Annotated in this window: 54 protein-coding genes (2 of these 54 cut by a window edge); 28 read left to right on the top strand and 26 right to left on the bottom strand. The window is 68.2% G+C overall.

All coding sequences use genetic code 11. The features are described 5' to 3' along the window. Both ACK3BB_RS12045 and ACK3BB_RS12050 read left to right on the top strand, forming a co-directional pair. Positions 1 to 474, top strand: the 3' portion of a protein-coding gene (locus tag ACK3BB_RS12045; protein WP_428924886.1) for a LysR family transcriptional regulator. The gene continues 444 nt to the left of window position 1, outside the view; the window shows 474 of its 918 coding nt (coding positions 445-918); its start codon lies off the left edge, out of view; its stop codon occupies positions 472 to 474. 62 nt (positions 475 to 536) lie between these two features. After that, entirely contained in the window at positions 537 to 1,271 is a 735-nt protein-coding gene (locus ACK3BB_RS12050) for an SDR family NAD(P)-dependent oxidoreductase (RefSeq protein WP_428924887.1), read from the top strand. Here ACK3BB_RS12050 and ACK3BB_RS12055 read toward each other — a convergent pair. The 7 genes from ACK3BB_RS12055 to ACK3BB_RS12085 all read right to left on the bottom strand — a co-directional run bounded on the left by ACK3BB_RS12055 (position 1,268) and on the right by ACK3BB_RS12085 (position 8,936). Then, positions 1,268 to 2,440, bottom strand: a complete 1,173-nt coding sequence (locus ACK3BB_RS12055; RefSeq protein WP_428924888.1) for a pyridoxal phosphate-dependent aminotransferase — start codon at positions 2,438 to 2,440, stop codon at positions 1,268 to 1,270. The genes ACK3BB_RS12050 and ACK3BB_RS12055 overlap by 4 nt on opposite strands. A 272-nt stretch (positions 2,441 to 2,712) precedes the next feature. After that, entirely contained in the window at positions 2,713 to 3,408 is a 696-nt protein-coding gene (locus tag ACK3BB_RS12060; RefSeq protein ID WP_428924889.1) for an ABC transporter ATP-binding protein, read from the bottom strand. Further along, entirely contained in the window at positions 3,408 to 4,106 is a 699-nt protein-coding gene (locus ACK3BB_RS12065) for an ABC transporter ATP-binding protein (RefSeq protein WP_428924890.1), read from the bottom strand. Before ACK3BB_RS12065 ends, ACK3BB_RS12060 begins: the two co-directional genes overlap by 1 nt. After that, a complete protein-coding gene (locus ACK3BB_RS12070; RefSeq protein ID WP_428924891.1) occupies positions 4,103 to 5,089 on the bottom strand; it encodes a branched-chain amino acid ABC transporter permease in 987 nt (328 codons plus the stop codon). The genes ACK3BB_RS12065 and ACK3BB_RS12070 overlap by 4 nt, the downstream gene beginning before the upstream one ends. After that, positions 5,086 to 6,012: a branched-chain amino acid ABC transporter permease gene (locus ACK3BB_RS12075; RefSeq protein ID WP_428924892.1), complete on the bottom strand. Its 927-nt coding sequence runs from the start codon at positions 6,010 to 6,012 to the stop codon at positions 5,086 to 5,088. Before ACK3BB_RS12075 ends, ACK3BB_RS12070 begins: the two co-directional genes overlap by 4 nt. Before the next feature lie 146 nt (positions 6,013 to 6,158). Continuing rightward, positions 6,159 to 7,433, bottom strand: a complete 1,275-nt coding sequence (locus ACK3BB_RS12080; protein WP_428924893.1) for an ABC transporter substrate-binding protein — start codon at positions 7,431 to 7,433, stop codon at positions 6,159 to 6,161. 186 nt (positions 7,434 to 7,619) lie between these two features. Then, positions 7,620 to 8,936 (bottom strand): hypothetical protein, encoded by a 1,317-nt coding sequence (locus ACK3BB_RS12085; RefSeq protein WP_428924894.1) that lies wholly within the window; start codon positions 8,934 to 8,936, stop codon positions 7,620 to 7,622. Between the two features lie 149 nt (positions 8,937 to 9,085). Here ACK3BB_RS12085 and ACK3BB_RS12090 point away from each other — a divergent pair, with 149 nt between their 5' ends. Beyond that, entirely contained in the window at positions 9,086 to 9,940 is an 855-nt protein-coding gene (locus ACK3BB_RS12090) for a hypothetical protein (RefSeq protein ID WP_428924895.1), read from the top strand. A gap of 51 nt (positions 9,941 to 9,991) precedes the next feature. Here ACK3BB_RS12090 and ACK3BB_RS12095 read toward each other — a convergent pair whose 3' ends face one another. The 12 genes from ACK3BB_RS12095 to ACK3BB_RS12150 all read right to left on the bottom strand — a co-directional run bounded on the left by ACK3BB_RS12095 (position 9,992) and on the right by ACK3BB_RS12150 (position 22,016). After that, positions 9,992 to 10,912 carry a DMT family transporter gene (locus tag ACK3BB_RS12095; protein ID WP_428924896.1) on the bottom strand — a complete coding sequence of 307 codons (921 nt, stop codon included), beginning with the start codon at positions 10,910 to 10,912 and terminating at the stop codon, positions 9,992 to 9,994. A gap of 453 nt (positions 10,913 to 11,365) precedes the next feature. Continuing rightward, positions 11,366 to 13,573 carry an NADP-dependent isocitrate dehydrogenase gene (locus ACK3BB_RS12100; RefSeq protein ID WP_428924897.1) on the bottom strand — a complete coding sequence of 736 codons (2,208 nt, stop codon included), beginning with the start codon at positions 13,571 to 13,573 and terminating at the stop codon, positions 11,366 to 11,368. A 220-nt stretch (positions 13,574 to 13,793) separates the two neighbouring features. Then, on the bottom strand, positions 13,794 to 14,786 hold the full coding sequence (locus tag ACK3BB_RS12105) for a CobW family GTP-binding protein (protein ID WP_428924898.1): 993 nt from the start codon (positions 14,784 to 14,786) through the stop codon (positions 13,794 to 13,796). Then, positions 14,773 to 15,066 (bottom strand): hypothetical protein, encoded by a 294-nt coding sequence (locus tag ACK3BB_RS12110; RefSeq protein ID WP_428924899.1) that lies wholly within the window; start codon positions 15,064 to 15,066, stop codon positions 14,773 to 14,775. The genes ACK3BB_RS12105 and ACK3BB_RS12110 overlap by 14 nt, the downstream gene beginning before the upstream one ends. Continuing rightward, positions 15,066 to 15,968, bottom strand: a complete 903-nt coding sequence (locus ACK3BB_RS12115) for a polysaccharide deacetylase family protein (protein WP_428924900.1) — start codon at positions 15,966 to 15,968, stop codon at positions 15,066 to 15,068. Before ACK3BB_RS12115 ends, ACK3BB_RS12110 begins: the two co-directional genes overlap by 1 nt. 16 nt (positions 15,969 to 15,984) lie before the next feature. Continuing rightward, on the bottom strand, positions 15,985 to 16,923 hold the full coding sequence (locus ACK3BB_RS12120) for an N-carbamoyl-D-amino-acid hydrolase (RefSeq protein WP_428924901.1): 939 nt from the start codon (positions 16,921 to 16,923) through the stop codon (positions 15,985 to 15,987). Positions 16,924 to 16,936: 13 nt separating this feature from the next. After that, positions 16,937 to 17,593 (bottom strand): aspartate/glutamate racemase family protein, encoded by a 657-nt coding sequence (locus ACK3BB_RS12125; protein ID WP_428924902.1) that lies wholly within the window; start codon positions 17,591 to 17,593, stop codon positions 16,937 to 16,939. 5 nt (positions 17,594 to 17,598) lie between these two features. Beyond that, positions 17,599 to 18,447 carry an ABC transporter permease gene (locus ACK3BB_RS12130; protein ID WP_428924903.1) on the bottom strand — a complete coding sequence of 283 codons (849 nt, stop codon included), beginning with the start codon at positions 18,445 to 18,447 and terminating at the stop codon, positions 17,599 to 17,601. Between the two features lies 1 nt (position 18,448). Further along, entirely contained in the window at positions 18,449 to 19,297 is an 849-nt protein-coding gene (locus ACK3BB_RS12135; RefSeq protein WP_428924904.1) for an ABC transporter permease, read from the bottom strand. A 97-nt stretch (positions 19,298 to 19,394) separates the two neighbouring features. After that, complete coding sequence (locus tag ACK3BB_RS12140; RefSeq protein ID WP_428924905.1) at positions 19,395 to 20,681, bottom strand: ABC transporter substrate-binding protein; 1,287 nt, start codon at positions 20,679 to 20,681, stop codon at positions 19,395 to 19,397. A gap of 44 nt (positions 20,682 to 20,725) precedes the next feature. Then, a complete protein-coding gene (locus tag ACK3BB_RS12145; RefSeq protein WP_428924906.1) occupies positions 20,726 to 21,709 on the bottom strand; it encodes an ABC transporter ATP-binding protein in 984 nt (327 codons plus the stop codon). Next, complete coding sequence (locus ACK3BB_RS12150; RefSeq protein WP_428924907.1) at positions 21,687 to 22,016, bottom strand: hypothetical protein; 330 nt, start codon at positions 22,014 to 22,016, stop codon at positions 21,687 to 21,689. The genes ACK3BB_RS12145 and ACK3BB_RS12150 overlap by 23 nt, the downstream gene beginning before the upstream one ends. Before the next feature lie 105 nt (positions 22,017 to 22,121). Between ACK3BB_RS12150 and ACK3BB_RS12155 the strand changes: the two genes are divergently transcribed. Then, positions 22,122 to 24,200: a hydantoinase/oxoprolinase family protein gene (locus tag ACK3BB_RS12155; RefSeq protein WP_428924908.1), complete on the top strand. Its 2,079-nt coding sequence runs from the start codon at positions 22,122 to 22,124 to the stop codon at positions 24,198 to 24,200. Next, the gene (locus ACK3BB_RS12160) at positions 24,197 to 25,960 is read left to right on the top strand and encodes a hydantoinase B/oxoprolinase family protein (protein WP_428924909.1); all 1,764 of its coding nucleotides are present in this window, start codon (positions 24,197 to 24,199) and stop codon (positions 25,958 to 25,960) included. The genes ACK3BB_RS12155 and ACK3BB_RS12160 overlap by 4 nt, the downstream gene beginning before the upstream one ends. Before the next feature lie 482 nt (positions 25,961 to 26,442). Here the strand turns inward: ACK3BB_RS12160 and ACK3BB_RS12165 are convergent, their stop codons facing one another. The 4 genes from ACK3BB_RS12165 to ACK3BB_RS12180 all read right to left on the bottom strand — a co-directional run bounded on the left by ACK3BB_RS12165 (position 26,443) and on the right by ACK3BB_RS12180 (position 30,711). Continuing rightward, positions 26,443 to 27,426, bottom strand: coding sequence for a quinone oxidoreductase family protein (locus tag ACK3BB_RS12165; RefSeq protein WP_428924910.1), 984 nt, complete (start codon positions 27,424 to 27,426; stop codon positions 26,443 to 26,445). 756 nt (positions 27,427 to 28,182) lie between these two features. Continuing rightward, entirely contained in the window at positions 28,183 to 29,007 is an 825-nt protein-coding gene (locus ACK3BB_RS12170; protein ID WP_428924911.1) for an IclR family transcriptional regulator, read from the bottom strand. Positions 29,008 to 29,254: 247 nt separating this feature from the next. Further along, positions 29,255 to 30,112, bottom strand: a complete 858-nt coding sequence (locus tag ACK3BB_RS12175; protein WP_428924912.1) for an SMP-30/gluconolactonase/LRE family protein — start codon at positions 30,110 to 30,112, stop codon at positions 29,255 to 29,257. Further along, entirely contained in the window at positions 30,109 to 30,711 is a 603-nt protein-coding gene (locus ACK3BB_RS12180; protein WP_428924913.1) for a 2-dehydro-3-deoxy-6-phosphogalactonate aldolase, read from the bottom strand. The genes ACK3BB_RS12175 and ACK3BB_RS12180 overlap by 4 nt, the downstream gene beginning before the upstream one ends. Positions 30,712 to 31,210: 499 nt before the next feature. Between ACK3BB_RS12180 and ACK3BB_RS12185 the strand changes: the two genes are divergently transcribed. The 4 genes from ACK3BB_RS12185 (at position 31,211) to ACK3BB_RS12200 (ending at position 33,933) form a co-directional block, all read left to right on the top strand. Continuing rightward, positions 31,211 to 31,633 carry a thiosulfate oxidation carrier protein SoxY gene (locus ACK3BB_RS12185; protein WP_428924914.1) on the top strand — a complete coding sequence of 141 codons (423 nt, stop codon included), beginning with the start codon at positions 31,211 to 31,213 and terminating at the stop codon, positions 31,631 to 31,633. 3 nt (positions 31,634 to 31,636) lie between these two features. Continuing rightward, on the top strand, positions 31,637 to 31,981 hold the full coding sequence (locus tag ACK3BB_RS12190) for a thiosulfate oxidation carrier complex protein SoxZ (protein WP_428924915.1): 345 nt from the start codon (positions 31,637 to 31,639) through the stop codon (positions 31,979 to 31,981). Then, positions 31,965 to 32,369 carry a c-type cytochrome gene (locus tag ACK3BB_RS12195; RefSeq protein WP_428924916.1) on the top strand — a complete coding sequence of 135 codons (405 nt, stop codon included), beginning with the start codon at positions 31,965 to 31,967 and terminating at the stop codon, positions 32,367 to 32,369. Before ACK3BB_RS12190 ends, ACK3BB_RS12195 begins: the two co-directional genes overlap by 17 nt. A gap of 292 nt (positions 32,370 to 32,661) precedes the next feature. After that, positions 32,662 to 33,933: an FCSD flavin-binding domain-containing protein gene (locus ACK3BB_RS12200; protein WP_428924917.1), complete on the top strand. Its 1,272-nt coding sequence runs from the start codon at positions 32,662 to 32,664 to the stop codon at positions 33,931 to 33,933. A 38-nt stretch (positions 33,934 to 33,971) separates the two neighbouring features. Here the strand turns inward: ACK3BB_RS12200 and hemN are convergent, their stop codons facing one another. Next, the gene (gene hemN, locus ACK3BB_RS12205; RefSeq protein WP_428924918.1) at positions 33,972 to 35,333 is read right to left on the bottom strand and encodes an oxygen-independent coproporphyrinogen III oxidase; all 1,362 of its coding nucleotides are present in this window, start codon (positions 35,331 to 35,333) and stop codon (positions 33,972 to 33,974) included. Between the two features lie 65 nt (positions 35,334 to 35,398). On the opposite strand from hemN, the gene fnrL reads away from it, so the two are divergent. The 17 genes from fnrL (at position 35,399) to ACK3BB_RS12290 (ending at position 52,448) form a co-directional block, all read left to right on the top strand. Next, on the top strand, positions 35,399 to 36,139 hold the full coding sequence (gene fnrL / locus ACK3BB_RS12210; RefSeq protein ID WP_428924919.1) for a transcriptional regulator FnrL: 741 nt from the start codon (positions 35,399 to 35,401) through the stop codon (positions 36,137 to 36,139). Positions 36,140 to 36,500: 361 nt separating this feature from the next. Beyond that, positions 36,501 to 38,102: a cytochrome-c oxidase, cbb3-type subunit I gene (gene ccoN, locus ACK3BB_RS12215; protein ID WP_428924920.1), complete on the top strand. Its 1,602-nt coding sequence runs from the start codon at positions 36,501 to 36,503 to the stop codon at positions 38,100 to 38,102. Between the two features lie 10 nt (positions 38,103 to 38,112). After that, the gene (ccoO, locus tag ACK3BB_RS12220; protein WP_428924921.1) at positions 38,113 to 38,880 is read left to right on the top strand and encodes a cytochrome-c oxidase, cbb3-type subunit II; all 768 of its coding nucleotides are present in this window, start codon (positions 38,113 to 38,115) and stop codon (positions 38,878 to 38,880) included. A gap of 12 nt (positions 38,881 to 38,892) precedes the next feature. Continuing rightward, the gene (locus tag ACK3BB_RS12225) at positions 38,893 to 39,105 is read left to right on the top strand and encodes a cbb3-type cytochrome c oxidase subunit 3 (protein ID WP_428924922.1); all 213 of its coding nucleotides are present in this window, start codon (positions 38,893 to 38,895) and stop codon (positions 39,103 to 39,105) included. Continuing rightward, positions 39,105 to 39,986: a cytochrome-c oxidase, cbb3-type subunit III gene (ccoP, locus tag ACK3BB_RS12230; protein WP_428924923.1), complete on the top strand. Its 882-nt coding sequence runs from the start codon at positions 39,105 to 39,107 to the stop codon at positions 39,984 to 39,986. The genes ACK3BB_RS12225 and ccoP overlap by 1 nt, the downstream gene beginning before the upstream one ends. A 511-nt stretch (positions 39,987 to 40,497) precedes the next feature. Next, positions 40,498 to 41,925 carry a cytochrome c oxidase accessory protein CcoG gene (gene ccoG / locus ACK3BB_RS12235; RefSeq protein ID WP_428924924.1) on the top strand — a complete coding sequence of 476 codons (1,428 nt, stop codon included), beginning with the start codon at positions 40,498 to 40,500 and terminating at the stop codon, positions 41,923 to 41,925. Next, positions 41,922 to 42,380, top strand: coding sequence for a FixH family protein (locus ACK3BB_RS12240; protein ID WP_428924925.1), 459 nt, complete (start codon positions 41,922 to 41,924; stop codon positions 42,378 to 42,380). The genes ccoG and ACK3BB_RS12240 overlap by 4 nt, the downstream gene beginning before the upstream one ends. Then, complete coding sequence (locus ACK3BB_RS12245; protein ID WP_428924926.1) at positions 42,377 to 44,539, top strand: heavy metal translocating P-type ATPase; 2,163 nt, start codon at positions 42,377 to 42,379, stop codon at positions 44,537 to 44,539. Before ACK3BB_RS12240 ends, ACK3BB_RS12245 begins: the two co-directional genes overlap by 4 nt. Further along, positions 44,540 to 44,680 (top strand): cbb3-type cytochrome oxidase assembly protein CcoS, encoded by a 141-nt coding sequence (gene ccoS, locus ACK3BB_RS12250; protein WP_088648308.1) that lies wholly within the window; start codon positions 44,540 to 44,542, stop codon positions 44,678 to 44,680. Between the two features lie 162 nt (positions 44,681 to 44,842). Continuing rightward, complete coding sequence (locus ACK3BB_RS12255) at positions 44,843 to 45,511, top strand: response regulator transcription factor (RefSeq protein ID WP_428924927.1); 669 nt, start codon at positions 44,843 to 44,845, stop codon at positions 45,509 to 45,511. Between the two features lie 63 nt (positions 45,512 to 45,574). Continuing rightward, positions 45,575 to 47,800, top strand: coding sequence for a PAS-domain containing protein (locus ACK3BB_RS12260; RefSeq protein ID WP_428924928.1), 2,226 nt, complete (start codon positions 45,575 to 45,577; stop codon positions 47,798 to 47,800). A 275-nt stretch (positions 47,801 to 48,075) separates the two neighbouring features. Continuing rightward, on the top strand, positions 48,076 to 48,171 hold the full coding sequence (pqqA, locus tag ACK3BB_RS12265) for a pyrroloquinoline quinone precursor peptide PqqA (protein ID WP_428924929.1): 96 nt from the start codon (positions 48,076 to 48,078) through the stop codon (positions 48,169 to 48,171). A gap of 8 nt (positions 48,172 to 48,179) precedes the next feature. Continuing rightward, positions 48,180 to 49,082 carry a pyrroloquinoline quinone biosynthesis protein PqqB gene (pqqB, locus tag ACK3BB_RS12270; protein WP_428924930.1) on the top strand — a complete coding sequence of 301 codons (903 nt, stop codon included), beginning with the start codon at positions 48,180 to 48,182 and terminating at the stop codon, positions 49,080 to 49,082. 8 nt (positions 49,083 to 49,090) lie between these two features. Beyond that, entirely contained in the window at positions 49,091 to 49,864 is a 774-nt protein-coding gene (gene pqqC / locus ACK3BB_RS12275; RefSeq protein WP_428928729.1) for a pyrroloquinoline-quinone synthase PqqC, read from the top strand. Continuing rightward, positions 49,861 to 50,133, top strand: coding sequence for a pyrroloquinoline quinone biosynthesis peptide chaperone PqqD (gene pqqD / locus ACK3BB_RS12280; RefSeq protein ID WP_428924931.1), 273 nt, complete (start codon positions 49,861 to 49,863; stop codon positions 50,131 to 50,133). The genes pqqC and pqqD overlap by 4 nt, the downstream gene beginning before the upstream one ends. Next, positions 50,126 to 51,226: a pyrroloquinoline quinone biosynthesis protein PqqE gene (gene pqqE, locus ACK3BB_RS12285; protein WP_428924932.1), complete on the top strand. Its 1,101-nt coding sequence runs from the start codon at positions 50,126 to 50,128 to the stop codon at positions 51,224 to 51,226. Before pqqD ends, pqqE begins: the two co-directional genes overlap by 8 nt. 49 nt (positions 51,227 to 51,275) lie before the next feature. Next, a complete protein-coding gene (locus ACK3BB_RS12290) occupies positions 51,276 to 52,448 on the top strand; it encodes an FIST signal transduction protein (RefSeq protein ID WP_428924933.1) in 1,173 nt (390 codons plus the stop codon). 341 nt (positions 52,449 to 52,789) lie between these two features. On the opposite strand, the gene ACK3BB_RS12295 is transcribed toward ACK3BB_RS12290, so the two are convergent. Next, positions 52,790 to 53,569 (bottom strand): SDR family oxidoreductase, encoded by a 780-nt coding sequence (locus ACK3BB_RS12295; protein WP_428924934.1) that lies wholly within the window; start codon positions 53,567 to 53,569, stop codon positions 52,790 to 52,792. A gap of 118 nt (positions 53,570 to 53,687) precedes the next feature. On the opposite strand from ACK3BB_RS12295, the gene ACK3BB_RS12300 reads away from it, so the two are divergent. Together ACK3BB_RS12300 and ACK3BB_RS12305 are read left to right on the top strand one after the other, a co-directional pair. After that, positions 53,688 to 54,533: a 3-keto-5-aminohexanoate cleavage protein gene (locus tag ACK3BB_RS12300; protein ID WP_428924935.1), complete on the top strand. Its 846-nt coding sequence runs from the start codon at positions 53,688 to 53,690 to the stop codon at positions 54,531 to 54,533. Then, a complete protein-coding gene (locus ACK3BB_RS12305; protein ID WP_428924936.1) occupies positions 54,533 to 55,051 on the top strand; it encodes a DUF805 domain-containing protein in 519 nt (172 codons plus the stop codon). The genes ACK3BB_RS12300 and ACK3BB_RS12305 overlap by 1 nt, the downstream gene beginning before the upstream one ends. A gap of 47 nt (positions 55,052 to 55,098) precedes the next feature. Here ACK3BB_RS12305 and ACK3BB_RS12310 read toward each other — a convergent pair whose 3' ends face one another. After that, positions 55,099 to 55,279: the final stretch of a metal ABC transporter permease gene (locus ACK3BB_RS12310; protein WP_428924937.1), read on the bottom strand. 626 nt of this gene lie beyond the right edge of the window; 181 of the gene's 807 nt are visible here — the last part of the coding sequence; the start codon falls outside the window, past its right edge — the gene reads right to left on this strand; the stop codon is at positions 55,099 to 55,101.

A 55,279-nucleotide genomic window follows, 5' to 3' on the forward strand; every position in this document is an offset into this window, starting at 1 on the left:
TTCGTCCTGGCCCGGCTGCCCCAGGATTACGACCCGCGCCAGTTCGACATCCTGCCGGCGCGCCATGAACATGTCTCGCTGGTCGTGCACGAAGACCATCCGCTGGCCGGCGCCCGCGACCTGGCCCTGTCGCAGCTCACGGCCTTCGACTGGGTGGTCCAGGAACGCGGCTCGCCGATCCGGGCGGCGGTCGAAGGCGCGTTCTTTGCCGCCGGCGTGCCGGTGCCCCCGGGGGTGACCAACAGCTCGTCGCTGCTGGTCATGCTGGCCCTGCTGGAAGACAGCCATGTCATCGCCCCGGTCTCCGACGAGGTTGCCGGCCTGCTGACCCGGCCGGGTATCGGCGCCCGGCTGCGCCGGCTCGATATCGCCCAGCCCATTGCCGTCACGCCCTATTTCATCATCCAGAGCCGCGCGCGCCAGTTCTCGCCGGCCGTCGAACGGGTCCAGGCCGAGGTGCTGGCCCGGCTCTGAGCCCGCGACACATTGAACCTCCCCGCGGCCCTGTGCTAGCGACACCGCAGGGAGGAGCGCTCATGACATTGGCAGTGGTAACCGGCGGCGGATCGGGGATCGGACGGGAAATCGCAAAGGCCCTGCGCCGCGAAGGCTACGAGGTCGCGGTGACCGTGCTGCCCGGCACCCTTGCGCCCGGCGATGACGGGCTGGGGGTGTTCCCCTGCGATGCCGGCGACGAGGCCCAGATCGAGGCGCTGTTCGACAAGCTGGCCGAGACCTACGGCCGGGCGCCGTCGGTCATCGTCAACAATGCCGGCATCCAGACCTGGTCGCCCCTGCTCAAGCTGTCGACCGAGGATTGGGACCGGGTGATCACCACCAACCTGCGCGGCACCTTCCTGAACACGCGCATCGGCGCCGGGCGCATGGTGGCCGAAGGCCGGTCGGGCGCGATCATCAACATCGGCTCGGGCTGCAACAAGCTGGCCTTCCCCAATCTCATCGACTACGGCGCGTCGAAGGGCGGGATCGAGCAATTCACCAAGAGCGCGGCGGCCGAACTCGGCCCCAAGGGCATCCGCGTCAATTGCGTGGCCCCCGGCGCCATCGAAACCGACCGCACCCGGCTTGAAACCGATGCCTATGCCGAGGAATGGGCCGCGCTGACCCCGCTGCGCCGGATCGGCACGCCCGAGGACGTGGCCGAAGCCGTGCTCTTCCTGGCCTCCGAACGCGCCGCCTTCATCACCGGCCAGACCCTGGCCGTGGATGGCGGCGTGTTCTCGCAGGCGCCCTGGCCCAGCTACGGCTAGGTCCGGGCGGCCAGCACCTCGCCGATGCGCTCCATGGCCCGGGCGATGTTGTCGGCCGAGTTGGCATAGGAAAACCGCAGGTAGCCTTCGCCCCAGGCCCCGAAGGACGTGCCCGAGACCGTGGCCACCCCGGCCGCGTCCAGGAACAGGTCCTGGGCCTCGGTCGAACTCAGCCCGGTGTCCTCGATGTTGGGAAAGGCATAAAACGCCCCGGCCGGATCGGCGCAGCGCACGCCGGGCAGGGCGTTGAGCGCCCCGACGATGATCTTCCGCCGGGCATCGAACTGGGCCACCATCTCCTCGACGGCATCCTGCGGCCCGGTCAGGGCGGCCAGCCCGGCGAATTGCGCCGCGGCATTCACGCAGGAATGGTCGTTGATGCACAGCCGCGTGACATGGTCGACGGCCGCCTCGGGCCAGACGGCATAGCCCATCCGCCAGCCGGTCATGGCATAGGTCTTCGACCAGCCGTCCAGCACGATCAGCCGGTCGCGGATCTCGGGATATTGCAACAGGCTGACATGTTCGCGCCCGCCGTAGAGCATGCGCGAATAGATCTCGTCCGACAGGATCGCCACGTCGGGCCATTCGGCCAGCCCGGCCACCAGCTTGTCGATCTCCGCCTGCGGGGTCACGCCCCCGGTCGGGTTGGCCGGCGAATTGATGATGATCAGCCGGGTCCGTTCGGTGATCTGGCCCAGCACGGCCTCGGCCGAAAAGGCAAAGCCGTTGGCCTCTTCCAGCGCCATCGGCACCGGCGTCGCCCCGGAATAGCGGATGACGCTTTCATAGATCGGAAAGCCCGGGTTGGGATACATGATCTCGGTGCCGGGCTGGCCGAACATCAGCACGGCAAAGAACATTGTCGGCTTGCCGCCCGGCACCACCACGACATGGTCCGGGTCGACCGCCGCGCCGTGGCGCGCCTCCAGGTCGGCCGCCACCGCCTCGCGCAGGGCGGGCAGGCCATTGGCCGGGGTATAGCCGTGATGGCCGTCGCGCAGCGCCTTGATGCCCGCCTCGACGATATGGTCGGGGGTGCGGAAATCCGGCTGGCCGATGCCCAGGTTGATGATGTCGCGGCCGCTCGCGGCCAGGGCCTGGGCCCGGGCCAGCACGACAAAGGCGGATTCGGTTCCCAGGCGTGACAGGCTGTCGGCAAAGATCATGTGGTGTGTCTCCCTTGGTCAGACGCCCCCTAACCGGAAACCGTCCAACCAACAAGCGCCCCCCTCGGGCCCGGCGCGCCACGCCCCTGCTTCTTCTTGGCCCAAATACCCTCCGTCCGTGTCGTTTGCCCCGCCGCCGGGCGCCGCACCGACGCCGGACAGCGCCCCATTGCCCCGAACCGCGCCGCCTAGCGCCGCGCCTGTGCTAGGTGCCGCACCGACGCCACACGTCACACCCCGCGGACGCCGCCCCCACAGCTCCCCGCGCAGCCTCAGACCCCGACGTAGCGCTCGACCAGCGCGTGATCGGCCCGCAGCACTTCGGCATCCAGCACCTCGCCGCCCCGGCCGTTCTCGATAAAGGCCACCCGGTCGGCCACCGACAGCACCGCATCCACCCGCTGTTCCACCAGCAGCACGGCAACCCCCTGCGCCCGCATCTGCACGATGACCTGCCGGATCGCCTCGATCATCGACGGCTGCAATCCTTCGGTCGGCTCGTCCAGCAACAGCGCCTTGGGCCGCAGGCACAGCGCCCGGGCCGTCGCCAGCATCTGCTGCTCGCCGCCCGACAGGGTCTCGGCCCTTTGCCGATAGCGCTCGCGCAGCCGCGGGAACAGCGCCAGCACCTCGTCCAGCACCTCCGGCCCCGATCCCCGTGCGCGCAGCCCGATCTCAAGGTTCTGCGCCACCGACAATTCCGCGAACAGCCGCCGCCCCTGGGGCACGTAGCCGATGCCCTGCAGCGGCACCTTGTGCGCCGGCAGGCGGCCGACGCTGGTGCCGTCGATCACCACGTCGCCCGACCATAGCGGCAGCAGGCCCATGATTGCCTTCATCGCCGTGGTCTTGCCCGCCCCGTTGCGCCCCAGCAGGCACAGGATCTCGCCGGCCCGCACCTCGAGCGAAAATCCCCGCAGCACCTGCGCCCGGCCATAGCCCGTGTCGATCTCCTTGAGCACAAGCATCATCCGGTCCCCAGGTAGGCCGCCTGCACGGCGGTGTCGGCATGGATCTCGCCGGGTGTGCCCTCGGCCAGGATCTGGCCGAAATTCAGCACGCTGACCCGGTCGGCGGTTTCCATCACCACCGACATGTTGTGTTCGATCAACAGGATCGTCGTGTCGCCGGCCAGGTCTCGGATCAGCCGCTTGAACCCGGACACCTCGGCATCCGACAATCCCTGGGTCGGCTCGTCCAGGATCAGCAACCTCGGCGCCTGGACCAGCCCCATGGCAATCTCCAGCAACCGCTGGTGGCCATAGGCCAGGTCGCCCGCCGGGGTCTCGTCCTGCCCGGCCAGCCCGACGCGCTCCAGCGCCGCGCGCGGCGCGACGTCCCGGTCACGGGCGGCAAGCCGGACGTTCTCGGCCACGCTCAGCCCGGCAAAGATCGAGGTGATCTGGAACGTATAGGCCATGCCCAGCCGGATGCGCCGGTGGGCGGGCAGGGCGGTGATGTCGGTCCCGTCGAACCGCACGCGTCCCGCCGTCGGCGGAATGCGCCCGCAAAGCAGGCTGACAAAGGTTGTCTTGCCCGCCCCGTTGGGCCCGATCAGTGCCCGCACCTCGCCCCGTTCCAGCGTGAAATCGACATTCTCCACCGCCTTCAGCCCGTGGAAATGCCGGGTCAGCCCCTGCGTCGTCAGGATCGGCCCGCCGCTCATGGCAGCCACCCCCAGCCCCGGCGCCGCAGCTCGCCGGCCAGCCCCTGCGGCGCAAACAGCGTCAGCGCCACCAGCACGATCCCGGCGATCAGCATGTAGGCCGTGGTGATCCCGCTCGACAGGTCGATCAGGTAGAACATGAACAACGTGCCGATGAACGGCCCGATGATCGTGCCGGCCCCGCCCAGCAGCACCCACAGCAGCGGAAAGATCGAATATTGCACCGAGGCGAAACTGGCCCCGGCATACCCGAAGAGCAGCCCATAGGCCGCCCCCGCCAGCGCCGAGATCCCGCCCGACAGCACCACCGCCCCCCATTTGTGGGCAAAGGTGTCATAGCCCAGCATCCGCGCCCGTTCCTCGTTCTCGCGGATCGCCACCAGCGTCCGCCCGAACCGCCGGCCGGTCATCCACAGCGTGCCCAGCAGGCAGGCCGAGAACAGCGCCCAGGCCGCGAGATACCGCCAGGTCGGGTCCGACAGGTCCAGCCCGCCCAGCATGCGCTGCGCCTGCTGGATGACAAAGCCCTCGTCGCCCCGCGTATAGGCCCCGAAATAGAGGATCGTCAGGTAGCCGGCCTGGGCGAACATCAGCGTCACGATCATGAACGCCACCCCGCTGGTGCGCAGCGCCAGGAGGCCCGACACACCGGCCACCACCAGCCCGGCCACCAGCCCGACGACCAGCGCCGCGCCGGCCCCCGCGCCGGCGTATTGCACCGACAGGGCCATGCCGTACATGCCCGCCGCGAAGAACAGCGCGTGGCCCAGGCTCAGCAGGCCGGTATAGCCGAAGAGGATGTTGTAGCCGATGGCATAGGTCGCCAGCACCATGATCCGCGCCAGGTTGCCGTGATGATAGGCCGGCAGCAGGAACTGCAGCGCAAAGAGCCCGGCCACCAGCCCCAGGTGCAGCACCAGCGACCGGCCGCGCCCGGGCCGCGCGCCGCTTTCGGCGGGCATCGCCTGGTCCGCCGCGCTCATGCCGCCCGGGTCCCGAACAGGCCCTGCGGGCGAAAGACCAGCACCGCCGCGACCAGCAGCGTGGCCAGGATCTTGGCCAGCGTCGGCGAGAAGAAGACCGAGATGATCCCGTCGGTCAGCCCGATGAACACCGCCGCCAGGATCGTGCCGGGCAGCGAGCCCAGCCCGCCGATGATCACCACGATGAAGCTCAGCAGCAGCGGATCGCCTCCCATCAGGTAATGCGCCTGCTGGATCGGCACGATCAGCACGGCGGCCAGCGCCGCCAGCCCCGCGCCCAGCCCGAAGACCAGCGCATAGACCCGCTCGACCGGGATGCCAAAGGCCAGGGCCATGTCACGGTCCAGCTGGGTCGCCCGCATCAGCAGGCCGATCCGCGTGCGCGTCAGCAGCGCCCAGATGCCCAGCAGCACGACCACCGCCGCCCCGATGACGGCCAGCTTGTAGGATGTCGTCGACAGGCCCCAGGGCCAGTACAGCGCCAGCCCGCCATCGGTCCATTCCACCCAGGGCAGGGCCAGCCGGGTGTTGAACGGCGGCTCGACCGGCCGGGCATCGGGCCCATAGGTCATCAGCGTCGCCTGCTGCAGGATGTAGAGCAGCCCGATCGTGGCCACGATGGTCCGCTCGGGATCGTATTCCAGCCGTTTCAGCACGGTCATGTCGGCCGCCGCGGCAATGCCCCCGACGATCAGCGGCGACAGCACCAGCGCCGCGGCAAAACCCCAGGCCGGAGCGCCGCCCACATGGCTGGCCACCCACCAGGCGATCACCGCGCCCAGCATGAAGAATTCGCCATGCGCCACGTTGACCACGCGCATGACACCGAAGACCAGCGCCAGGCCCGAAGCCGTCAGCGCCAGTACCGCCGCCGTCACCGCGCCTTCCAGCGTGGCCAGCAGAAGATAGGGTCCAAGTTCCATTCAATCCGGTCCGGCTGTGCCCGATGGCCCCGTCCTGTCGCCCGGCCATGGGGCCGGGGCGAACGGGTCAGGCCCCGCATCCCTGGCTCCCGCATCCTGCCGCGCCCCACCAGGGGGCGGGCCGGCGCAGGGGGCCGGGGCGCGGCTCAGAAGCTCTGCGTCGTGTAATCCACCTCGTCGGGATAGAGCGTGTCCTCGATCGACGTGGTGTGCACCTTCTTGAGCATCCCGTCCTGCAGCTGCGTGATGTACTGGTGGCCAAAGACCTGGTGGGTCTTGCCGTTGAACACCTTGGCCCCCTGGGGATGTTCGATGCTCGCGGGCATCTCGGTCATCGCCTCGACGGCCTCGATCAGCGCGGCGCGGTCGGCCGGGCCGGAATAGCCCGAGGCCTCCATGCCGGCCTTGACGATATGCAACGTCTCCCAGCAGCCGAACATGTGGGCATAGGTCGACACGTCCTTGGGATCGCTGATCGACGCGCCGCGCGCATCGACGCCCACCTTCTCGCGGTAGATCGTTTCGAATTCGCTCTGGTCGTCCTGGGCGTGGCGGGGCATGCCTTCCCAGAAATAGCTGCCTTCGAGGAATTCCAGCCCCGGCGAGCCGATGTTCACGGCCTCCAGCGAATCGATGAATCCGAACATCTGCGGCCCGTTCGGCCCGAAGAACTCGCCCAGCTCCTTGACAAAGGTCAGCACGGCCGGCCCGACCATGACGTGGTAAAGCACCTCGGTGTCGCGCGGGATCTTGGGGAAATACTTGGTGAACGACGTTTCGGTCGGCGGGATGGCGATATGTTCCAGCACCTCGCCGCCATTGGCTTCGATCGCGGCGGTGAAGTAATCGCGGTGGTCATGGCCAAAGGCGAAATCGGGGAAGACCATCGTGACCTTCTTGCCCAGGTTCTGGGCGATGAAGGGGGCCATGGCCTGGACCTGGCTCTTCACGTCGGTGATGCCCGGTTGCAGCGTGTAGCGGTTCAGCATGCCCGAGGCCACGTGATGGCCTTCGGAGACCACGAAATAGGGCATCTTCAGCTCGCCCGCCCGGGGCGCCGAGCCGATGACCACGTGGGAAAACAGCGTGCCGAAGGCGATGTCGCAATTGTGCTGGTTGGCGAATTTCTCGACCACCTCGGCGCCGCGCTTGGCGTCGGTGCCGTCATCCTCGGCGATGATTTCGACGGGGCGGCCGTTGATGCCCCCGGCCTCGTTGATCATCTGCACAGCGGCCTGAGTGGTGCGGTCGTACCAGCGCCCGTAGGCCGCGCCGATGCCCGTGCGGTGCACCTGGAACCCGATGCGGATCGGCTCGGCGGATTGCGCCCCGGCATAGCGGGCCCACAGCGGCAACGATGCGGCGGCGCCCAGTCCTGCGAGCGCGCCGCGCCGGGTCAGCTTGGTGGTCGTGTCGGTCATCGTGCGGTTTTCCCCTGTTGGTCCCGTGTCTTGCCCGAGCCGTGCCCCTTGGCCGGCCCCCGGTTGGTTTCGCCCCGGCGCCGGTGGTCGGCCCCGGTCCGTCCCCGGTGTGGGTCCCGCCTGGGCGCTGTCTGGCTCTTCGGCCCAGAGCCTGCGTCGCGACCGCCCGGCTGTCCACTGTTTTCCTCACAGACCCCGGGGCGAGGCCAGCAGCCAGAGGCCGAAAAGCGTGTAGGCGATCATGAAGAGCGCAAGCGGGGCCTGGCTGAGCACCGCCCGGCGCGGGCTGCCCAGGGCGCGCAGGGCCAGGGCATGGGCCAGCAGGATGGCCAGTACATGGCCCAGCACGACGGCCCCGGCCTGGGTCAGGAAAATCGCCCGCACCGAACCCTGTTCGTTGAAGAACCCGGTGGTGACGTAGAACCGGCCCAGCCCCAGCAGGTTGGCCCCCCGGGCCAGCGGATCGTTGAGCACGGCCAGGGCGTATTGCGCCTCGACCAGGGCGGCGGTCAGGTAATGGGCCAGGTGATAGCCCAGGGCGATGGGCAGCAGCGACGGCGCGAAAAGCCGGAACGCCGCGCCCGTGGTCATGTCCGCGCGGGCCAGCCACAGGCCCAGCCGCAGCGTGGCGGCAAAGATGGCGACCAGGGCGACATTGGCCAGGGCCAGCCCGCCCAGGCTGGAGCCGATCACCGCCGAACGGCCGGGAAATTCCAGGGGGTTGATGCCGATCCGGGCGAACCACCAGAAGGTCTCGTTCAGCCCGTCGAAACTGCCGGTGCCCAGCAGCACGACGCAGAACAGGGCCAGGGACAGCGGCATCTGAGGCCCGCGCAGCACCCGCCAACCGGGCAGGCCGATGGCGAGGCGGCCGCGGTCGCGGGCGACAAGCGCGATCCGGGCATAAGCCCGCATCAGGACGGTCAGCGCCTCGCCACGCACCAGCCAGGCCGTGCCGAAGGCCGCCGTGCCGGCCAGGGTGATCGCCGCGTAGACCCCGGCATAGCCGGCCAGCCGGGCCGGATCGGACGGCGCGATATCGGCCAGCAGGATGGCCGCAAAGCCCAGGAACCCGGCCAGTGCCGGCAGGTGGCCCAGCCGGCGCGGATAGCGCAGCGGCGCCCGGCCCAGCAGCCAGCGCAGCCCGGCCGCCGGGGCGACCCAGGGGCTGGTCCAGCGCCAATGGTTGCCCAGCACGCCCTGGGCCGTGACCAGCCCGATCCAGAACAGCGTCCAGACCAGCAGCGGCAGTGGATTGGCCAGCGGATCGCGCGGCCCGGCCCGCCCGGCCCACAGAGCCAGCCCCAGCACCCCGGCCGAACCCGCGCTGGTCAGCAGCCGCAGCGGCAAGCGCGGCCGGGGCCATGGCGAAAAACGCAGCAAGGGCAGGGGCCGGAACACCGCCCGGGCCGGTCCGGGCGGCAGCACGACCAGCAGCAGCACCGTGGCCAGCACGGCCAGAACCCCGCCGGTGATATAGAGATCGGTAGGCAGCAGCAGCACAAAGCCACCTTCGCCGGCATGCGCCCGGGCTGGCAGCGGGGCCACATTCAGCGCGGTGACAATAGCGCACGATGTTGCGAGACGCTTGATCCTGTCCATCCCTGCCCACATGGTTGATGCCGAGGGGACCTTATCGCGGAGCGCGGGGCATGACAGGGGTGAAACGACTGATCGCGCTGGTCATTCTGGTGGCGGTTGCGGTGGGTGCATGGTTTTTGACCCGCCCGCCGGCCGGGGCCGACCTGTTGTTGAGCGATGTCCGGGCCACGCCCGGCGCCAGCGGTGGTGCCAGCGGTGCGGCCGGTGCCGGCGGGGCCGCGTCTCCCGGACCGGGCGCGGCCACGATCACCCTGGCCATCGCCAACAGCGGCGGGCCCGACCGCATGATCGCCGTGACCTCGCCGCTTGGCACCGCCGCCATCCGGTCCAGCGAGGGTGTCGACTGGCTGCCCATCCCGGCCGGCTCGGCCCCCGTCCTGTCGACCGATGGCGCCTGGATCACCCTGGCCCCCGATGCCACCCTGGCCGACGGCCAGCTGGTGCCCCTGACGCTGAGCTTCGAACGTGCCGGGCCGGTGACCACCCAGGCCCGGGTCACCGCCGCCGGGACCGGTGACGACCCCCATGCCGGCCATGCCATGCCGGGCATGGGTGATGCCGCGGCCAAAAGCCCGGCCACCGTCCAGGTGCCCCAGGACCGGCCCGTGCCCACCCTGTCGATCCAGGTCAGCCCCGATGGCGACCGCTGGGCCGTGCGGGTCGAGACCACCGATTTCACCTTCAACGAGGACATGGCCGACGGGCCGCATGTGCCCGGCGTGGGCCATGCCCATCTCTATCTCGACGGGGTCAAGCTGCAACGGCTCTATCACCGCGATGCCACGATCGGCGCCCTGCCACCGGGCAGCTACCTGGTGCGCGTGACGCTCAACACCAATGACCACCGGGTCTACATGCACAAGGGCGCGCCGATCAGCGCCACCGCCCGGATCGAGACCGACTAGCCGCCGGTCCCGCCGCCTCGCGCAGCGCTGCCGTCCTGCCCATCCCGCGGATTAACCGGCCGAAGGCCCCGCCGCACCGGCCGGCCGGCGGCTCAGTACGCCCGAGGCCAGGAAGACCCCGGCCGCCACCAGGCAGACCCCGAAGGCCTTCAGCGGGGTGACCTCTTCGCCCAGGAAGGCCGCCCCGCCCAGCAGCGCCAGGATCGGGGTCAGCGCGCCGAAGGCCGCCGTTTCCGCCGCGCCCAGCTGGCCCACGGCGTAGCCGAAGAGGAACATGGCCAGGATGCCGATGACAAAGCTCTGCATCACGATCATCCAGATGATGCCACCCCAGCTGGCCCCGGCAAAGCTCAGCTCGCCGCTGGCCAGCAGCAGCGGCGCGGCCAGCAGGGTGCCCCAGAACAGGCCGATGACCATGGCATGCAGGGCGCTCAGCCCGCTCTGGCGGAAGACCACGGTATAGATGCCCCAGCAGCCCGAGCCGGCCAGGAACATCAGGTGCCCGCGCCAGGCCCCGTCCTGGGCGCCGGCCACGATCTGCCAGAGGCTGACGATCATCGCCCCGGCCAGGATCATCGCGAGGCCCAGCCGGCGGCGCGGCCCGGGGACTTCGCCCATCAGCGCCCAGGCGGCCAGGGCCGTCCAGAAGGGCAGCATGCCCGGTGCCAGCGCCCCGCCATCGGAGGCCGGAGCATAGGCCAGCCCGCGCGAGACGACATAGGGAAAGACCGCGCTGGCCCCGAACATCAGGAACAGCCGGCGCGTCCACGAGACCGCGGGCGGCAGCACGCCCAGTTTCCACATCAGCGGGGCCAGGACCAGCGCGCCGGGCACGAGGCGCAGGAACAGCAGCTCTTCGACGGTGAAGGACGAGGTCACCGCGAAGCGCGTGACCAGCATGAAACTGGCCCAGATCGTGACGGTGGCGGCAGCGGCCAGCAGGCCGAGCGTGCGGTGGGCGGGCAGGGGCATTCGGGGGGCCTTTCGGAGGGCAGATCGCGATCGTCCGGGCAGGCCGGGCAATCGCGGCGATCAAAGGCCATCGCGCGGCCGGGCGCCAGCACAAAGGCGCGTTTTTCATATATGTGTCGCGCGGTCGTGACCTGTACGGGCCGGGATAAGGGCCGTGCCTTTGGGGCCGGGGGACAGGGACCGGCCCGTCAGTCCACGAAAACGGATGCCAAGCGACGCGGGATGGGCTTGTCGACCGATGCCAACGGTCGCCAATGGACGGGAAACCGACCCACCAACCCGCGCTATCGGACGCCAATCGGCAGCGGGCCGGCCCGGCGGACGCCAATTGACCGGACACCGACCCACGCCAGTACACACCGACAGACAGCACACCGACCCATCGGCCCGCCGAAACGGAAAAGGGCCGCCCGGTCGCCCGGACGGCCCCCTGTCACATGGATCGCAACGGCCTCAGCCGATGATGCCGTTCAGCGTGGCGCTGGGGCGCATGACGGCTGCGGTCTTGGCCGCATCCGCGTGGTAATAGCCCCCCAGGTCGGCCGCGCTGCCCTGGGCTGCGGCCAGTTCGCCGGTGATCTCGGCTTCCTTGGCGGCCAGGGCCTCGGCGATGGGCGCGAAATGGGTGGCCAAGGCGGCATCGTCGCCCTGTGCGGCCAGGGCTTCGGCCCAGTAGCGCGCGAACCAGTAGTGGCTGTCGCGGTTGTCGGGCTCGCCGACCTTGCGCGAGGGCGACCGGTTGTCGTCCAGGATGCCCTGCGTTGCCGCGTCGACGGCCTCGCCCAGCACCCGGGCCTTGGCGTTGTCACGCGCATCGGCCAGGAACTTCAGGCTTTCGCCCAGGGCACAGAATTCGCCCAGGCTGTCCCAGCGCAGGTGGTTTTCCTCGACCAGCTGCTGCACGTGCTTGGGCGCCGAGCCGCCGGCGCCGGTCTCGAACAGCCCGCCGCCCTGCATCAGCTTGACGATCGACAGCATCTTGGCCGAGGTCGCCAGTTCCAGGATCGGGAACAGGTCGGTCAGGTAGTCGCGCAGCACGTTGCCGGTGATGGCAATGCAGTTCTCGCCCTTGGTGATCGTCTCGAACGAGGCCCGCGTGGCTTCGCGCGGGGCCATGATCTCGAAGAGATCGGCCACGCCCTTTGCCTCGAGGATCGGCGTCACGTACTTGATCAGCTCGGCATCATGGGCGCGGGTTGCATCCAGCCAGAAGATCGCCCGGCAGCCTTCGGCCTTCTGGCGGTCGATGGCCAGGTTGACCCAATCCTCGATCGGCGCCTTGCGCGCGCTGGCCGAACGCCAGATGTCGCCGGCCTCGACCGCGTGCGAATGCAGCACGGTGCCATCGTCCAGGATCATCTTGACCGTGCCGGCCTGGGGGATCTCGAAGGTGGTCGGGTGGCTGCCGTATTCCTCGGCCTTCTGGGCCATCAGGCCGATGTTCTGAACGGTGCCGGCGGTGGCCGGGTTCAGCTTGCCGTTCTCCTTGAAGAAGGCGATCGTCTCGTCATAGACCGGCGCATAGGAATTGTCGGGGATGACGCAATTGGTGTCGGCTTCCTCGCCGGACGGACCCCAGCCCTTGCCGCCGCCACGGATCAGCGCGGGCATCGATGCGTCGATGATCACGTCCGACGGCACGTGCAGGTTGGTGATGCCCTTGTCGGAATTGACCATGTACATCGGCGGGCGCTCGGCGGTCACCGCCTCGATGGCGGCCATGATCTCGGCGTCGTCCTTGACGCGTTCCAGCAGGTCGCCCAGGCCGGAATTGGGGTTCACGCCCAGGGCCTTCATCTTGTCGCCGAACTGTTCGAAGACCGGCTTAAGCCAGGCCTTGACCGCATGGCCGAAGATGATCGGGTCCGAGACCTTCATCATCGTGGCCTTCATGTGCAGCGAGAACAGCGTGCCCTCGGCCTTGGTCTTGTCGATCTCGGCTTCGAGGAAGGCATCCAGCGCCTTGGCCGACATGAAGGTCGCATCGACCACGGTGCCGGCGGGATAGGACACGCCCTCTTTCAGGACGATCTCTTCACCGGATGCGGTTTCCAGCACGATCTTCGCGGTGGCGGCGGCGGGCAGGGTGGCCGACACCTCGTTCGAGAAGAAGTCGTTGCCGTCCATCGAGGCCACGCGGGTCTTGCTGTCGGCCGACCAGTCGCCCATGCGGTGGGGGTTGGCCTGGGCATAGGCCTTGACGGCCTTGGCCGCGCGGCGGTCCGAGTTGCCTTCGCGCAGGACCGGGTTCACGGCCGAACCCTTGATCGTGTCATAACGCGCGCGCACGTCCTTTTCGGCATCCGTCGCGGGCTCTTCGGGGTAGTCGGGCAGGGCATAGCCCTGGGCCTGCAGTTCCTTGATCGCCGCGACCAGCTGCGGCACCGACGCCGAGATGTTGGGCAGCTTGATCACGTTGGCCTGCGGGGTCTTCACCCATTCGCCGAGCGCGGCCAGGTCGTCGGAGATCTTCTGCTCGTCGGTCAGGAAATCCGGGAACGTCGCGATGATCCGCCCGGCCAGCGAGATGTCGCGGGTGTCCACGGTGACATCGGCGGCGCTGGCAAAGGCCTGGATGATCGGCAGGAGCGAGGCGCTGGCGAGCTCCGGGGCTTCGTCTACCGTGGTATACACAATATCCGGGAAGGTATCGTCGGCCATGTTCTGTTCCCTTTTTTCAACTTCGGGTGGCGTGGTCCTGCCGGTGCGTTGCGGCCCCGGGTGGGGCGGGCGGCGGGCAGGATGGATTGCGGTCTGTCTCGGCCCCGCTCTTATCGCCCGTGATCCATATTATCAATGTGACGCTTGGGGATGTTGGCGGTCACGGGCCGGTCGAAGCGCGGTTTTTCGCGGGAATGTCACGCCGGGCGGGCGCTTGTGATCACAAAAGCCGCGCGGCGAAGCGGGCCAGCGAGCGGGTGACCCGGTCGGTGTCGATGCCCCGGCCGATCAGCACGATGGTGCCATCGCGGGCGGGTGGTCTGTCGGGGGTGCCGTCGAGAGGGTCATTGGCAGGCACGTCGGGCAGGATCTCGGGCGGTTGGACATGGGTGCGGATGCCTTGCAGCAGCAGCCGGCCGGCGGGGGTGCGCAGGGTGCCCTTGACCCGCACGATGTCCTGGCCATGGGCGCTGAGCAGGGCCGAGAGCCAGACGGCGAAGGCGGCCCAGTCGAGCCCGTCGGGCAGGGTGATCTGGACCGGCAGGATGGGCGCGCCGTCCTGTTGGGCCAGGGGCAGCGGCGCGGCCGAGGGCATGTCGGGCAGGGCGGCAGGCTCGCCGCGGATGTCGGCGGTGATGGGGGCGGCCGGATTGAGACGGCGCAGGGTGGCCACGAGGCGGGCGGTGTCGGCCGGGGCGGCCAGGTCGGTCTTGGTCAGCACGAGGCGGTCGGCGGCCTCGACCTGGGCGCGGCCCAGCGGTTCGGCGGCCAGCTGGGCGGCGGCGTTCTGGGCATCGACCAGGACGATGGTCTCGGCCAGGGTGACGTGGAAGGCCAGCATGGGATCGGCGCGCAGGGCGGCGGCGATGGCCCCCGGATCGGCCAGGCCCGAGGTTTCCAGCACGGCCAGGCTCGTCCGCCCGTCCGGGCCGGCCTCGCGACTGCGCCGGTCGCAGAGGTCCCGCAGCGCATCGAGAAAGGCCGGGCACCCGGCGCAGCAGGCACAGCCGCCGGCCAGCAGGGTGACCGGATAGCGCCCGCCGAAGAGCGCGTCGTCGACGGCCAGCTCGGCGGCCTCGTTGATGATCAGCCGGGCGCCGGGGAAGGCTCCGGCGTAAAGCTGGTGGCGCAGCCAGGTCGACTTGCCGGCGCCCAGGTAGCCGCCGACGATGACCAGCCGCAGCCGGTCGGCGCCGGGATCAGGCGTCGCCAAGGAACCGGTCGTCCAGCGGGTCGATCGGCTGCCCGGCCATCTGCGCGGCCTCGGTCCAGACGGTATCGAAATCGGGCAGGATGCGCGTGGCCCCGGTGGCCGAGGACAGCTGCACCCCGGGCACGGCCCCGTCGTCGCGCGCGGTCAGCCCCCAGGCCCGCAGCAGGACCGTCGCCGCCTGCGCCCGCCGGAAGCGGGCGCGCATGCGGTCGCCGGGCGTGGGCGCCCCGGCCTCGGTCCAGTGACCGGGGGCCGCGGGAAACCCGCAGGACGAGCACATCAGATGACCTCGGGCCGCTTGTCGCTGTCGAAGGGATAGCGCGCGCGGAAATCGGCGGCGATGTCCTCGAAGGTCATCCATTCGACGCCCTCGTGGCCGTTCATGTATTCGATCAGCCGTTCCAGCATCAGCAGCACCTGCGGCCGGCCCGACACATCGGGATGGATGGTGAAGGCGAAGACGGCGTAATCCATCTCGCGGTAGACCCAGTCGAACTGGTCCTTCCACATCTGCTCGATGTCGCGCGGGCTGACAAAGCCGTGGCTGTTGGGCGATTTCTTGATGAACATCATCGGCGGCAGGTCGTCGGTGTACCAATTGGCCGCGATATCGACCAGGTCGACCTCCTTGCCGTGTTTCAGCGGCTTCATCCAGTCGCCGGCCTGCTTGGTGTAGTCGATCACCGTCCATTCATCGCCGACACGGGCATAGAACGGTTGAAAGTCGCGGTACATCTGGCTGTGATCATAGGAAAAACCGTGCTTGGCCAGAAGCGCGGCCGTGGCGTTCGACATTTCCCACCAGGGCGCGACATAGCCCCGCGGAGCCTTGCCCGTCAGCCCTTCGATCAGCTCGATCGACTTGACCAGCACGTCCTCTTCCTGGGTCGGGGTCATGGCCACGGGGTTTTCATGCATGTAGCCGTGGGCGCCGACCTCGTGGCCGCCATCGACGATCATCTTCATCTGGTCGGGGAAGGTTTCCAGCGAATGGCCGGGGATGAAGAAGGTCGTCTGCAGGTCGTATTTCTTGAACAGCCGCAGCAGGCGCGGGATGCCGACCTCGGTGGCGAAGATGCCGCGCTGGATGTCCGACGGGCTGTCGCCGCCGCCATAGGATCCGATCCAGCCGGCGACCGAGTCGATGTCGGTGCCGAAGGCGCACATGATTTTCTTGGGCATGGGGGATCTCCGTTGGTTATTCGGCGGGCGGGATGGCGCCGGTGCGTTCCACGATCAGCCCGTAATGTTCGGGCCGGCGGTGGATCTCGAAATTGAACACCGTCTCGCGATAGATCCGGCCGGCATCCAGGTCGCACTTGGCGGTGATCACCTCGTCTTCCATGGTGATCGCCTGGGCGACGATCTCGCCCGAAGGCGCCACGATGACCGACTGGCCGCCCATGACCGAGCCTTCCTCGTTGCCGCATTTGGCCGTGCCGACGACCCAGGTGGCATTCTGGTAGGCGCCGGCCTGCATCGACAGGTGGTTGTGGAACAGGGTCAGCGCATCGGCGGCCGGCTCAAGCGCGTGGCCGAAGGGCGTGTTGTAACCCAGCATGACCATTTCCACGCCCTGCAGGCCCATGACGCGGTAGGTCTCGGGCCAGCGGCGGTCGTTGCAGATGGCCATGCCCATGACACCGCCAAAGCCGCGATAGACCGGGAACCCCATGTCGCCGGGTTCGAAATAGCGTTTCTCGAGGTGCTGGAAATCGCGCCCGGGCTGGGGCTCGGCATGGCCGGGCAGATGGACCTTGCGGTAGCTGCCGATGATCGTGCCGGTCTGGTCGACCAGGATCGCCGTGTTGAACCGGCGCTTGACGCCGTCGATGACGGTCAGCTCGGCATAGCCCAGGTAGAACCCGATGCCCAGGCGGGCGGCTTCCTCGAAGAGCGGCCGGGTCTCGGGGCCGGGCATCTCGCGTTCGTAATAGCTGTCCAGCTCGGCCTCGTCCTCGATCAGCCAGCGCGGGAAGAAGGTGGTCAGGGCCAGTTCGGGAAAGACCACCAGTTCGCAGCCGCGGCCCTTGGCCTCGCGCATCATCTCGATCAGGCGGCGGACGGTGTCCTTGCGTGTCTCGGATTTCGCGATCGGGCCCATCTGGGCCGAGGCGGTCATGACGTAACGTGGCATCGGGTGGTTCCTTTCAGGCCGTCAGGCCCATGAGTGTCCGGGCGAACCCGGTTGCGGCGGCCACCCCGTCGATCACCGGGACGCCATGGTCCCGCGACAGGTCGGCGGCTAGATCTGCCATGCCGGCGCAGCCCAGCACGATGGCGCCGGCGCCATCCTCGGCAATGGCGCGGGCGATCTCGGCCGAGACCTTGCCGCGCGCGTCCGAGCCGGGCTTTTCCAGGTCCAGCACCGGCACGTCCGAGGCACGCACCCGCAGGCAATGCCCGGCCAGGCCGTAATCGACCAGGTTCTGTTCCAGCACCGGCACCGAAACCGACAGCGTGGTCACGACCGAGAATTTCCGGCCCATCAGGATGGCGGCATGATAGCCCGCCTCGCCGATGCCGATGACCGGGATGTCGGTGATCTTGCGGGCGTCGAACAGGGCGGTGTCGTCGAAACAGGCGATGACCGCGGCCTGGGCGCCGTCGGCCACGGCCCGCTCCAGCTCGGCCAGCAGGTGGGGCGCGGCGGCCTCACCATCGGCCGGACCCTGGATCGAGGCCGGGCTGCCGGCGCAGGTGCGGCCCTCGATCACCACGCCCGGCCCGGCCACGGCCCGGGCGGCATCGGCAATCTTGAGCGTCATCGAGACCGTGGAATTGGGATTGATGACGGCGATCTTCATGGGGGTCACACCATGCCCTTGCCGGCATCCGACGCACGCCTTGCCCGGCGTTTCTGCGAGACCATGGCAATGACCAGGAACGTGCCGATGACGAGGAACGAGAAGATCGTCGTCAGCGTGCCGAGCGCATAGATCACCGGCGTGGTGACATTGGTCGTCATGCCGTAGATTTCCAGCGGCAGCGTGTTGCGCGAGCCGGCGGTCAGCAGGGTGCGGGCGAATTCGTCATAGCTGAGCGTGAACCCGAAGAGGGCCACGCCGATCAGCGACGGCGCGATCAGCGGCAGCACGATATGGGCAAAGACCTGCCACGGATTGGCGCCCTGGTCGCGGGCGGCCTCTTCGAAGGACGGGTCAAAGCGGTTGAACACGGCGAACATGATCAGCAGGCCGAAGGGCAGGGTCCAGGTCAGCTGGGCGCCGAAACCGGAGGTGGTCCAGTGGACTTCCCAGCCGAGGATCTGGCTGAACAGCAGGCCGACGCCCAGCGAGACCAGGATCGACGGGATCACCAGCGAGGCGATGATGACATAGAACAGCACCGTCGAGCCGGGGAAGCGATGGCGGAAGGCCAGCCCGCCCATGACCGACAGCACGACCGTCGTGGTCATGACCATCATGCCCAGGGCAAAGCTGCGCCGGAACGACCCCCAGATGTCGCCCACGGCCTGTTCCTGGAACAATTCGCGGAACCAGTGCAGCGACACGCCGCGCATCGGGAAGGTCAGCCCGCCATCGGGGCCCTGGAAGCTGAGGATGCCGATGGTCAGCGTCGGCCCGTAGAGGAACAGGACAAAAAGCGCGAAGACGGCGGTCAGCACGTAGAAGGACGGGGGGCGTTTGCCGTCATTCATGTCACAGCTCCTTGCGGATATCGACGAAGCGCAGCATCACGGCGACCATGATCAGCACGGTGATCAGCAGGACGACGGCCGTGGCCGCGGCGCTGGGATAGGCCAGCAGCGAGATGTCGTTGGAAATCAGCCGGCCGACATTGGCGATCTGCGACCCGGACATGAAGCGCACGGTGATGAAATCGCCCATGACCAGGGTGATCACGAAGATCGAACCGATCATCATGCCCGGCTTGCACAGCGGGATGATGACATTGGTCAGGATCTGGAACCCCGAGGCCCCGGCGTCATAGGCCGCTTCGATCAGCGACTTGTCGATGCGCATCATGGTGTTGAAGATCGGCACGACCATGAACAGCGTGTAGAGATGCACGAAGGCGAGCGTCACGGAGAATTCGGAATAGAGCAGCCATTCCAGCGGCGCGCTGGTCAGGCCCAGGTCCATCAGCGTCTGGTTGGCGATGCCGTTGCGGCCCAGGAACGGGATCCACGAGATCATGCGGATGATGTTCGAGGTCCAGAACGGGATCGTGCACAGCAGGAACAGCGCGATCTGCCAGGTCAGCGAGCGGATGTGGAAGGTCAGGTAATAGGCCACCGTGAACCCGACCACCAGGGTGATGATCCAGGTCATGAAGGCGAATTTCAGCGTCTTGAGAAACACCGTGTAAGTGACTGAAGAGCCGAGAAGATAATCGTAGTTGTCCCAGATGAAATCGGGATAGATCGTAAAGCTGGTCGAGCCCCAGAAGCTGACCGAGACGATCATCGCGATGGGCGCCAGCAGGAAGAACGCCAGCACGAGCGTCACCGGCGTGGCCAGCGCCCAGCTGGTGAACCCGTCGGTCATGAGACGGCGAAGTAGGCTCGGCCGGGCGGAGGCCGCCCCCCCCGAGGGGGGGACGGACCCATTCGCGACCGTCTGGTCTGATGCGGTCATGTGCGGATCACGATGCGATGAATTCGTTCCATTTGCGGACCATGTACTGGTTTTCGTCCATGACGGCGTTCCAGCACGCGACCGACCCCATGCGGTCGTAGAACGACCCGCCGTCGCGGACGGCGCCGGCGTCTTCCATCTTGACGCCCTGCGGGTTGAGGATCTCGCCTTCGGCCGGCTTGCCCTCGAACCAATAGCCCCATTCGTCGGCGCTCATGAATTCCTTCGAGGTTTCCGGCACGGCCGAGTAATAGCCCTGGCGCATCAGGAAGCCGCCGACCCAGCCCGACAGGTACCAGTTGAGGTATTCGTAGGCCGCTTCCAATTCCAGGCCCGACAGCGCGGCCGACAGGCCGATGCCGCCACCCCAGGAGCGATAGCCCTCTTCCAGCGGCTGGTAGACGCAGGGGATGCCCTGCGAGCGCACGGCGGTGATGGCCGGCGACCACATCGACTGGATCACAACCTCGCCCGAGGCCATCAGGTTGACGCTTTCGTCGAAGGTCTTCCAGAAGGCGCGGAACTGGCCGTTCTTCTTGGCTTCGGTGAAGATCGCGATGGTCTGGTCGATCTCGTCGCGGGTCATGTTGCCCTTGTCGCCATAGCTGATCTCGCCCATCGATTCACAGACCATGGCCATGTCCATGATGCCGATCGACGAAATGTCGAGGATCGAGGCCTTGCCGGCGAACTCGGGGTTCAGCAGTTCCGACCAGTTGTTGATCGGGCGGCCGATCAGGTCGGGGCGGATGCCCAGCGTGTCGGCGTTGTAGATCGTCGGGATCAGGGTCATGAACCCGGTTTCCTCGGCCGAGAATTCCTTGCCGTCGACGCCTTCGACAAAGCCCACGGTGTGGGGCGCGGTGCCCTGGGCGATGGTCGATTCCGGGGTCAGCTTGCCGTCCTTGAAGATGCCGACGATCTTGTCGTAATTGGCGATCTTGCTGACATCCATGGCCTGCAGGTTGCCCACCGGCCAGACCTTTTTACAGATCCAGTATTCGATGTCGGCGATGTCGAACGACCCGGGCTGGGTAGCCACGCGCTGTGCAACGGCATCGGAATCCAGCGCCGTCATTTCCAGCGTGAAGCCAAGGTCTTCCTTCACCTTCTGGGCGATCTCGTTGAAGGCCGAAACACCGGTGCCGGCCTGGCGCAGGGTGATGTCCTTGATGTTCTGCGCCCAGATCATCGGCGCGCCGAGGGTCGAGGCCGCGGTGGCCGTTGCAGTGGCCGCGGCGCCTTTCAGGACCGCGCGGCGGCTGATGCCGGCCTTCTTGGTGGTTTCAGACATGGAAGAACTCCTCTGTTGGATTTTGGTGGCCATCGGTCCGGCGGTCAGGCCGACAGCGGATGCAGGTCGCCCGGGGCCCAGCCGGCGCGAAAGGCGCCGCCGGGCTCGAACGGCGCGGCATAGAAGGTCTCTTCGGGAACCATGGCGGTGATGGCGCTGTCGTCGGGCATGGCCAGCGAGACGGCGACATGGGTGCCGAGGAATTCGACCGAGGTCACGTTGGCATCGACGCCATCCTCGCCATCGGCGACAAGGCGCACCCGGTCCGAGCGGATCGCATAGGGCTTGCCGTCCAGCGTGATGACGTTGTGGCCGCCCAGGAACTTGGCCACGAATTCGGTCTTGGGCGCGTTGAATACCTCACGCGCGGGGCCGGCCTGTTCGATGACGGCATTGTTCATGACCACCACCTCGTCGGCCAGCGCCAGGGCCTCGTCCTGGCCGTGGGTGACGTGGATGAAGGTGATGCCCAGCTCGCGCTGCATCGATTTCAGCTCGGCCCGCATGCGGATGCGCAGGAAGGGGTCCAGCGCCGAGAGCGGTTCGTCCAGCAGCAGGACCTGGGGGTCGGTGATCAGGGCGCGGGCCAGGGCGGCGCGCTGTTGCTGGCCGCCGGACAATTGCGCGGGCAGGCGGTCGGCCAGGGCGTCCAGGCTGACCAGCTCCAGCATCTTGTGGGCCTTGGCATGACGTTCGGCCTTGTCGACATGTTTCATCTTCAGGCTGAAGGCCACGTTGTCCAGGACGGTCATGTGCGGGAACAGCGCATAGCTCTGGAACATCATCGCCGTGCCGCGCCGGGCCGGGGGCAGGTGGGCAATGTCCTTGCCGTTCAGTACGATGGCGCCGTCGCTGACGCTTTCATGCCCGGCGATCATGCGCAGGGTCGATGACTTGCCGCAGCCCGACGGGCCCAGGAGGCAGGCATAGGTGCCCTGGTGAAACAGATGCGACACGGCATCGACGGCCACCACGTCACCATAGCGTTTGGTCACCGACACCAGTTCAAGGTCGAGCGGATTGCGCACTGAACATCCCCATTTCGTCTTTTACCGCGTGAGCCGCGATGGCCCGGTTTCTCTTGCCCAAGCGGGTCCCGTCCATGACTTCGCCCGTCACGATCAAGTTGACCAGAAAAAATGCCTCAAAAATAGTCTGCGGTTCCGTGGTGTCCTGATTTTTGTGCAGGTGGCGGGCGTTCGCCGGGGTGCCGGGGGCGGAACGGCGGCGATCTGTGCAAACGGCGCCCAGAATCGCGGATTGGCGGCGGATGGCATGCGGCGCCGGGTTGTCCGGCTGCCCGAGAAGGCGGCAGCCTGCCTGCCAACTGGGCATCGGTGCGGGCGATCTATCGGATTGACCGCCGTTTTGATATACAATCCTCGGATGATTGTCGGCAAACAGGCAGAATCCGCGCGTGACAACAAGGGTGAGACTTTCATGAAAACCATTGGCGTCGATGTGGGCGGCACGTTCACCGACCTCGTCTATTGCAACCTCGAAACCGGTGCGCTGGCCATTCACAAGGTCTCGACCACGCCGGATGATCCCTCGCGCGGGGTGATGCAGGGGGTGCGCGAGATCTGCGAACAAAACGGCGTGTCCCCGGCCGAGATTTCCAACGTGTTCCACGGCACCACCACGGCGACCAACGCGGCGCTCGAAGGCAAGGGCGCGGTGACCGGGATGATCACCAACGACGGGTTCCGCGACATCATCCACATCGGCCGCCACCAGCGGCCGCAGCATTACTCGATCCAGCAGGACATTCCCTGGCAGGCCCGGCCGCTGGTCAAGCGCCGCCACCGCAAGACGGTGGGCGGCCGGCTGGTGCCGCCCAGCGGACAGGAGCTGGAGCCGCTGGACGAGGCCGGCGTGCGCCAGGCGGCCGAAGAGCTGAAGGCCGCAGGCGTTGAATCGGTGGCCATCTGTTTCCTCTTTTCCTACCTCAACCCGGCGCATGAGCTGCGTGCCAAGGAGATCGTCGAAGAGGTCATGCCCGAGGCCTTCGTGACGACCTCGGCGCTGGTCTCGCCGCAATTCCGCGAGTTCGAACGCTTTACCACGGCCTCGCTGGCGGCCTTTGTCGGGCCCAAGGTCAAGAAGTACATCGCCGACCTGGGCGCCGCGCTGCACTCGCTGGGCGTCAAGGGCGAGCTGCGGATCATGGCCTCGAACGGCGGGGCATCGACGCCGGCGATGGTGTCCGAGAAACCGGCCCTGACGCTGCTGTCGGGCCTGGCCGCCGGCGTGCTGGGCGGCGGCTGGATCGGCGCGCAATGCGGGCGCGACCGGCTGATCACCTTCGACATCGGCGGGACGTCGGCCGATATCGGCATCGTCGTCGACGGCCAATGCGCCGAGGCCGATGCCCGTTCGACCGAGATCGCCGGGTTCCCGTTGCTGCAACCGATGCTCGACATCCACACGATCGGTGCCGGCGGCGGGTCGATCGCCCATGTCGACCGGGGCGGGGCGTTTCGCGTCGGGCCGCAATCGGCCGGCGCCGTGCCTGGCCCGGCAGCCTATGGCCGGGGCGGCACGCTGCCCACGGTGACCGATGCCAACCTGGTGCTGGGCCGGCTGGACCCCGAGGATTTCCTGGGCGGGGCGATGAAGCTGGACCCGGAGGCCGCCGAACGGGCCGTGGCCGCCTTTGCCGACACCGTCGGCATGTCGCTGCACGAGGCCGCCGAGGGCATCCTGACCATCGTCAATGCCAACATGGCCAATGCCATCCGGTCGCGCACGGTGCAAAAGGGCATCGACCCGCGCGGCTTTGCGCTGGTGGCCATGGGCGGGGCCGGCCCGCTGTCGGGGGCCGAGGTCGCCCGCATGCTGTCCATCCCCGAGGTCCTGGTGCCGCCCTATCCGGGCATCACCTCGGCCATGGGGCTGCTGACGACCGATCTGAAATACGACGCCATCCGCACCCAGTTCCAGGTGTCGGGCGATATCGACACCGACCGGCTGGCCCGCGACCTGGATGCCATGCAGGCCGACCTGACCGCCCGGTTCGATGCCGATGACGTGCCGATGGACAGCCGGGGTTATCAGCGCCTGGGCGATCTGCGCTATGTCGGGCAGGGCTACGAGCTGCGCGTGCCCATCGGCGACGGGCCGGTCGATGCGGCGATGCTGGCCCGGCTGTGGGAGGATTTCCATGCCGCCCATGCCCGCGAATACGGCCATGCCTTTGCCGACAGCCCGATCGAGCTGGTCAATGTCCGGCTGGTCGGCACCGCCACGCTGCCCAAGCTCGAAGCCCTGTCGGCGCCCGAGGGCGGGTCGCTCGATGCCGCGCTGGTGCGCACCAAACCGTCGATCTTCCGCACCGATGCCGGGCTGCAGACGTTCGAGACCCCGGTCTATCGCCGCGACAGGTTGCCGGTCTCGACGCCCTTCGATGGCCCGGCGATCCTGTTGCAGACCGACAGCACCACCGTCGTGCCCCCCGGCGCGGTGGCCGAGATCCATCCTTCGGGCAGCATATTGATGAGACTGGGAGAAACCCAATGACCAAATCCGTCGATCCTGTCACGGCGGCCGTCATCCAGGGCGCGCTGGAAAACATCGCGGTCGAGATGGGCCACAAGCTGATGCGCATGTCCTATTCGTCGATCATCCGCGAATCCGAGGATTTCGGTGCGGCCCTGACCGATGCCGAAGGCCGGCAGATGTGCGAATGCAAGATGTCGACGCCCCTGCAATCGGGGCCGATCCCGGGCTACATCGCCAATATCCTCAAGGTCATGGCCGAGCGCGGCGAAGAGATCCGCGAAGGCGACGTGATCATGCACAACGACCCCTATGGCGGGGCGTCGCACGGGCCCGACGTGGCCTTTTGCATCCCGGTTTTCCACGAGGGGGCGCTGATCGGCTGGTCGGCCACCACGGCGCATCACCTGGATATCGGGGCGCTCACGCCCGGGTCCTGCGGGATTGTGGATGCGGTCGACACCTATGCCGAGGGGCTGCAGTTCAAGGCGATCAAGGTCTTCGACGAGGGCCGGCGGGTCGATGCGGTCTGGCATATCCTGCGGGCCAACATCCGGGCGGCCGACATGGTCGTGGGCGACATGGAAGCCCAGATCGAGGCCGGGCGCATCGGCGCGGCGCGGTTCCTGGCGCTGGTCGAAGGCTATGGCCACGACACGGTCGTCGCGGCCTTTGAAGAGCTGATGGATTACTCGGAACGGCTGATGCGCGCGGCCATCGCCGATATCCCCGATGGCGATTACACGGCCGAAACCCGGATCGACGGCTATCTCGATCATCCCGATCCGACCAAGCGCGAGCTGGCCATCGTGGCCACGGTGCGGGTGCGGGGCGATACGCTGACCGTCGACCTGACCGGCACCGCGCCCCAGGTCGACGACAAGCCGATCAACATGCCGCTGGTCGGCACGGTCGATTGCGCGATCTGGCTGACCATCCGCTCGATCCTGCTGGACAGCGCGCTTTACGGCGAGATCCCGCAGAATGCCGGGCTGACCCGGCCGATCGGCATCGTGGCACCCGAGGGCACGCTGGCCAACCCGACCTTCCCGGCCCCGGTCATCGCCCGGTTCTGCCCGGGCAACCAGCTGGCCGACACGGTGATGAAAGCCCTGGCCCAGGTGGTGCCCGAGAAGGTCTCGGCCGGCATCGGCAACCTGCGGGTCGTGGCGATTTCGGGCATGAAGGGCGGCCAGCACTGGGTGCACATGGAGATCATGGAAGGCGCCTATGGCGGGCGGCATGACAAGGACGGGATGGATGCCGTCGACACGCTCTATGCCAACACGCGCAACAACCCGATCGAGGACATCGAAAGCCATATCCCGGTGCGCATCGAAGCCTACGAGCTGCGCGAGGATCGCATGGCCGCGGGCGAGAACCGCGGCGGGCTGGGAGCGACCCGGGTGTTCCGGTTCCTCGAGGATGCGGGGATCTCGATCGAGGGCGAAGGCCACCGGTTCCGGCCCTGGGGCTTTGACGGGGGCGATGACGGCCAGGTGGCCGTGCTGACCCTCGATCCGGCCGAGGGCGAGGACGTGGCCCTGCCGTCCAAGCTGCCCTACAAGCGGGTGCGGGCAGGCGACAGCCTGGTGGCCCAGGGGCCCTGCGGCGGGGGGTATGGCAATCCGTTGCTCCGCGATCCGGCGCTGGTTCTGGATGACGTGCTCGACGATCTGCTCAGCCCGGAAACGGCGCGCAGGGATTACGGCGTGGTCATTGCCGGCGGTGCGGTGGATGCCGGGGCAACGGCGGCCGAACGCGCGTCGCGCGGGGGCTGATCGATTTTCTGAGACTCAGAAAATCGGGCGGCGCGGGGCGTCGCCCGATGGCTGAGGGTGTGTCGTTGGACGGTTGGGGCACAGGGTGAGTCGCCAAGGCGCCTGGTGAGGCGGGACCATGTGAAGGGGTGGCCAGGCGGTACAACGCGGTTGGACCCTGACTGAGGGCACGTCGCGAAAGGGCCAGAACGAAGCGAATGTCTTTGTAAAACCCGGATGAATTTGGAAAGCCGGGACAAAGGGCACAACGCGAATAGATCCAGACAAAGGAAATGTCGCGCAAGGCCGATACGGAAGACACGTCGTCAACCGGCCCGGACAGACAACACGTCCTCAACCGGCCCGGACAGACGGCATATCGCCAAACAGCCCAGACAGCGGGCCCATCGCGAAACACCCCGGCCAGACGTCACACCATGACAAGGCCCATCCCCATAGCCCCGGCGCGACAGATCCCGCGCCGGGGCTATATGGCCATCCGCTCAGCCGCCGATCTTCAGCAACAGCTTGCCGGCCATGCGCCGCGAAGCCAGCGCGGCGAACATCTCGTCGACCTGGTCCATCCCGTAGACCCCTTCGACCGGCACGCGGATCTGCCCCGACCGGATGCCGTCGACCACGGCCGTCACGCCTTCGGCCCAGCTGTCGGTCGAATGATCCAGGTGGCCCAGGTGCATCCGCGTGAAGGTCAGCGACTTGCGCACCAGCCGCTCCCAGAGATTGTCCCAGGGCTTGCCCTCGGCCTCGCCATAGCTGACCACGTGACCCAGCGGGCGGATGGCATCAAAGCTCCGGTCGAGGATCGACGCCCCGGTGCTGTCGATCACCTTGTCGACCCCGCGCCCGCCGGTGGCTTCCAGCGCCACGGCCACGAAATCCTCGGTCTCGCGGTTGACCACGATATCGGCGCCGTACTCCAGCGCCCGGGCTTCCTTGCCGGCCGTGCCCACCGTGCCGATGACATGCGCCCCGGCCAGCTTGGCCAGCTGGGTCAGGTACAGCCCGACACCCCCGCCGATGGCATGGATCAGCACCCAGTCGCCCGGCCGCGTATCGGCCACGCCATGCAGCAGGTTCCAGGCCGTCACGCCCTGGATCGGATAGGCCGCGCCCAGTTCCAGCGACATGTCGGCGGGCAGGGGCATCAACCAGTCCTCGGGCACGACACAGACCTCGGCAAAGGCTCCGGCCTCTTCGACAAAGACGGCCACCCGGTCGCCGGGCGCCACGCTGGTCACGCCCGGGCCCACGGCGCGCACATGACCCGAGGCCTCGACCCCGGGCACCAGGGGATAGCCGCGCGGATGGGGGTAGATGCCCGTGCGCATCATCAGGTCGGCAAAGTTCAGCCCGGCAAAGGCCACGTCGACGCTGACCTGGCCCGGTCCGGGTTCGGGCACCGGCCGGTCGTCGATGATCGTCGATCCCGGCGCACCGTCGGGGCTTGTGAACACAACCGCTTTCATCTGGGCATTCTCCTGTCGTCAGTCCGCCCCGGCAGGTGTTGCCCGGGCGGAGGCCACCCTAGCCATGGAGCAGGCAGAGGCGAGGGGCGCCGGGATCGGGGCGGCGCCGGGGGTGGCGCAATGCCCGATTGTCGGGCGGTGGACCGGGCGCTGCCCATTCGCTGGCCGGTGGGTGCGTGGCGGGGCATGGCCGGTCGGGCGGGCAGGGTGGCGGGGGCATGGCTGGTCGGGCGGGCAGGTTGACGGCCTACTCGTCTGTACAATCGGCCCGGCGCCGCTCATTCGCCAGCCGGTGGGTATGCGGCGCGAGCATCTCCGGTCCCGGGCAGGGTGGCGGCCCGCTTCGTTTTGCGGTGGGGCGGGCAGTGCACGGTCGTTGGCCGGCGGATGCGCGACGGGCGCGTGGTCGCTCCGGCGGGCGGGCGGCGGCCCTCTCGCCTGTGCAACGGGCGTGGTGCTGCTCATTCGCCAGCCGGGGGGTATGCGGCGCGGGCATCTTCGGTCCCGGGCAGGTTGGCGGCCCTTCCGCGAACCAGATAGTGATGCCCGGATGCCAAAGCCCACCCAGGTCGCCGATGCCGGGGCTCAGGTGTCTGTGCTTAGTAACCGCGGTCCAGATGCAGGGGCGCTGTGACCTGTGACCATTTACCGGTTCGCAGAGTCTGATACCTTCCAAAGCCGGGATGCCGGGGCTCGGATACCTGTCCCCAGCAAACAGCGCCCAAACCATACTTCCCAGCGCCCGGAACCCGGACCTCAGATCACGCCCTGTTGCAGGGTTTCGACCAGCTCGACCAGGCGCGGGCCGAAATCCGATTGCAGCTGGTCGGGGCTGACATGGATGGCCGGCCCGCCGATGGAAAAGGCCAGCTGCGGGCTGGTCGCATTGCCCGGCCGGAAGGGCACGCCCACGGAATTCACCCCGGGCAGCCAATCGCCGTAATTGGTGCAGAACCCCTGGTTCTCCAGCTGGTCGACGGCCCGCAGGATATCACCCTCGCGCCGGCCGGCCTCCTGGGCCGGGAAATGCTGGTGGATGCTGTCGAGGATGGCCGCGCGTTCGTCTTCGGGGCAGCCCGCCACATAGGCCCGGCCCATGGCCGTGCGGGCCAGCGACACCCGAGAGCCCACGTCCAGCTGCAGTGACACGACCGAGCGCGACCGCGCCGTGGCCAGGTAGATCATGGTGAAATCGATGCGCCCGCCCAGCCCGACCTGAACGCCCTGGCCGCACTCCTCGGCCAGCTGCTGCATGTAGCCCTGGGCCATGGCCCGGATCGGCTGGCCCGACAGGCAGGCATACCCCAGGCTGAGCACCGGCACGCCCATGCGGTAGCGGCCCGTCGCCCGGTCATACAACAGATATCCCGATTGCAGCAGGGTATAGGTCAGGCGCGACAGGGTCGATGTCGGCATGCCCGTGCGTTCGGACAATTCGCGGTTGCTCAGCCCGGCATGGTCGTCGGGCCGGAAGGCGCGCAGGATGTCCAGCCCGCGATCCAGTGCCGTGACGAACTGGCGGTCCTGGACAGCGGTGTCCCCTTCGGCCCCGGCGTTTGCCGTAAGCTTGCGTTTTCTCATTCTAGTGCCTCTTTTCCTGACGCCCGAGCGCAGGCATCCGGACTTGAACGAATTTCTAGGAAAATTCCGTTGGCGCTGTCATGACTCAAGTTGTGTCAGTCAACAAGTTGACTCGCGGATGTGATTATTTCTTGGTTAACGCCCGCCTGATGATCCCTTGTTCGCCGGGAATTCGGGCACGGCCGGCACGATGATGCGCCGGCGCACGCGGGCCGGGAGTGCACCGGGCGGCGCGGGCCGGGGCCGTTCAGCCGATCTGCACCGGTGGATCGGCCCGGCCGGCAATCCCCGGCGCCCCCCGGTAGAGCCGGCCCTGGGCCGCATCGGGCGCCGTGATGCCTTCGCAGGCCGTGGTGACATACAGCGTACCAAGATCCGGCCCGCCGAAGACCGGGCAGGTGGTGTTGTGCCCGGCGATGGCCAGGGCGCGATCGAACCGGCCGTCGGGCAGGTAACGGGCCACGCGCCCGGCGCCCCATTGGGCATTCCACAGCGCCCCCTCGGCATCGGTGACCGACCCGTCCGGAAAGAGCCCTTCGGCGCGCAGGTCGATATGCACCCGGTCCGGCCCCTCGGGCCAGCCCTCGGCATCCAGCGGCTGGCAGCGGATCATCTGTGTCTGCGTGTCGGCCCAGTAGGCCAGCCGCCCGTCGGGTGAGAAACAGATCGAATTGGGGATGGTGATCCCGTCATGCAGTCGCCGCAGCGCGCCGCGATACAGCCGATAGATCGCGCCGGCCCCGGGCTCGGCCGCCTTGCCCATGGTGCCGATCCAGAACCCGCCCATCGGATCGGTGCGCCCGTCGTTCGACCGGGTCACGCGATTGTCGGCCTCAAGCGGGTGGATCAGCACGCGGGTGCCGGTGACCAGGTCGAAGCGGTAGAACCCGGTCTCGGACACGATCAGCAGCCGGTCGCGGTCGATCCAGCCGGCAGCCGAGGTGCATTCGCCCATGGGCCAGTGGCGGGGCTGGTCGCCTTCGATCGTGTGCAGCCGGTGGCCGGTGATGTCGAACCAGAAGAGCTGCCCGCGTTCCGGATGCCAGAACGGCCCTTCGCCCAGCTCGCAGACCCGGTCGTCGCAGGCCGTTGCGGGGGCGCTCATGCCACGGCCGCGTCGTAGCGCGCGACCAGGTCGACCGCGCGGGCGGCCACGTCGGCCGGGCCCATGCCGGGGGCGTAAAGCTCGCTGCCGATGCCAAAGCCGTTGGCCCCGGCGGCGATCCATTCGGCCAGGTTGTCCGGCCCGGCGCCGCCGACGGCCAGCACCTCGGTCTCGGGCGGGAGCACGGCGCGGATGGCCTTCAGCCCGGCCGGGCCGACCAGCGATCCGGGAAAGAACTTCAGCCCGTCGGCCCCGGCGCGCAGGGCGGCGAAACATTCGGTCGGGGTCATCACGCCGGGAAAGGACAGCATGCCGGCGGCCTTGGTGGCCCGGATGACATCGGCATTGCAATCGGGCGACACGATCAGCCGCCCGCCGGCATCGCGCACGGCCTGCACGTCTTCGGGCGACAGCACCGTGCCCGCGCCGATCAGCGCGACCTCGCCATAGCCACGGGCCAGCCGGGCCACGGAATCCAGCGGGTCGGGCGAATTGAGCGGCACCTCGATCCGGGTGATGCCGCTGTCGACCAGCACGCCGGCAATGGCCTCGACCTCGTCCGGCCGGACGCCGCGCAGGATGGCTACGATGTTGCGCATGTTCTTCCACTCCCCCTTGGTTGGCAAAGTCTTACCCGTGGGCGGGCAGGGGCACAAATCTGAAAACCCGCAGGGCATATGCCGAAGCGGTCATGTCACGGGCGGGGGTGAGGGCGCGTGAATGGGGCGGTGGCAATCCGTGGATGCATCGTGAGACGCAGGGCGAGGGGAGAAAGGAATGGGCGGCGCGAAAGCACGAGGCGAGACGCTGGGCGGGCGGGCAAGGTCAGAAGCCGAGCGAAGGAAACAGGGCGAGAGGCGGTGCGAGAGGGCTCGGCAAGACGCGGGGCCAGGGCTGGGGGCGAGCGGGCAAGGCGGCCCGGCACCGCCGCGAGGCCGGGGGTGACATCTGCGTGACAACAGGCCCTTGGTCGGCCTTCCACCTGCACAAGCGCGGAGCCATGGTCTAGGCTGGACCTCGGCGGCCCGGGGAGAGGAGACCCGCGCTGCCCGCGGCCCGGCGGGCTGCGACCGCGGGAATGGCAGGAGGAGCCGGACCATGCAGACAACACGACGGCGCACGCTGGCGCTTGGCGCGGCGGCCGGGCTGGGCGCGCTGATGCCGGGGGTGGGCCGGGCCGACCCGGCCGTTCAGGCGCTGATCGACGGTTTTGCCCGGGGCCGGGGCTTGGCCATCGGAGGCATCACGCTGACCCTGCCGGACGTGGCCGAGAACGGCTTTACCGTGCCCATCTCCGTCGCGGCGCCGGGCGCCACCGAGATCCTGCTGATCGCACCGGGCAACCCGGTGCCCGCGCTCTGCACCTTCCGGTTCGGCACCGCCGCGCCGGGCGGCCGGGCAGCGACCCGCGTGCGGCTGGCGCGCAGCCAGGAGGTCATCGCCCTGGCCCGGTTCGGCGACGGGCGGGTGGCCCGGGTGTCGCGCCCGGTCGAGGTGACCGTCGGCGGCTGCGGGGCCTGAGCCATGGCCGCCGGTGTGAAACCCAGGGTCAAGATGCCCGAACGCGCGGCGGCGGGGGCGGTGATCACCATCCGCACGCTGATCTCGCATCGCATGGAATCGGGCCAGCGCCGCGATGCCGAGGGCCGGCTGGTGCCCCGGTCGATCATCCATCGCTTCCGGGTGGTCTTTGTCGGCGCCGACGGGGGCGTCCGGCCGGTGATCGACATCGACATGGGGCCGGGCATCTCGACCAATCCCTATTTTGAATTCGACACGCCGCTGCCCGGCACGGGGCGGTTCAGCTTTACCTGGTACGACGATGACGGCGCGGTATATGCGCTGGACCGCGATGTGCAGGCCGAGTGACACCCTGGGCCTGCCGGTGGTGCCGTTGCTGCTGGCGCTGTTGGCGGGGCAGGTGGCGGCGGGTGGTACGGGCGCGCCCGGGGATGCGGCCGGGGTCGTTGTCTCGGGCACGGTCAGCGGCACCGCGGAGGGCGACGCCGAATACGGCGCCTGGCTGGCGGGCGAATGCCTGGCCTGCCACGGGGCGCGGGGCGCGGGCGGGGCGGCGATCCCGGCGATCGCCGGCCGTGCGCCAAAGGATTTCGTGGCGGCGATGCAGGCCTATCGCACCGGGGCGCGCGACCATGCGGTGATGGCCATGGTGGCCGGGCGGCTGGACGACGCGCAGATCGCCGCGCTGGCCGCCTATTTTGCCGGGCTGGAGCAGGGTCATGTAGGGGGCGACTAGAGGGCGACAGCCAGGGGGACCGAGGGCTTGGCGGGTGGGGCGGTGGCCATGAAGGGCTGAGACCTCGGCCGGGTCGGACGAGGGCCATGGTGGCGGAACCAAGCGACCGGCGGATTGGGCGAGGGCCATGGCGGCAACACCAGGTGCCTGGCGGATTGGGTGGGGGGCATGGCAGGCAGGATCGAGGTCAAGGCGGTCCGAAATGGGCCGTGCCGGGCAGAACGACGGCCACAAAACACGGGACGAGACGGCCCTGACAGGGCCGGGCAAGGAACAAGGGGGAGGGGCGCAGATGGGCCTGAACAGACGGAATTTCCTGGGCCGGGGCATCGGCGCCGGGCTGGGCATCGCGGCGCTGGCCGCGCCGATGGTCGCCGCGCAGGGCCGGCCGCGGGTCATTGTCGTGGGCGGCGGGGCCGGCGGGGCCAGCGTGGCGCGCCACCTGGCCCAGGACAGCGACGGCGCAATCGACATCATCCTGATCGAACCGACCCGCAGCTATTACACCTGTTTCTTTTCCAACCTCTACCTCGGCGGCCTGCGCGAGATGGCCACGCTGGCCCATGGCTACGGCCGGCTGGCCGCGGATTACGGCATCAACGTCGTGCACGACTGGGTCGTGGGCGTCGACCGTGACCGGCTCGAGGTGGCGTTGGCCGGGGGCGGGCGGCTGGGCTACGACCGGCTGGTGCTGAGCCCGGGCATCGATTTCATCGACGGCGCCCTGCCGGGCTGGTCGGTGGCCGCGCAGAACCGCATGCCCCATGCCTACAAGGCCGGATCCCAGACCGAGCTGCTGCGCGCCCAGGTCGATGCCATGCGCCCGGGTGGCACCTTTGCCCTGGTCGCCCCGCCCAATCCCTATCGCTGCCCGCCGGGGCCGTATGAACGGGTGTCGATGATCGCCCGTCGCCTGCGGGCGACCAACCCCACGGCGCGCATCCTGATCGTCGATCCCAAGGACAGCTTTTCCAAGCAGGCGCTGTTCGAGGAAGGCTGGCAGGCCCATTACCCCGGCATGATCGAACGCATCGGCCCGGATTTCGGGGCCGACCGCATCGAGCTGCGGCCCGAGCGCATGGAAATCGTGATCGACGGCATGGTCGAGGCGGTCGATGTCTGCAATGCCATCCCGCCGATGAAGGCCGGGCGGATCTGCGACCTGGCCGGGGTCAGCGAGGGCTACTGGGCGCCGGTCGTGCCGGCCACGATGCAGGCCCGGGCCGATCCGGCGATCCATGTGCTGGGCGACGCGGCGCTGCAGGGCGACATGCCGAAATCGGCCTTTTCGGCCAATTCCCAGGCGCGGGTCGCGGCGATGGCCATCCGGGCGGCGCTGACCGGGGCGCGGGCCTTTCCGCCGCGGTTCACCAATACCTGCTGGTCGCTGATCGATGCCGAGGACGGGGTCAAGGTCGGCGCGACCTACGAGGCGACCGAAGACAGGATCGCCCGGGTCGACGGCTTTGTCAGCCAGCCCGGCGAACCGGCCGCCCTGCGCCGGGCGACCTACCGTGAAAGCCTGGACTGGTATGCCGCGATCACCCGCGACATGTTCGGCTGACGCCATCCAATGTTCGGCCGACGCCGCCCGGGCGGCGGTCAGATCGCGGCGCTGAAGCTCTGCTCGCCGGAGCGTGTCTCGCCCAGGCGGGCGGCCATGATGCGCACCAGCGGGCGGGCCCAGGTCTCGATCCGCAGCATCTGGCCGTCAAAGCGCAGGGCATCGGGGAATTCACCGGCCAGGGCGGCCAGCCAGCCCGCGGCCTCGGTTTCTGCGGCCGTGTCGCCGGCCGTGTCGAGATCGCTCAGCCGCACGGCATGGTAGCACATCAGCTGTTCGATGACCCGGGCGCGCAGGTGGTCTTCGGGCGTCAGGGCGATCCCGCGCGAGGCGGCCGACCGGGCCTGGCCGATGGCCAGCTGGTAGAGCGCCGTGGCCGGCTGGTTCTGGGCATAGCCCTGCGGATAGCGCGAGATGGCCGAAGCCCCCAGCCCGATCAGCCAGGGCGTGCGGTCGTCGGTATAGCCCTGGAAATTGCGCCCCAGCCGGCGTTCGACCAGCGCCCGGGACAGGGCATCGTCGGGCCGGGCGAAATGGTCGATGCCGATCTGCATGTATCCCGCGCCCAGCAACCGCTTGCGGGCATGTTCAAAGAGGGCATAGCGCGCCTCGGGCCCGGGCAGGGCATCGACGGGAATGACCATCTGGCGCTTGGACATCCAGGGCACATGGGCATAGCCGTACAGCGCCAGCCGCCCGGGGCCCAGGTCGAGCACGCTGTCGATGGTCCGGTCGAGGCTGTCGCGGGTCTGGAAGGGCAGGCCGTAGAGCAGGTCGAAATTGACCTGGTGCACGCCCAGTTCGCGCAGCATGGCCACGGCGGTGCGGGTGGCCTCGACGGTCTGGATGCGCCCGATGGCCTGTTGCACGCGCGGATCGAAATCCTGCACGCCCAGGCTGGCCCGGTTCAGCCCGTAGCGCACCAGCAGTTCCAGCCGGGCGCGGTCGATTTCCACCGGGTCGATCTCGACCGAGAATTCATCGCGGTCGCCCAGGCCGAAGGTTTCGTGCAGCCGGCCCAGCAGGCGGTCCATCAGCCCGGTCGGCAGGATCGTCGGCGTCCCTCCGCCCAGGTGCAGCCGGGCCACGCGCAGGCTTTCGGGCAGCTGCGCCCGCACCAGCGCCATTTCGTCGCGCACCACGTTGACATACCGTTCGAGCGGCATGTCGGTCTTGGTGCCCTGTGTCCGGCAGGCGCAGAACCAGCAGAGCCGGCGGCAGAACGGGACATGGACATAAAGGGAAATATCGGCGCCCGGCGGCACCTCGGCCATCCAGGTGGCGACCGTCTCTCCGGTCACGTCGTCGGCAAAGCGGTTGGCCGGAGGATAGCTTGTAAAACGCGGAACTTTCGCGTTAAACAGGCCATGGCGGCGCAGGCGGGCATGAAGCTGTGTCATGGATCGGAGCCTACTCCGGGCGAGCAACGCCGCATTGATGCAGATCAACCCGGGCCCTTCCGCAAATGGCAATCGCCTCAGCCACTCTTCCCGAATGTTCCGAATGCCCGATCCGCCACCGGGCGGTCTGTGCCCGCTGCGAGCCCGACGAGCTTGAAGCGCTGAACCGGGTCAAGTTCTACCGGACCTACCACGCCGGCCAGACCATCGCGATCCGTGGCGAGCCGCTGGAAACCGTGGCCTCGATCGTGCGCGGGACGGCCACGCTGACCCGGTCCATCGAAGACGGGCGCACCCAGCTGGTGGGCCTGTTGCTGCCGTCCGATTTCATCGGCCGGCCCGGCCGGGCCGAGGCGCAATACGACATCACCGCGGTGTCGGAACTGACGCTGTGCTGTTTCCACCGCCGGCCCTTCGAAGAGCTGCTGACCGAGATGCCGCATGTGCGCGAACGGCTGCTGGAAATGGCGCTCGACGAGCTGGACGCGGCGCGCGACTGGATGCTGCTGCTGGGGCGCAAGACCGCGCGGGAACGCATCGCCAGCCTGCTGGCGCTGATCGTCAAGCGGTCGATCCGGCCCGATGGCGGGGTGCTGGGCGACAAGGGCCGGGTCGAGCTGCCGATCACGCGCGAGACCATGGCCAATTACCTGGGCCTGACCATCGAGACGGTCAGCCGCCAGCTGACCCGCCTGCGCAAGGACGGGATCATCCAGCTCGACGGCAAGCGCACCATCCTGATTCCCGATTTCGGCGCCCTTCTGGCCGAAACCGGCGATGATGACGATGGCGGTTTCATCTTCTGACCATTGATCCGGCCCGACCGGGGCCGGCGCCCTGCCGCATGTTGCGGCAGACGTAGCAAGATTTCGCTCATCGCGGGTTTTCCTGCCCCTGGGCCGCGATCACGCGCCCGGCACGTCCTGCATTGACCCTGCGGCACCCGAACGCCCCCGACAGCCCCCAGGAGCCGCGCCCGGATGCGCCCGGGCCTTGCCCCGCAGGGCTGCGCGGCGCGGAAATCTGTCCCGCAAATGCACCGGGCTGTTATGCTCGTGGGAGCTTCTTGATGTAAATCAAGGTTGATCGAAGCTGAAGGCCGCAAGACGGGGTCACGAACGCGTGCACGGTCAACACCGCCCGTGCGCCCAAGCTACGGGAACAGCTATGTGGGAAGTACTCAAAATCGTCGTGCCGGGGCTGGTTGCGCTCCTGGCGGCCATCGCCGCCAACTGGGGCCACGACCTGGCCTACCAGGTGCATGCGCTGCTGATCATGCTGATCGCCGGCGGCATGTGCCTCTATTCGATCCGCAATGCCGGTGAGCCGAAGATCGATGTGCCCTCGCCAACCGGATACATGGATGATGTCGTCCGCGCCGGGGTCATCGCCACTGCCTTCTGGGGGGTGGTCGGCTTTCTGGCCGGGGTGTTCATCGCCCTTCAGCTGGCCTTCCCGGGGCTGAACTTCGACTGGGGTCAGCCCTTTACCAATTTCGGCCGGCTGCGGCCGCTGCACACCAGCGCCGTGATCTTCGCCTTTGGCGGCAACGCCCTGATCATGTCGTCGTTCTACATCGTCCAGCGCACGTCCGGCGCGCGGCTCTTCGGCGGCAACCTGGGCTGGTTCGTCTTCTGGGGCTATCAGCTGTTCATCGTGCTGGCCGCCACCGGCTACCTGCTGGGTGCGACGCAATCCAAGGAATATGCCGAGCCGGAATGGTATGTCGACATCTGGCTGACCATCGTCTGGGTGGCCTTCCTGGTGGCCTTCCTGGGCACGATCATCAAGCGCAAGGAACGCCATATCTACGTGGCCAACTGGTTCCTGCTGAGCTTCATCATCACCGTGGCGATGCTGCATATCGTCAACAACCTCAGCATTCCGGTGTCGATCTTCGGATCGAAATCCGTGCAGGTCTTTTCGGGCGTGCAGGATGCCATGACCCAATGGTGGTACGGCCACAACGCCGTGGGCTTCTTCCTGACGGCCGGCTTCCTGGGCATGATGTACTACTTCGTGCCGAAACAGGCCGAACGTCCGGTCTATTCCTACAAACTGTCGATCATCCACTTCTGGGCGCTGATCTTCCTCTATATCTGGGCCGGTCCGCACCACCTGCATTACACCGCGCTGCCCGACTGGGCCTCGACCCTGGGCATGGTGTTCTCGATCATGCTGTGGATGCCCTCCTGGGGGGGCATGATCAACGGCCTGATGACCCTGCAGGGGGCCTGGGACAAGCTGCGCACCGACCCGATCATGCGCATGCTGGTGATCAGCCTGGCCTTCTACGGCATGTCGACCTTTGAAGGCCCGATGATGTCGATCCGCGCGGTCAACTCGCTGAGCCATTACACCGACTGGACCATCGGTCACGTCCATTCCGGCGCGCTTGGCTGGAACGGCATGATCACCTTCGGCGCGCTCTACTTCCTGACGCCGCGCCTGTGGGGCCGCGAGGGCATGTATTCCAACGCCGCCATCAACTGGCACTTCTGGCTCGCCACCGTCGGCATCGTGCTCTACGCCGCCTCGATGTGGGTGACCGGCATCATGGAAGGCCTGATGTGGCGTGAAGTCGATGCCCAGGGCTTCCTGGTCAACAGCTTCGCCGACACCGTCAGCGCCAAGTTCCCGATGTACGTGGTCCGGGCGCTCGGCGGGGTGATGTACCTGACCGGCGCGCTGATCATGGCCTGGAACATGTGGATGACCATCCGGGGCAAGGCCCCGGCCAAGGCCGCTGTCGCGACGCCGGCCGAGTGAGGACGAACCCATGAGCGATACCAACATGACACCCGAAACCGCTCCGAAGAAATCCGGTTTCCTCAACAAGCACGCGATCCTGGAACGCAGCCCGACGCTTTTGTTCGTCTTCTCGTTCCTCGTTGTCACCATCGGCGGCATCGTCGAGATCGCGCCGCTGTTCTGGCTGGAAAACACCATCGAGGAGGTCGAAGGCGTGCGGCCCTATTCGCCGCTCGAATTGCAGGGACGCGACATCTACATCCGCGAGGGCTGCTATGTCTGCCACAGCCAGATGATCCGCCCGATGCGCGACGAGGTCGAGCGTTACGGCCATTACTCGCTGGCGGCCGAGTCGATGTATGACCACCCGTTCCAATGGGGATCCAAGCGCACCGGGCCCGACCTGGCCCGGGTGGGCGGCCGGTATTCCGATGCCTGGCACGTGGATCACCTGGTCGACCCGCAATCGGTGGTGCCCGAAAGCGTGATGCCCAAGTACGAATTCCTTCTGCACACGCCGCTGGACTACACCCATGTCGAGGACCTGCTGAAGACCCACCGCATGGTCGGCGTGCCCTACAGCGACGAGATGATCGAGGCCGCCTCGGCCGATCTGCGCGCCCAGGCCGATCCCGACAGCGATTACGACGCGATGATGGAACGCTATCCCGGGGCCGTGGTGTCGAATTTCGACGACCAGCCCGGGGTGACCGAGATGGATGCGCTCATCGCCTATCTGCAGGTGCTCGGCACGATGGTCGATTTCTCGACCTTCAACGCCGACGCCAGCCGCTGAGGAGGACAGACAATGGATACCTATTCCATCTTCCGGCAATTCGCGGACAGCTGGATGCTGCTGGCGATGACCCTGTTCTTCGTCGGCGTGATCCTCTGGGTCTTTCGGCCCGGCGCGACCAAGCAATACCGCGATACGGCCAGTATCGTCCTGCGCGACGACAAGCCCGGGCACCGTGACAGCGGTGCCGACCAGCCAGAGATCAAGAAAACGGAGACCGCGTGATGGCTGACAAGGTGACAAGGGACGAGGCCACGGGCGTCGACACGACCGGCCATGAATGGGACGGCATCCGCGAGCTCAACAACCCGCTGCCGCGCTGGTGGCTGTGGATCTTCTACGCCACGATCGTCTACGCGCTGATCTACACCATAGCCTACCCGGCCTGGCCGATGGTCAACCGGGCGACGGGCGGTCTGCTGGGCTATTCGACCCGGGGCGAGGTGGCCGCCGAGATCGAGCGGGTCGAGGCGCAGAACGCCGAGGTCTCGGCCGAGCTGGCCGCCGCCGACCTGACGACGCTGGATCCGGCCAGCCCGGCCTTCCACTATGGCATGGCCGGCGGGGCGGCGGTGTTCCGGGCCAATTGCTCGCAGTGCCACGGGGCCGGGGCGGCCGGGGCCAAGGGCTATCCCAACCTGCTCGACGATGACTGGCTCTGGGGCGGCGACCTGGCGGCGATCGAATACACCGTGCGCCACGGCATCCGCAACGAGACCGATTTCGACGCGCGCTATTCGGAAATGCCGGCCTTCGGAGAGATGCTCGAAGACGAAGAGATCGCCAGCGTGGTCGAACACGTGCTGGCCATCTCCGGGTCCGATCACGACGCGGACCTGGCCGAAGCGGGGGCGGTGGTCTTTGCCGACAATTGCGCCTCGTGCCACGGCGATGCGGGGACCGGCGACCGCGAACAGGGCGCGCCCAACCTGACGGATGCGATCTGGCTCTATGGCGGCGACCGCGAGACAGTGACCGAAACGGTGACCAATTCGCGCTACGGCGTCATGCCGCCCTGGGCCCCGCGCCTGAGCGAAGCCGAGATCAAGGCCGTCACGCTCTATGTCCATGGCCTGGGCGGCGGCGAGGCCACCCCGGCGCAATAGGCCATAAACGGCCGCCACCCCGGGCGGGTTCGCCGGCCGGGATCCGTGGTCCGACAGGGAGACGAGGGAACGGACACCGGGGGCACACCGGGCAACTGGATCGGGGGTTCCGGATTGCAATCGGGGACGCAGATCCCCGCACCGCAACCGGGGCAGCATCCCGGCGCGGCAACCGGGGTCCAACCTCCGGGCCGCATCCGGGGGCAGCCCCGCACAAGCTTCGGGAGCGCCGGTTCGTCCGGCGCTCCCGTCCGGCGTTCTGCCGGCCGGCCCGGGGGGACCGGCGCCACGTGGTGACGACCTGCACGCGGGCAGGGCCATCACGTTGTCGTGACATCCCCGTGGCTGGCCGGACCGACGCCCCGGCCGATCCCCTTGCCCTGCTGGCCCCGGCGGCCGGCAAGGCCGGGGGCGCGGCCAGGGCGGACATATTCCGATTGACCTATGTCAAGGCCGGGTCATGCCCGCGCCGCTAGATCCTGGCAGCACGAAACACAAGGCCACCAGTCCGATGAGCAACAGCGCGCCCGAAAGCCTCTATGCCGCGCGGGAACCGATCTTCCCGCGCCGGGTCTCCGGCAAGTTCCGCAATCTCAAGTGGTGGATCATGGCCATTACCCTGGGCATCTACTACCTGACCCCCTGGATCCGCTGGGACCGGGGGCCGAACCTGCCCGACCAGGCCGTGCTGATGGACCTGGGCGGCCGGCGGTTCTATTTCTTCTGGATCGAGATCTGGCCCCACGAGTTCTACTTTGTCGCCGGCCTGCTGATCATGGCCGGGCTGGGCCTGTTCCTCTTCACCTCCGCGCTCGGCCGGGTCTGGTGCGGATATACCTGCCCGCAGACCGTCTGGACCGACCTCTTCATCCTGGTCGAACGCTGGATCGAAGGCGACCGCAACGCCCGTGTGCGCCTGTGGCGCTCGGGCTGGACGGCGAAGAAGCTGCGCCTGCGCATCACCAAGTTTGCGGCCTGGTTCCTGATCGCCCTGGCCACGGGCGGGGCCTGGGTCTTTTACTTTGCCGATGCGCCGACCCTGGCCGGACAACTCGCGACCTTTACCGCCCCGCCGGTGGCCTGGTCGACGATCCTGATCCTGACCTTCTGCACCTTTGTCTTTGGCGGGTTCATGCGCGAACAGGTCTGCATCTACATGTGCCCCTGGCCGCGCATCCAGGCCGCGATGATGGACCCCGACACGCTGACCGTGGCCTATCGCGACTGGCGCGGCGAGCCGCGGGGCAAGCACCGCAAGGCGCAGGGATCCGAACAGCTGGGCGATTGCATCGATTGCATGGCCTGCGTCAACGTCTGCCCCATGGGCATCGACATCCGCGACGGCCAGCAGATGGAATGCATCACCTGTGCCCTGTGCATCGACGCCTGCGACGATGTCATGGCCAAGGTCGGCAAGGACCGGGGCCTGATCGATTACCTGGCCCTGTCCGACCAGCCCCGCGAGGAAGCCGGCGAGAAACCCCGCCCGGTCTGGCAGCATATCTTCCGCACCCGCACGATCATCTACACCGCGCTGTGGTCGCTGGTCGGCGTGGGCCTTGTCTGGGCGCTGTTCATCCGCTCGGATATCGACGTCAACGTCACGCCCATCCGCAACCCGATCTATGTCACCATGTCCGACGGCTCGATCCGCAATTCCTACGACATGCGCCTGCGCAACAAGAACGGCGACGACCGGCCGTTCCGCATCCATGCCGAGGGCGATCCGGCCCTGCGGGTCTCGCTCGAAGGCACGGTTTATGAGAGTGTGATCGTGCCGGCCAATCAGACCATGACCCAGCGGGTCTATGTCATGGCCCCGCGCGATGCCGCGCCGTCGGCCGGCGACCACACCGACATCCGGTTCTGGGTCGAGGACCTGGTGTCGGGCGAACGGGTCCACCTGGACACGATCTTCAATGGAAGGGACGACCAATGAGCGATTTCACCCTGACCGGCCGCCACGTGGCTTTGATCTTCTGCGGGGCCTTCACGGTGATCATCGGGGTCAACATTGCCCTGGCTGTGAATGCCGTGCGCACCTTTCCCGGGCTGGAGACCAAGAATTCCTACGTGGCCAGCCAGAGCTTTGACGCCGACCGCGCCGCGCAGGAGGCCCTGGGCTGGGAGGCCAGCGCCGGGTTCGAGGACGATTACCTCGTGCTGCGCTTCGACAGCGCGGCCGGGCCGGTACAGCCGGTGATCACCCGGGCCGTGCTGGGCCGGGCGACGATTGCCAGCCAGGACCGCACGCCGGTCTTTGCCTGGGATGGCACGGGCTATGTCGCCCATGTGCCCGACCTTGACGACGGCAAGTGGGATCTGCGGCTGGAGGCCCGGGCCGAGGATGGCACGCTGTTCCGCCGCCGCTTCGAGATGGAACACAGGCCATGAGCGTTGCCGCCTGTCCGGCCTGTGTCGCGGCCGGTCCCGCGGCCGAAAGCGCGGGGCAGGGGGCGGGCCAGCCGACCCATCACCTGGTGCTGCCCCAGATCCATTGCGCGGCCTGCATCCGTTCGGTCGAGGACGTGCTGGCCCGCCAGCCGGGCATCACCGGCGCGCGGGTCAACCTGACCCTGAAACGGGCAGCCGTCACGGCCGAGCCGGGGGCCGATCCCACGCCCTGGATCGAGGCGCTGTCGGCGGCCGGGTTCGAGGCCCACGAGGCCCGCGACATGGCCGGGCCCGACGATGGCGCCCGGATGATGATCGTGCGGCTGGGCGTGGCCGGCTTTGCCATGATGAACGTCATGCTGCTGTCGGTGGCGGTCTGGTCGGGCGCGTCGGACGCCACCCGCGACATGTTCCACTGGATCAGCGCGGCGATTGCCCTGCCGGCGGCCCTGTTCGCCGCCCAGCCGTTCTTTGCCAATGCCTGGGGCGCGTTGCGCGGCGGGCGGCTGAACATGGACGTGCCGATCGCCCTGGCCATCCTGCTGGCCTGTGGCATGTCGCTTTACGAAACCGCCCGCAGCGGGGCCCATGCCTATTTCGATGCCGCCCTGTCGCTGACCTTCTTCCTGCTGGCCGGCCGGGTGCTGGACCAGCGCATGCGCCGGGCCGCCCGGTCGGCCGCGCGCGACCTGGCCGCGCTGGAGCCGTCGCGGGTGATCCGCATCGAGGACGGCCGCCATGTCAGCCGCCCGGTCGGCGAGGTGGCCATCGGTGACCGGCTGTGGCTGGCCGCCGGGGCGCGGCTGCCGGTCGATGGCACGCTGGTCTCGCCCGGCGCCCAGGTCGACCGCTCGGCCATCACCGGCGAGAGCCTGCCGGTCCAGCGCGGCCGGGGTGCGGCGCTGTCGGCCGGCGAAGTCACCCTGACCGGCCCGATCGAGATCGCCGCCACCGCCGTGGGCGAGGACACCGCCCTGCGCCGCATGGCCCGGCTGGTCGAAATGGCCGAGAACGCCCGCAGCGCCTATACCGGCCTGGCCGACCGGGCCGCCCGGATCTATGCGCCGGCCGTGCACCTGATCGCCCTGGCGGCCTTCCTGGGCTGGGTCGCGCTGACCGGCGATCTGCGCCATGCGCTGAACGTGGCCATTGCCACGCTGATCATCACCTGTCCCTGCGCCCTGGGCCTGGCCGTGCCGGCGGTGGCCACGGCGGCGACGGGGCGGCTGTTCCGGCGCGGCTTGCTGGTCAAGTCCGACACGGCGCTGGAACGGCTGGCCGGGGTAGACCGCGTGGTCTTTGACAAGACCGGCACGCTGACCCGCACCGCGCTGACCCCGCCCGACGACCTGCCGCGCGATCTGCGCCCGGTGCTGCGCGCGTTGGCCTCGGCCTCGGATCACCCGCTGTCGCGCGGGCTGGCCGCCCGGTTGGCAGCCGAAGAGACCGCCGGGAGCGATGCCGGGCGCGACGCGGCCGGTCTCGTGCTGGACGATTTGGCCGAAGAGGCCGGGCAGGGCGTGCGCGCCCGCTGGCAGGGCGGCGAGGTGCGGCTGGGCCGGGCGCAATGGGCCGGGGCCGAGGGCCGGGACACCGTGTTCACGGCCCGGGGCCAAACCTGGCCGCTCTCGGCCCGCGAGACCCTGCTCGACGATGCCGCCGAGGCGCTGGCCGCGCTGCGCGCCCTGGACCTGCCGGTGTCCATCCTGACCGGCGACGACCCCGACAAGGCCCGGGCCATCGGCCGCCAGCTGGGCACCGACGACATCCGGGCCGGCATGACGCCCGAGGCCAAGCAGGCCCATGTCGCCGCGCTGCAGGCTGAGGGCCACCGGGTGCTGATGGTCGGCGACGGGCTGAACGACACGGCCGCCCTGGCCGCGGCCCATGCCTCGATCGCCCCGGGCACGGCGCTGGAGGCCTCGCGCAACGTGGCCGACATCGTGCTGGTCAACGGCCGGCTGACGGGCATCGCCCGGGCCATCGTCACCGCCCGGTCGGCCCGGGGGCGCATCCTGGAAAACTTTGCCATGGCCGCCTGCTACAATGCCGTGGCCATCCCCTTTGCCGTGCTGGGCTTTGCCACCCCGCTCTGGGCCGCGCTGGCCATGTCGGCCAGTTCGGTCACGGTGATCGTCAATGCCATGAGGGTCCGCTGAATGAACGTGCTTGTCATCCTCATCCCCGTTTCGCTGGCCCTGGGCGGGCTGGCCCTGGCCGGGTTCCTCTGGACCATCCGGTCGGACCAGTACGACGATCCCGACGGCGACGCCTGGCGCATCCTCAACGATGACGACTGACCCCGGCGGGGTGCCATGCGGTCCGGGCCGGCCCGGCCGGTGTCGCGCGGGCCGGGGCAAGCCCTTATTTCACGTTATGGCGTAAGACCTTTTGCCTAGGGACCGCTTTTCGGTCTATGGCTATGCTTCGGTATTGGCCGTGGGAGGAAGGCAGTTGAGGTCATGAGCCACGAAAAGACGTCGGAATGGGCCCTGATCATCGATGACCACCCTTTGTTTTGCGATGCGCTGGAACTGACCCTGCGGGCGGTGTCGCCGCTGCAGAACATCATGACCGCCGATTGCATGAGCGCCGCGATGGACACCATCGGCGCCCGGGCGAAACCCTCGCTTGTCGTGCTGGACCTGAACCTGCCCGATGTCAGCGGGCTGGACGGGCTGGTCAAGCTGAAGGCCGCCATCAATCCCTGCCCGGTGATCGTCGTGTCGTCGATGTGCGAAAACGCGATGATCTCGGCCGCCCTGCATGCCGGGGCCTCGGGGTTCGTGCCCAAGCACAGCCGCCGGGCGGTGTTCAAGGACGCCCTGCAGACCGTCGGGCGCAACGAGATCTACAAGCCCCCGGGCTATGTCGAAACGCCCGACATGGACGACAAGCTCGACATCGTCGAACGGCTGGCCTCGCTGACCCGCCAGCAGACCTGCATCCTTGAGCTGATCTGCGAAGGCAAGCTGAACAAGCAGATCGCCTACGAGTTGTCCATCGCCGAGACCACGGTCAAGGCCCATGTCACGGCGATCATGCGCAAGCTGGGCGTGCACAGCCGCACCCAGGCCGTGCTGGTGGCCCAGCAGGCCAAGTTTTCCAGCGTCTTGCCTGACAGCGACTAACGTACCATTGTGGTCCCCGGGGTGCCGGCCGGCGCAAGATCGGCCGCGCCCGAGGAGGACATTATGGATTTCGTCGACCCAAGCGATACGGTCGAGCGGCAGAACCAGAAACTGTCGCGGATCGTGGAAAGCCTGATCCGCCGGGTGGAACAGGCCAGCGCGCCGTCCGAGCTGGCCTATGCCCAGTTCGAACGCGCGGCCTATCTCGAAGCGCAGATGCTCCAGCAGACGCGCCACCTGGAACGCACGCTGGACCAGCTGTCGGAAAGCAAGGCCCAGCTGGGCGTGGCCAATGTCGCCGCGCGCACGGCCCGAGCGCATCTGTCCGAGGCCATCGAGGCGATTTCCGAGGGCTTTGCCCTGTTCGGCCCCGATGACCGGCTGATCCTGGCCAATTCGCGGTTCTGCGTGAACCTCAAGGATGTCATTCCCCACATCCGGCCCGGCCTGGCCTTTCGGCGCTACCTGGAACTGGTCAGCAAATCGGCCTTTCTCGATCTCGGCCACCGCCGGTCGCCGGCCGACTGGATGAACTGGCGGCTGGCCCTGCACGACAGCCAGGCCGCCAATTTCAACATCACCCTGATGGGCGAGCGATATTTCCAGACCTCGTCGCAGCGCACCGCCTCGGGTGGCACGGTGATCATGCATTCCGACGTCACCGACCTGATCCGGGTCGAACGCCAGGAACGCGACGCGCTGATGGACCGCCAGGCCATGCTGCTGCAGGCCACGCTGGATCATCTCGACCAGGGCGTGTGCATCTTCGGCGAGGACGGCCAGGCCGTGGGGCGCAACCGCCGGCTGATCGAATTGCTGCACCTGCCGCCGCAGCTGGCCGGGGCGCGGCTGAGCACCGATGTCATGCTCGACCACCTGGCCCGGACGATGACCTTTCCCATCGGCTTCGACGCGGCCGAGCTGGGCCATTGGATGCACAATGCCGCGCGCCAGCCGCCGATTGCCTTCGAGGTCAAGCAGGGCGGCCATACCTTCATGAAGATCTTCGGCCGCCACATCCCGTCCTGGGGCGTGGTCATGAGCTTTACCGATGTCACCGCCGAACGGCTGGCCAACAATGCCCTGCGCGATCTCAACGAACAGCTGGAACGGCGGGTCGAGGAACGGACCATGGCCCTGGGCGAGGCGCTGCGCGATGCCGAACGGGCGACGGCCTCGAAATCGCGCTTTGTCGCGGCGGCCAGCCATGACCTGATGCAGCCGCTCAGCTCGGCCAAGCTGTTCATCTCTTCGATCGTCGACAGTTCCGAGGACGAGACGGTGCTGAACGTGCTGGGCAAGGCCGAAACCTCGCTGGCCCATCTCGAACAGATCATCGAGGCGTTGATGGACATCTCCAAGCTGGATGCCGACAAGGTGGTCATGGACCGCCGGCCGATCCCGCTGGAAAACGTCTTTGGCATCCTGCGCGACCAGTTCGCGCCCCAGGCGGCGCAGAAGGGGCTGGCCCTGTCGGTCATGCCCTCGTCGCTGCTGGTGGAAAGCGATCCGGGCTACCTGCGCCGGATCCTTGAGAACCTGATCTCGAACGCCGTGCGCTATACCGACCGGGGCCGGGTGGTCGTCGGCGTGCGCCGGCGGGGCAACACCGCCCGGATCGAGGTCTGGGACACCGGCCGGGGCATGACCGGCGACGAGCGCCGGGTGATCTTCGAGGAATTCCGCAAGCTCGATCCCGGGTCCGGCCCGGCCCAGGGGCTGGGCCTGGGGCTGGCCATCGTCGAACGGGCCTGCGCCTCGCTGGACCATCCGCTCAAGGTCAGCTCGGAACCCGGAGTGGGCAGCTGTTTCTCGGTCTCGGTGCCGATCCTCGATGCCTTCTGGGGCTCGGAACGGGCGATGATCGCCGAAAGCCCCGAGCTGGGCGAGCCCGATTGCGACGGGGTGATCGTGCTGCTGGTGGAAAACGACCGCCAGCTGCGCCGGGCCCTGTCGATGCATATCGAAAGCTGGGGCGGGTTGGTGGTGCCGGCGGAATCGGCCGAGGATGCCGTCGAGCTGATGAACGACGCGGGCATCGTGCCCGACGCGCTGCTGATCGACTACCACCTGGGCGAAGGGCCCAACGGCATAGACCTCTATCACCGCATCGCCCGCCACCACGGACCCTGCGCCTGCCGCATCGTGACCGCCGACCGCTCGCGCGCCCTGCGCCGGTATTGTTCTGACAACGGGCTGGAAATCCTGGGCAAGCCGATCGACCGGACGCGGCTGCTGGACTTCCTGAACGAGGTCAGCGCCGGCAAACGGCTGAAGGCCGCGGGCTGACCCGGGGACGGTGCCTGTCCGACGGTCGTGTCTGGATATTTCAGAAGAGAAAGAAGCAGCATTTCCGGCTTCTTTCTCTTTCCAAATATCCGGCCGGACGCATCCGCAGCCGCGCGGTCTCAGACGAAGGTCGCAGGGGGACGCCCGGGTTTCTCAACTTCTGAGAGTCGTGAAGTAGACCGCGAAAAGCGGCGCATATTCGACTATGGTCCACTTACAGCGCATCCTGCGCGACCTTAACGTCAACGCCACTTGATCATTGGGAGGACAATATCATGGCTTGGACCAAACCGACTGCAACCTCGATCGCCTGCGGCATGGAAATCAACATGTACGGGCCGTCGGAAGACGAAGATCACGGCCTGTTCTGATCCGGACGATGTTTGTCACGGTACTTGGTGCCGGGGCAGGCGGGGGGCTTCCCCAGTGGAACTGCGGCTGCCCCAATTGTTCGGACGCCAGATCCGGGCGCATCCCACCGATGACCCAGTCGTCGGTGGGTGTTTCTTTGGACGGCCGGGACTGGGTCGTGCTGAACGCCTCGCCCGACATCCGCGACCAGCTCGCCCGCCAGCCGGATTTCCACCCCACCAGCCTGCGCGGCACGCCGATCCACACGGTGGTGCTGACCAATGGTGACATCGACCATATCGCCGGCCTGTTGACCTTGCGCGAAAAGACCGGCTTCCGCGTGGCCGCCACGGCCGAAACCGCCGGCATCCTGGCCGCCAACAGCGTCTTTGCCGTGCTGGACCGCGACCTGGTGGCCATGGATCCGATCCGCCTGGACCAGCCGTTCGAGCCGCTGCCCGGCCTGACCATCCTGCCGTTTGCCGTGCCGGGCAAGATCCCGCTCTTCCTGGAAGACGAGGGCATCGCTGCCGACAGCGAGGCGCTGAAGGCCATGGGCGAACAGACCATCGGCCTGCGCATCAGCGCCGGCGACAAATGTGTCTATTACATCCCCGGCTGCGCCGAGATCCCCGACTGGCTGATCGCCCGGCTGCAGGATGCCGACCTGCTGCTCTTCGATGGCACCGTCTGGGAAAACGACGAGATGTCGCGCACCGGCACCGGCGCCAAGACCGGCGCGCGGATGGGCCACGTGGCGATGGACGGCCCGCAGGGCGCCATGGCCCGGCTGCAGGGCATCTCGGCGCGCAAGGTCTTCATCCATATCAACAATACCAACCCGGTCCTGCAGCCCCACGGCCCCGAACGCGCCCGGGCCGAGGCGGCCGGCTGGACCATCGCCCAGGACGGCATGAGGTTCACCCCATGAAGGACGTCATGAAGGACAGCCCCACCGCAACCCGGACAGCCCCGCCATCCGCCCCGGATGCCGCGGCCTTCGAAGCCCGCCTGCGCCGGATCGGCGCCGAGCGTTACCACGACCTTCACCCGTTCCATCACCGCTTGCATTCCGGCGCCTGCACGATGGACGAGGTCCGCGCCTGGGTCATCAACCGCTACTACTACCAGAGCCGCATCCCGATGAAGGACGCGGCCTTCATGAGCCGGGTGACCGACCACCGCCTGCGCCGGGCCTGGCGGTCCCGCATCGAGGATCACGACGGCGCCGAAGGCCGGATCGGCGGTATCGAGCGCTGGCTGAAGCTGGCCGAGGGCGTGGGGCTGGACCCGGATTACGTGGCCTCGGAACGGGGCATCCTGCCGGCCACGAAATTCGCCGTCGACGCCTATGTGCGCTACGTGCGCGACATGCCCCTGCTGCAGGCCGTGGCCTCGTCGCTGACCGAGCTCTTCGCGCCCAAGATCCATGCCAACCGCATTGCCGGGCTGCTCGAACATTACGAGTTCGCCAATCCCGACACGATGTCCTATTTCCAGAACCGCCTGTCCGAAGCGCCCCGCGACGTGGCTTTCGGCCTGCAATGGGTGCTGGAGCACGCCGATACGGTCGAGCGCCAGGATGCCGCCGCCGCGGCGCTGGAATTCAAGACCGACGTGCTCTGGGCCCAGCTGGATGCGCTGTGGTCGGGCTATGTCGAGCCGGGCCGCATCCCGCCCGGCGGCTGGCAGCCGCACGAGGGGCTGTTGTGAGCCGCGATCGCGTGCCCTGTCTGCCGCGCGGCGTGCGCCGGCATTACGACGCCGTGCGCGGGCGCGAGGTCCTGCTGGGCCCGGAACGCGCGCTGATGCTGGACCAGACGGCGGTGGCGATCCTGGCGGAGGTCGATGGCACGCGCAGCCTGGCCGAGATCGCCGGCCAGCTGGCCCAGGCGTACAACGCGCCCAGGGAGGTGATCGAACCGGACGTGGTGGCCTTTCTCGACGGGTTGGCCGAACAGATGCTGGTGGCCTATGCCTGACGCCGCCCGCCCGCCGGTCCAGCCGCCCATCGCCATGCTGGCCGAGCTGACCCATCGCTGTCCGCTGGCCTGTCCCTATTGTTCCAACCCGCTGGAAATGACCGCCCGCGACAACGAGCTGGACACCGAGACCTGGCTTGCGGCCTTCCGCCAGGCCGCCGAGATCGGCGTGCTGCAGGTGCATCTGTCGGGCGGTGAACCGGTGTCGCGGCGCGATATCGTCGACCTGGCCCGGGGCGCGCGCGAAGCCGGGCTTTACGTCAATCTCATCACCTCGGGCATCGGGCTGACCGACGCCCGGCTGCAGGCGCTGGAACCCTATGTCGACCATGTGCAGCTGTCGCTGCAGGGGGTGACGGCCGAGGTGGCCGACCGCATCGGCGGCTACAAGGGCGGGTTCGACCGCAAGATGCACGTGGCCGAGCGGATCGGCCAGATGGGCTTTCCGCTGACGCTGAACGCCGTGATGCATCGCCACAATCTCGACGATCTGCCCGCCACGCTGGACATGGCCCTGCGCCTCGGTGCCCGCCGGATCGAGGTCGCCTGCGTGCAATTCCAGGGCTGGGCGCTCAAGAACCGGGCCATGCTGCAGCCCTCGCGTGCGCAGGTCGACGGGGCCAAGCGCATCGTGGCCGAGGCCCGCCGGGCCCATGCCGGCCGGCTGGCCATCGATTTCGTGCCGCCCGATTATTACGCCGATTATCCCAAGGCCTGCATGGGCGGGGGCTGGGGCTCGACCGGGCTGAACATCGCGCCCGACGGCAAGGTCCTGCCCTGCCACGCGGCCGAGACCATTCCCGGGCTGACCTTCCGCACCCTGGCCGAGGCCTCGCTGAAGGACATCTGGTACGACAGCGCGGCGTTCAATGCCTTTCGCGGCACCGACTGGATGCCCGAGCTCTGCCGCAGTTGCGACCGGCGCGACGTGGATTTCGGCGGCTGCCGCTGCCAGGCCATGGCCATTGCCGGCGATCCGGCGGCCACCGACCCGGTCTGCCGCAAATCGCCCCACCGCGCCCTGGTCGATGCCGCGCTCGACATCGACGTGGTCGATGCGCCGCAGCCCGAGTTTGTCTATCGCCGGCTCTGAGCCCGGCGAACGTCTTGACCTTGGCTGAAAAAACCTCAGTGTTGCGGCCATGGTGGAGGATGAGGATCTTGTCCGTGGCCCGTCCGATATCGTGCGGACGGCCTCGGTGCCCGGGACCGGGCCGGAAACGGCGGAGGCGCTGATCGCCGCGCTGGGGGATGGCCCGTTTGCCCATGTGCTGCTCTTTGCCGCCCCGGGCCCCGATTTCGAAGCCCTGGTCATCGCGGCCACTGCCGCCTGCGAGGCGCCGCTGTCGGCCTGCACCACGGCGGGCGAGATCTCGCCGCGGGGTTATGTCGACGGGGCGACCGTGGCCGTGGGCTTCCCCGAGACCCATTTCGCCGTGGAATGCGTCGAGGTCGAGGACCTGGCCGATATCGATACCCAGGGGCTGATCAACGACATCGTGGCCAAGCGCAACGCCCTGGCGGCGGATCATCCGCACTGGCTGTCCGAATTTGCCTACGGGCTGATCGACGGGGTGTCGATGGGCGAGGAGGCGCTGCTGCGCCAGCTGGCTCCGGGCCTGGCGGGCATGCCGTTCTTCGGCGGGTCGGCCGGCGACGGCCGGGCCTTCCGCACGACCCATATCGCCCATCTCGGCCGGGTGTCGACCGGGGGGGCGGTGATTGCCATCATCCGCTCGGCCTGCCCGGTGCGGGTGTTCAGCCTGGATCATTTCTCGCCCACCGAACGGCGGCTGGTGGTGACCGGGGCCGAGCCGGGCAAGCGCATCGTGCACGAGATCAACGCCTCGCCGGCGATCGACGAATATGCCCGGCTGCTGGGGCTCGATCCGCGCGACGTCAGCCTGTCGACCTTCGCCGCCCATCCGCTGGTCGTGCGGTTCGGCGAGAAACATTACGTCCGGGGCATCCAGGAACGGCTGCCCGACGGCTCGCTGTCGATGGGCTCGGCCATCGACGAGGGGCTGGTTCTGTCGCTGGGCGAGGCCACGGACATCGCCGCCCACCTGGCCGAGAACCTGGCCACCCTGGCCGACCAGGTCCGGCCCGAGGCAGTGCTGGCCTTCGATTGCATCCTGCGCCGGATCGAGGCCGAGGATCACCAGCTGACCGGCGCGGTGTCGGAAATCCTGCGCGATTTCCGCGTTGTGGGCTTTTCAAGCTACGGCGAGCAGATCGACGGGCTGCATGTCAACCACACCATGACCGGCGTGGCCATCTACCCGCCGGGCCCCGTGCCGACGCCCGAAAGCTGAGCTCCGTCCCGCAGCTCGCACCGGGCACCACGCCCTTGAAATCAATGCGTTGCAGGGGGAACCTCACCCACCCGCAACATGTCCCATGGCCGCGCCCGGCCGGACCAAGGGCACAGGTCCCCTGCTTCTTCTTGGTCCAAGTACCCGACACTGCCCGCGCCATCCGCGCTGCCCTCTCCAATTCGGGCGCCTGGCGCCCAACACCCATCCGTCCCGCGACCCGCCAATCGCAGTCGCGCGTGGCAGGCCGGGGAGGGTATTTGGACCAAGAAGAAGCAGGGGGTTCGGTCCCTTGTCCTGGCGTCGGGATGGCGGTGGGCGGGTCAGGCCGAGGTTTGGTTTCAGGCTGGGGGCAGTCCGGCGGCGGCGCGGGCTTCGGGAGTCTTCAGGATGAAATCCGTGCCCAGCCACTCGTCGGCCGCGGGGGTGAAGAGGAAGGCCAGGGCGCGGGCGACCCACTCGGGGGGGATGTGGTCCTCCCAGTCGAGCGTGCTGACCGGGTTGATCCCGCTGGCCTTGATCTCGCGCTGCATCTGCGTGGCTACGGTGCCCGGCGACAGGCCCATCACCCGGATGCCCTGGTCGCCGTATTCCAGGTGGCTGGAGCGGGTCAGCGACAGCACCGCCGCCTTGGTCGCGCAATAGGCCGTCCAGCCTTCGAGCACGCCGGTGGCCGCACCGGACGAGATGTTGATGATCGTGCCGCCGCCCTGGTCCAGCATCACCGGGATCGCCGCATGCATCCCGTGGTAGACCCCCTTGATGTTGATATCCATCGCACGGCCCCAGGTGGCGGGATCGCTGTCGGCCAGCCGGGCGATCGGGTCGATGACCGCCGCGTTGTTGATCAGCCCGTCGACCTGCCCGAACGTGTCGACGGCATGGGCCACCAGCCCGGCCACCGCCGCATGGTCGGCGACGTCGCAGGCCCTGGCCGTGGCCTGGCCGCCGGCGGCGCGGATCTCGTCGGCGATGCGGGTGATGGCATCTCCTGACCGGGCGGCCAGGGTGACCCGTGCGCCCAGCTGGGCGAAATGGCGGGCGGTGGCCTCGCCGATGCCCCGGCTGGCCCCGGTGATGACGATGCTGCGGCCCGAAAGGGCGGATGTCGTGTCGGTCATGAAACGGCCTTTCCTCGGTTTGGCCGCACCCTAGGCCAGGATCGCCCGGCCGTCAGTAACAGGTTGCGCGAATGTGACCGGTCGGGCCAAGAAGGGGCGACGAAGGAGTGCCAGAACCATGTCCGAGACATCGACCCCCTGCATCATCTGCGTGGCCATCACCGGATCGCTGCCGACCAAGGCCAACAACCCGGCCGTGCCGATCACCGTCAGCGAACAGGTGGAAAGCACCCAGGCGGCCTTTGAGGCCGGGGCGACGATCTGCCATGCCCATGTGCGCAACGACGACCAGACGCCCAGCTCGGACCCCGAGAAATTCGCCGCGCTGAAGGAAGGCCTGGACAAGCACTGCCCGGGCCTGATCGTGCAATTCTCGACCGGCGGGCGGTCGGGCGCGGGCCGCGAGCGGGGCGGCATGCTGCCGCTGGCCCCCGACATGGCCTCGCTGTCGGTGGGCTCGGTCAATTTCCCCACCCGGGTCTACGAGAACAGCCCGCAACTGGTGGACTGGCTGGCCGAGGAAATGATCCGCTACGACATCAAGCCCGAGATCGAGGCCTTTGACCTGAGCCACATCCTGATGGCCGCGCGGATGCATGCCGAGGGCCGCATCCGCGACACGCCCTACATCCAGTTTGTCATGGGGGTCAAAAACGCCATGCCCGCCGACAAGGTGGTCTTTGATTTCTACGTCGAGACGGTCCGGCGCCTGTTGCCCGGCGCGCCGTGGTGTGCCGCGGGGATCGGGGCGCAGCAGGTCGTGCTGAACGAATGGGCCATTGCCGCCGGGGGCCATGCACGCACCGGCATGGAAGACAACGTGCGGCTGGACCGCGACACGCTGGCGCCGTCGAACGCCGCGCTGGTCGCGCGCACGGCCGAGATCGCCGCCCGCCACGGCCGGCCGGTGGCCAGCCCGGCCCAGGCCCGCGAGATCCTCGGCCTGCGGCCGGTGGCGGGCTGATGCCCTGGGGGCCGGCCGCGCGGCCCATCGGGTTCGGCGAGGCGATCGGGCGGGGCTATCGGCGCTGCCTGACGTTCTCGGGCCGGGCAGGGCGGCCGGAATTCTGGTACTTCGCGCTTTACGTCCTGCTGGGCATGATGGTTGCCGGGCGGGTCGACGGCCTGTTGGTGGGCTATCGGCCCGGTCCGGTCAGCGGGCTGTTCCAGCTGGTCGGGGGCTTTCCCCTGCTGGCCGGAGCCTGGCGGCGCATGCATGACACCGGGCGCTCGGGGCTCTACGTGATCTACCCGGCCATCGTGCTGGTCGGCACGACGACGTTCTTCGGATTCCTGGCCGGGGTGATGCCCGGCGATCCCGACCAGGCCCTGGGCACGCTGAGGGAAACCGCCGGGGCCATCGGGGCGATTGTCGCCATGGTTGCGGTCTTTGTGCTGATGATCTCGCCGCTGCTGGTGATCTGGTGGCTGACCCGCCCGGGCGAACGGCAGGCCAACCGCTGGGGCCCGCCGGTGGCCTAGCCGGCGGTTGGCGGTTCGGCCCGGCCAGTCATGGCCAGGCCACCGGCTCAGTCGCCGGCCGCGGTCCGGGTCCGCAGGCGGCCCAGCAGGACCGTCAGCGCAAAGATCACGGCAGCGGCGCAGACGATGGTCGGCCCGGCCGGCGTGTCCAGCGCAAAGGCCGCGCCCAGGCCCGACAGGGCGGCGGCGCCTCCGGCCAGGGCCGCGCCCAGGGCCATGGCCTCGGGG

This window comes from Marinibacterium sp. SX1 (assembly GCF_050389775.1).
Taxonomy (GTDB): domain Bacteria; phylum Pseudomonadota; class Alphaproteobacteria; order Rhodobacterales; family Rhodobacteraceae; genus Marinibacterium.

Excerpts from the sequence above, each read along its gene's own strand:
- ACK3BB_RS12050 (WP_428924887.1), top strand. The coding sequence starts at position 537 with ATGACATTGGCAGTGGTAACCGGCGGCGGATCGGGGATCGGACGGGAA.
- ACK3BB_RS12055 (WP_428924888.1), bottom strand. The coding sequence starts at position 2,440 with ATGATCTTTGCCGACAGCCTGTCACGCCTGGGAACCGAATCCGCCTTT.
- ACK3BB_RS12060 (WP_428924889.1), bottom strand. The coding sequence starts at position 3,408 with ATGCTTGTGCTCAAGGAGATCGACACGGGCTATGGCCGGGCGCAGGTG.
- ACK3BB_RS12065 (WP_428924890.1), bottom strand. The coding sequence starts at position 4,106 with ATGAGCGGCGGGCCGATCCTGACGACGCAGGGGCTGACCCGGCATTTC.
- ACK3BB_RS12070 (WP_428924891.1), bottom strand. The coding sequence starts at position 5,089 with ATGAGCGCGGCGGACCAGGCGATGCCCGCCGAAAGCGGCGCGCGGCCC.
- ACK3BB_RS12075 (WP_428924892.1), bottom strand. The coding sequence starts at position 6,012 with ATGGAACTTGGACCCTATCTTCTGCTGGCCACGCTGGAAGGCGCGGTG.
- ACK3BB_RS12080 (WP_428924893.1), bottom strand. The coding sequence starts at position 7,433 with ATGACCGACACGACCACCAAGCTGACCCGGCGCGGCGCGCTCGCAGGA.
- ACK3BB_RS12090 (WP_428924895.1), top strand. The coding sequence starts at position 9,086 with ATGACAGGGGTGAAACGACTGATCGCGCTGGTCATTCTGGTGGCGGTT.
- ACK3BB_RS12095 (WP_428924896.1), bottom strand. The coding sequence starts at position 10,912 with ATGCCCCTGCCCGCCCACCGCACGCTCGGCCTGCTGGCCGCTGCCGCC.
- ACK3BB_RS12100 (WP_428924897.1), bottom strand. The coding sequence starts at position 13,573 with ATGGCCGACGATACCTTCCCGGATATTGTGTATACCACGGTAGACGAA.
- ACK3BB_RS12110 (WP_428924899.1), bottom strand. The coding sequence starts at position 15,066 with ATGTGCTCGTCCTGCGGGTTTCCCGCGGCCCCCGGTCACTGGACCGAG.
- ACK3BB_RS12115 (WP_428924900.1), bottom strand. The coding sequence starts at position 15,968 with ATGCCCAAGAAAATCATGTGCGCCTTCGGCACCGACATCGACTCGGTC.
- ACK3BB_RS12120 (WP_428924901.1), bottom strand. The coding sequence starts at position 16,923 with ATGCCACGTTACGTCATGACCGCCTCGGCCCAGATGGGCCCGATCGCG.
- ACK3BB_RS12125 (WP_428924902.1), bottom strand. The coding sequence starts at position 17,593 with ATGAAGATCGCCGTCATCAATCCCAATTCCACGGTCTCGATGACGCTC.
- ACK3BB_RS12130 (WP_428924903.1), bottom strand. The coding sequence starts at position 18,447 with ATGAATGACGGCAAACGCCCCCCGTCCTTCTACGTGCTGACCGCCGTC.
- ACK3BB_RS12135 (WP_428924904.1), bottom strand. The coding sequence starts at position 19,297 with ATGACCGACGGGTTCACCAGCTGGGCGCTGGCCACGCCGGTGACGCTC.
- ACK3BB_RS12140 (WP_428924905.1), bottom strand. The coding sequence starts at position 20,681 with ATGTCTGAAACCACCAAGAAGGCCGGCATCAGCCGCCGCGCGGTCCTG.
- ACK3BB_RS12150 (WP_428924907.1), bottom strand. The coding sequence starts at position 22,016 with ATGCCCAGTTGGCAGGCAGGCTGCCGCCTTCTCGGGCAGCCGGACAAC.
- ACK3BB_RS12155 (WP_428924908.1), top strand. The coding sequence starts at position 22,122 with ATGAAAACCATTGGCGTCGATGTGGGCGGCACGTTCACCGACCTCGTC.
- ACK3BB_RS12160 (WP_428924909.1), top strand. The coding sequence starts at position 24,197 with ATGACCAAATCCGTCGATCCTGTCACGGCGGCCGTCATCCAGGGCGCG.
- ACK3BB_RS12165 (WP_428924910.1), bottom strand. The coding sequence starts at position 27,426 with ATGAAAGCGGTTGTGTTCACAAGCCCCGACGGTGCGCCGGGATCGACG.
- ACK3BB_RS12170 (WP_428924911.1), bottom strand. The coding sequence starts at position 29,007 with ATGAGAAAACGCAAGCTTACGGCAAACGCCGGGGCCGAAGGGGACACC.
- ACK3BB_RS12175 (WP_428924912.1), bottom strand. The coding sequence starts at position 30,112 with ATGAGCGCCCCCGCAACGGCCTGCGACGACCGGGTCTGCGAGCTGGGC.
- ACK3BB_RS12180 (WP_428924913.1), bottom strand. The coding sequence starts at position 30,711 with ATGCGCAACATCGTAGCCATCCTGCGCGGCGTCCGGCCGGACGAGGTC.
- ACK3BB_RS12185 (WP_428924914.1), top strand. The coding sequence starts at position 31,211 with ATGCAGACAACACGACGGCGCACGCTGGCGCTTGGCGCGGCGGCCGGG.
- ACK3BB_RS12190 (WP_428924915.1), top strand. The coding sequence starts at position 31,637 with ATGGCCGCCGGTGTGAAACCCAGGGTCAAGATGCCCGAACGCGCGGCG.
- ACK3BB_RS12195 (WP_428924916.1), top strand. The coding sequence starts at position 31,965 with ATGTGCAGGCCGAGTGACACCCTGGGCCTGCCGGTGGTGCCGTTGCTG.
- ACK3BB_RS12200 (WP_428924917.1), top strand. The coding sequence starts at position 32,662 with ATGGGCCTGAACAGACGGAATTTCCTGGGCCGGGGCATCGGCGCCGGG.
- hemN (WP_428924918.1), bottom strand. The coding sequence starts at position 35,333 with ATGACACAGCTTCATGCCCGCCTGCGCCGCCATGGCCTGTTTAACGCG.
- fnrL (WP_428924919.1), top strand. The coding sequence starts at position 35,399 with ATGGCAATCGCCTCAGCCACTCTTCCCGAATGTTCCGAATGCCCGATC.
- ccoN (WP_428924920.1), top strand. The coding sequence starts at position 36,501 with ATGTGGGAAGTACTCAAAATCGTCGTGCCGGGGCTGGTTGCGCTCCTG.
- ccoO (WP_428924921.1), top strand. The coding sequence starts at position 38,113 with ATGAGCGATACCAACATGACACCCGAAACCGCTCCGAAGAAATCCGGT.
- ACK3BB_RS12225 (WP_428924922.1), top strand. The coding sequence starts at position 38,893 with ATGGATACCTATTCCATCTTCCGGCAATTCGCGGACAGCTGGATGCTG.
- ccoP (WP_428924923.1), top strand. The coding sequence starts at position 39,105 with ATGGCTGACAAGGTGACAAGGGACGAGGCCACGGGCGTCGACACGACC.
- ccoG (WP_428924924.1), top strand. The coding sequence starts at position 40,498 with ATGAGCAACAGCGCGCCCGAAAGCCTCTATGCCGCGCGGGAACCGATC.
- ACK3BB_RS12240 (WP_428924925.1), top strand. The coding sequence starts at position 41,922 with ATGAGCGATTTCACCCTGACCGGCCGCCACGTGGCTTTGATCTTCTGC.
- ACK3BB_RS12245 (WP_428924926.1), top strand. The coding sequence starts at position 42,377 with ATGAGCGTTGCCGCCTGTCCGGCCTGTGTCGCGGCCGGTCCCGCGGCC.
- ccoS (WP_088648308.1), top strand. The coding sequence starts at position 44,540 with ATGAACGTGCTTGTCATCCTCATCCCCGTTTCGCTGGCCCTGGGCGGG.
- ACK3BB_RS12255 (WP_428924927.1), top strand. The coding sequence starts at position 44,843 with ATGAGCCACGAAAAGACGTCGGAATGGGCCCTGATCATCGATGACCAC.
- ACK3BB_RS12260 (WP_428924928.1), top strand. The coding sequence starts at position 45,575 with ATGGATTTCGTCGACCCAAGCGATACGGTCGAGCGGCAGAACCAGAAA.
- pqqA (WP_428924929.1), top strand. The coding sequence starts at position 48,076 with ATGGCTTGGACCAAACCGACTGCAACCTCGATCGCCTGCGGCATGGAA.
- pqqB (WP_428924930.1), top strand. The coding sequence starts at position 48,180 with ATGTTTGTCACGGTACTTGGTGCCGGGGCAGGCGGGGGGCTTCCCCAG.
- pqqC (WP_428928729.1), top strand. The coding sequence starts at position 49,091 with ATGAAGGACAGCCCCACCGCAACCCGGACAGCCCCGCCATCCGCCCCG.
- pqqE (WP_428924932.1), top strand. The coding sequence starts at position 50,126 with ATGCCTGACGCCGCCCGCCCGCCGGTCCAGCCGCCCATCGCCATGCTG.
- ACK3BB_RS12290 (WP_428924933.1), top strand. The coding sequence starts at position 51,276 with ATGGTGGAGGATGAGGATCTTGTCCGTGGCCCGTCCGATATCGTGCGG.
- ACK3BB_RS12295 (WP_428924934.1), bottom strand. The coding sequence starts at position 53,569 with ATGACCGACACGACATCCGCCCTTTCGGGCCGCAGCATCGTCATCACC.
- ACK3BB_RS12300 (WP_428924935.1), top strand. The coding sequence starts at position 53,688 with ATGTCCGAGACATCGACCCCCTGCATCATCTGCGTGGCCATCACCGGA.
- ACK3BB_RS12305 (WP_428924936.1), top strand. The coding sequence starts at position 54,533 with ATGCCCTGGGGGCCGGCCGCGCGGCCCATCGGGTTCGGCGAGGCGATC.